Source organism: Xanthomonas pisi DSM 18956, from assembly GCF_001010415.1.
Lineage (GTDB): Bacteria > Pseudomonadota > Gammaproteobacteria > Xanthomonadales > Xanthomonadaceae > Xanthomonas > Xanthomonas pisi.
The window spans coordinates 1-57,671 of the sequence record NZ_JPLE01000049.1 but is presented as its reverse complement, the minus strand read 5'-3'; the positions used below and the strand labels follow the sequence as shown (position 1 = coordinate 57,671).

The following is a 57,671-nucleotide window of genomic DNA, read 5'->3' as shown; positions in this document are numbered from 1 at the left end:
CATGGAAACAACGGCCCGGGATCGAGCTTGCGCTGGATCTTGCGTGCGGGATCGTCGCTGGCCGCTTCCTGGGTGGTGTCCAGCTCCTGATGACCGGCGATGCGGCGCACCGATGGCAATTGCTGCTGCAGCCATTGCAGCAAGGTGACCAGTGCGGCGATCTGCACGTCCGGATACGGTTCGTGCATCACCTGATGGCGCGAGTCCAGCCAGTGCGGATAGCGGCCGCTGTTGACCAGTTCGATGCCCAAGGTGTGGGGGTTGTGGCCGCGCACGTGATGCGCCACGCGCTCCAGCGCCACGTACTGCTGGATGCTGCCGTTGCGATCGATGTAGTAATGCCCGCTGTTGCCGGTGCCGCTGTCGTACAGCACGCGCTCGCCGTAGTCGCGCGCCATCGCCATGTCCGGTAGTTCGGTGCAGTGGATGACCACCATGTCGATGTGCTCGAGCCGGCGGCGGGCCAGTCGCGATTCGTAAGGCAACGGCGCGTAGGTGATCGGCGGCGACGGCAGGACGGCATCGGACATGACGCGAATGCTAGCATTGCCCGATGGCTTTGAATCCCGACAGCCCGCTGGGCAAATTGATGGCGACGCTGCCGCAGACCGGTCAGGTGACCTGGATCGGCGTGCGTCCTGCGCGTGATGTGGACATGCTGGAGGTGGAAGCCGCGCAGGCCACCACCGGCATCGGCCTGGCCGGCGATCGCTACAAGGGCGGCAGCGGCAAGCGTGGGATCACCTTGATCCAGGCCGAGCATCTGCCGGTGATCGCGGCGCTGGCAGGGCATGCGACGATCGCGCCGGCCACGCTGCGGCGCAATCTGGTGGTGTCGGGCATTGCGCTGATCGCGTTGAAAGGGCGGCGCTTTCGCATCGGCGATGTCGAGCTGGAAGGCACCGACCCGTGCGACCCGTGTTCGCGCATGGAAGACGCGCTGGGCGCGGGCGGCTACAACGCGATGCGTGGACATGGCGGGCTGTGCGCGCGTGTCTTGCGGGGCGGCGTGCTGCGTGTTGGCGATACGGTGCAGGCGCTATGAGCCGCGGCCATTGCATTCTGGCGCACGGGTTCGAGAGCGGCCCTGCCGCACGCAAGGTCAGCGCATTGGCAGAGGTTGCCGACCGCCTGGGCTGGACCCACGAACGCCCGGATTTCACCGATCTGGATGCGCAACGCGAGGTCAGTCCGCTCGGCGACGTACGTGGACGCTTGCAGCGCCTGCTGCAGATCGCATGCGACGCCGCGGGCAAGGGGCCGTTGGTGCTGGTCGGGTCCAGCCTGGGCGCCTATATCGCCGCGCAGGTGTCGCTGCAGGTGCCGACGCGCGGACTGTTCCTGATGGTGCCGCCAACCACGATGGGCCCGTTGCCGGCGCTGGATGCTGCGCCGGTGCCGATCTCGGTGGTACATGCCTGGCGCGATGCGTTGATTCCTGCCGCCGATGTCATCGCCTGGGCGCAGGCGCGTCGGGCGCGGCTGTTGTTGGTCGACGATGAGCACGATCTTGCCGCGCATGTGGAGACGGCAGCGAGCGCGTTTGCCGAGCTGTTGCAGCGCCTGTGATGCACGAGGCCGACGACATGCCGCCCGCGCAGTCCGAGCCGCCGATGGCGGTGCTGATCCGCGAGGCCAGCGACGGCGACGCGGCGGCCATCGAGGTATTGACCATGGTGGCGTTCATGCGCGCCGAGCACAGCCGCCATGACGAGCAGCATGTGATCGCCGCGTTGCGCGAAGATGATGCGCTGGCATTGTCATTGGTCGCCGACCACGATGGGTATGTGGTCGGCCATCTGGCAGTGTCGCCGGTGAGCGTGTCCGACGGTTCGTCCGGCTGGTTCGCGTTGGGGCCGCTGGCGGTGGGCCCGGGCCACCAACGCCAGGGCCTGGGCAGCCGTCTGGTGCACGCAGCCCTGGCCACCTTGCGCGAGCGCGGTGCGGCGGGATGCGTTGTGTTTGGCGAACCCGGCTTTTTCCGCCGGTTCGGGTTTGCCGTGGAGCCGGGCCTGAGCGTGCCCGATGCCCCCATATCGGAACTGCAGGCGCTGGCGTTCGGGGACCGGCTGTTGCCGCTGGCCGATGTGGCCTATCACCCGGCATTCGGTCTGGGCTGAGTCGCGCTGCGCCGCACACGCGTGCCCGGTGCCGTCGCGACCCTGCGCGCACGCCGCGCCCGTTCGCTCAGCCGCACCCTGCATCGCGCTTCCGGCCGCAGCGCAGCGCCGCCATCGTCACCATGGTCGGCACCAGCGATCGACGCTTGCCGAGGTGAAAGATGCAACGTGACGAGCCACCGGTGCCGCCAGCCGCACTGCATGCGCGCCTGATTTCGCACGCGGGCGACACCTTGCAGGATGATGCGACCCTGCTCGCGTCGATCAGGTCGCGACTGCGACAGGACGCCAGCCGTTCTGCTGCCGACGTGGAGCGTTTGCTGCAATTGGTCGATGCGCTGTGGGCGATGGAACTGGGCCGGTTCCTGTTACGCAATCGCGGGCTCAATGCGGAGTGGACGCATCGGTTGGTCACCTATCAGGCCGGCACCCTGCCGCAAGACACCACGCCGGCACTGGAATACGAAATTTTCGAAAAGACGCCGGCCGTGCTCGCGACCCGCGAGCGGTTCGGGATCTTCCGTGCGCAATTGCAGGCCTTGTTGCGGCCCGGGATGACCATCGCGTCGGTGCCGTGCGGTTGGATGGGCGATGTGCTGAGCCTGGATTACCGGCAGTGCCCGGATGTGCGTCTGATCGGCATCGATCTGGACCCGCAGGCGCTGGACGGTGCGCTGCAGCTGGCACGTCGGTACGGCCTGGAGCAGCAGCTGTCGCTGCGTCTGGAAGATGCCTGGGCGCAGGGCGATGCGGCCACTGTGGACGTGGTGACCAGCAACGGCCTGAATCTTTATGAGCCCGACGATGCGCGCGTGGTCGCGCTGTATCGCGCGTTCTTCGACAGGCTGCGGCCGGGCGGTACGCTGGTGGCGAGTTTCCTGACGCCTCCGCCCAGCCTGTGTGCGCAATCCCCGTGGAAACTGGCGCTGTTGGATCAGGCATCGCTTGTGCTGCAGAGCCAGGTCTTCATCGATATCGTGCAGGCGCGCTGGGCATCGTTTCGCACCCATGCGCAGACACGCGCGCAGCTGGAAAGCGCCGGCTTTGCGAGCGTGCGCTTCATCGACGATCGCGCGAGCATTTTTCCCACGGTCATTGCGCAAAAGCCGATGGGCCACTGACGGCAGCGGCCAATCATTGCCGCTCCCGCCGCATGGAGTGTTGTTGCGTTCCCGGCGCGTGTCCGCTGCGTCGGCGCGGGCCTGCGGGCGCCGCTGGTCGCAACTGCACTGATCTGCTGTGCCGGCAAGGTGGCAGTCAGGGGATCCACCGCGCAGGCAGGTGCTTGCTGCGGCCAGCAGTGGCTGACAAAACCACTGTGCTCCCCGCCAGGCGGGCGCGGCCGGTGCCCGGCATCGGCATGTACCACCCGTACACTCCGGCTCCTGCGCGCCGTCCACACCGACCTGACGACTGCTCGCTAGCTTTTGTTAGCCGCTCCAACCCACTGCAGCGAGCGGCCCTGCGGCGCATCCGGGCTCGAGGGTTTCGCCGCAGCCGCAGACCGGCCTACACTTGGGCCGCACCCCCGATTCGAGGATTGGTCCAATGCGCCATTGATGCCGCCGTCGCGATGACGGCCATACCCGTTGCCGTTCCGTCTGGAGCGCGACGTGTCCTGGCATGCAATGGAGACACTGATGACCTGTCCGTTGGTGACGCTGGAAAGCGTCGCATTCGTGCTGCCCGATGGCAGTACGCTGTTTTCCGATCTGACCCTGCAGCTCGATCAGCGCCACACCGGCCTGGTCGGGCGCAATGGCGTCGGCAAGAGTGTGCTCGGCCGTTTGCTGGCCGGCCAGCTGGCCCCCAGTAGCGGGCGCTGCGTGCGCGGTGGCAGCGTGCATTACCTGCTGCAGCGCGTGAGCGCAACGCCGGGGCAGCGCATCGCCGATCTGGCAGGTGTGGCGCCGCTGCTGGATGCGTTGAAGCGGATCGCCGCCGGGAACGCGGCGCCTGCCGATTTCGAGCGCGTGGGCGAGCGCTGGAACGCCCACGCCGAGTTCGCCGCAGCGCTCGATCAGCAGGGGCTGGGTGGCCGCGATCCGTCTGCTCCCGCCGCGCATCTGAGTGGCGGCCAAGCCATGCGGGTGGTGCTTGCCGGTGCCTGGCTGATGCAGCCGGACATGTTGATCCTGGATGAGCCCAGCAATCATCTGGATGGCCCGCAGCGACAGCGGCTGATGGCGCAGTTGCAGGCGTGGACTGGCGGATTGCTGATCATCAGTCATGACCGGGTGCTGTTGGACGGCATGCAGCGCATCCTGGCGTTGTCCGCGCACGGGCTGCGCAGTTATGGCGGCAACTACACCCACTACGCGCAGCAGCACGCATGCGAGCAACAGGCGGCCGGCGAGCTGCTTGCGCAGCGCAAACAGACGCGCGCACGCGGCGAACAGGCACTGCGCGAGCAGCACATGCGTCAGCAACAACGCCAGGCGCGCGGTGCGCGGGCGGCAGCGCAGGCCAATCAGGCACCGATCCTGCTCGGGGGCCAGCGGCAGCGCAGCGAGGTCAGTGCAGGCCGGCTGCAGCAGCAGCGCCAGGCAGAACAGGCGCGCCTGGCGGAGGCGGTGACGCAGGCCGCCGCCCAGGTGGAGGCCCCGCAGGCCATTGCACTGCTTGCACCGGCAATGCCGGTGGGCGCGTCGCACCGCCTGGCGACCCTGCAGCAGGTGGAACTCGCGGACGGGCGGCTGGGTGGGCGACGCGTGGATCTGCTGCTGCACGGCCAACCCCGCATCGGGCTGGTCGGCCCGAACGGCAGCGGCAAATCCTCGCTGTTGCAGCTGTTGGGCGGGCGCCTGACGGCACAGTCCGGTCAGTGCGAGGTGCATGTGCCAGTGGCCTATCTGGATCAGGACCTGGCCCTGCTCGACCCGGCCCGCTCGGCCGTCGCGCAGCTGTGCGATGCTCACCCGGCCACGGCCGAGCACGTCCAGCGGCTGCGGCTGGCGTTGCTGGGGCTGGACCGGCAGCGCGCCGACCTGCCCACCGGTCAGCTCAGCGGCGGCCAGCGGCTCAAGGCGGCGCTGGCCTGCGCGCTGTATCGGGCCCGGCCGGCGCAGCTGCTGTTGCTGGACGAACCCACCAATCATCTGGATCTGGCGTCCGTCCAAGCGATCGAGACGCTGCTGCGCAGCTACACCGGCGCGTTGCTGGTGGCCTCGCACGATGCGGCCTTCCTGGACCGCTTGGCCCTGCAGCAGCGGCTGGACACCGGGCAGCCGCAGTGGCGGCTGGCGCCCTGGTGAACCGTGCGGTGGGCGGTGCAGCCTGCGGGGGTGGTAATGCCGGCCGCGATGGCCGACCATTTGCGGCCCATCCACGGCGACCACGGCACTGCCCACCCGGGCGCCGGCCCGCTGTCCTGCTCCCACGCTCGCCGCCGCGCCAGCGTCCTATCGATACCTGCCTACGTGAAATTCTTCGCATCCTGTGCCAAGGGCCTGGAATACCTGCTTGCCGACGAGCTGCTGGCGCTCGGCGCCAGCAAGGCCACCGCCACCATCTCCGGCGTCAATGTCGAAGGCGAACCGCGCGACGCGCTGCGCGCCGTCATGTGGTCGCGCCTGGCCAGCCGCGTGCTGTGGCCGCTCACCGAGTTCGACTGCCCGGACGAGGACGCGCTGTATGCCGGGGTGTCCGAGCTGCCGTGGCACGAGCACCTGTCGGTGGGACACACCTTGTCGGTGGACGCGCATGTCTCCGGCACCGCGATCACGCATGCACGCTATGCCGCGCAGCGCATCAAGGATGCGGTGGTCGACACCATGCGCCGGCAGGGCCTGGAACGCCCGTCGGTGGATGTGGAAAGCCCCGATCTGCGCTTGAATTTGTCGCTGCGCAAGGGCCGCGCCACCATCTCGGTCGACCTGGGCGGCGGCCCGCTGCATCGGCGCGGCTGGCGGATGGCGCAGAACGAGGCGCCGCTGAAGGAAAACCTGGCTGCCGCGGTCCTGCTGCGCGCCGGCTGGCCGCGCGTGTATGCCGACGGCGGCGGCTTGCTGGACCCGATGTGCGGCAGCGGCACGCTGTTGATCGAAGGTGCCTTGATGGCCGCCGACGTCGCGCCTGGCCTGCAACGCTATGGGAGCGATGTGCCCAGCCGCTGGCGCGGATTCGACCGCGCGGGTTGGCAGCAACTGGTCGAGGAAGCGCGCGAGCGCGACAGCACAGGCCGTGCCGCCCTGAAGCAGGTGATCCACGGCAGCGACATGGACCCGCATGCGATCCGCGCGGCGAAAGAGAATGCGCACGTGGCCGGCGTGGCCGAGGCGATCTGGTTCGGTGTGCGCGAGGTGGGCGATCTGCAGACCCCGCCGCAGGCCACCGGCGTGGTGGTCTGCAACCCGCCGTACGACGAGCGCCTGGCCGCCGACGCGGCCTTGTATCGCAAGTTGGGCGACACCTTGCAGCGCGTGGTGCCGCAGTGGCGGGCGAGCCTGCTATGCGGCAATGCCGAGCTGGCGTACGCCACCGGTCTGCGCGCGGGCAAGAAGTACCAGTTGTTCAATGGCGCCATCGAGTGCGCGTTGATCGTCTGCGACCCGATCGCGGTGCCGCGCCGCACCCCGTTGGCGGCGCCGACTGCGCTCAGCGAAGGCGCGCAGATGGTGGCCAACCGCCTGCGCAAGAATCTGCAGAAGTTCAAGAAGTGGCGCGCCCGCGAAGGCATCGAGTGCTACCGCGCCTACGATGCCGACCTGCCGGAGTACTCCGCTGCCATCGACGTCTACCAGCAAGCCGATGGCGACCGGCGCCTGTTCCTGCATGTGCAGGAATATGCCGCGCCGGCGACCATTCCCGAGGCGGATGTGCGCCGTCGCCTGGGCGAGCTGCTGGCGGCTGCGCGCGAGGTGTTCGACGTGCCCGCCGAGCGGGTCGCATTGAAGTCGCGCGAGCGTGGCAAGGGCGGCAGCAAGTACGGCCGCTTCGAGCAGCGCAACGAAATTGTCAACGTGCGGGAGCACGGCGCGCTGCTACGGGTGAATCTGTTCGATTACCTCGACACCGGCCTGTTTCTGGATCATCGCCCATTGCGCGGCAGCATGGCGCAGCAGTCCAGGGGGCGGCGCTTCCTCAACCTGTTCTGCTACACCGGCGTGGCCAGCGTGCAGGCGGCGGTGGCAGGCGCGAGCGCCACGACCAGCGTGGATCTGTCCGGCACCTACCTGCAGTGGTGCGCCGACAACCTGGCCTTGAACGGGCAGGCCGGCAACAAGCACAAGCTGGTGCAGGCCGACGCGCTGGCCTGGCTGGAGGCCGAGCGTGCGCACTTCGATGTGATCTTCTGCGACCCGCCGACCTTCTCCAACTCCGCCCGCGCCGAGGATTTCGATATCCAGCGCGAGCATGTGCGGCTGTTGCGTGCGGCAGTGGCGCGCCTGGCGCCGGGTGGGGTGCTGTATTTCTCCAACAACTTCCGTCGTTTCAAGCTGGATGAAGAGGCGGTGGCCGAGTTTGCGCAGTGCGAGGAAATCAGCCCCCGCACCATCGATCCGGATTTCGAACGCCATGCACGCATCCATCGCGCGTGGCGGTTGACGGCCTGAGTGCCGGCAAGCCGGTGCGGCGCCCGCTGCGTGCGTCGCGGTCGCCGTTGCGCAGCGGCGGCCGCGCGTGCGAGGGCAGGGGCGCGCGGCCGACAAGCCCGCCACGGCGCTGCGGTATGCTGATTCGCATGCTCTGGAGTCAACGATGACCGCATCACCCCGCATTGCCTTTCTTGCCAGCCACACCGAGCCCGCGGTGAACGCGCGGGCGCGTCTGGTGCAGCGCTACGGCGATCATCCGCTGGAGACCGCCGAGGTCGTCTGCGCCCTGGGCGGCGACGGCTTCATGCTGCAGACGCTGCATCGCCACGGTGCCGCCGACAAGCCGGTGTTCGGCATGAAGCTGGGCTCGGTCGGCTTTCTGATGAACCAGTACCGCGACGACGAAGACGATCTGCTGGCGCGCCTGCAACGCGCCGAACCTGCGCACCTGCGGCCGCTGGAAATGCTGGTGCAGACCGAATCGGGCACCAGCGCCGGCTCGCTGGCGTACAACGAGGTCTCGCTGTTGCGCCAGACCCGCCAGGCCGCGCATCTGAGCGTGGATCTCAATGGCCAGACCCGTATCGCCGAACTGATCGGCGACGGCGTGATGGTCGCCACCCCAGCCGGCAGCACCGCCTACAACTATTCCGCGCACGGGCCGATTCTGCCGCTGGGCTCGCATACGCTGGCACTGACGCCGATCGCGCCGTATCGCCCGCGCCGCTGGCGTGGCGCCATCCTCAAGGCCGATACCGAAGTGCGCTTTCGCGTGCTCGACCCGTACAAGCGTCCGGTCAGCGTCACCGCCGACTCGCACGAGATCCGCGACGTGGTGGAAGTCACCATCCGCGAATCCACCGAGCGCCAGGTGACGTTGCTGTTCGACCCCGAACACAACCTGGAAGAGCGCATCTTCAGCGAACAGTTTGCGGTGTGAGGAGCGGGGATTGGGGAGTCGAGATTCGGGATTGGCAATGGCAGCAGCGGGCCACGTCGTCTTTAGAATCACGCGCACGCGCTACGATGCTGCGCAGATGGGCGATCAAATCCCGACCCAGTTCCTGCTTTAAACCAATCCCGAATCCCCACTTCCGAATCCCCGCCCCAATGACCGATAACTCCCCCAGGCTCCTGACCGTCGCGGTGACCTCGCGCGCGCTGTTCGATCTCGAAGAGGGCCATGCGCTGTTCGAGGCGAACGGGGTGGAGGCGTATTCGGCGTTCCAACGCGAGCACGAAGACGACATCCTGCAGCCGGGCGTGGCATTTCCGGTGGTGCGCAAGCTGTTGGCGCTCAACCACGATGTGCCCGAAGAAACCCCGCGTGTGGAGGTGATTCTGCTGTCGCGCAACTCTGCCGATACCGGGTTGCGCATCTTCAATTCGATCCAGCACTACAACCTGGGCATCGTGCGTGCGACCTTCACCTCCGGCGAACCGACCTGGCCGTACGTCAAACCGTTCGGCACCGATCTGTTTCTGTCGGCCAACCCGGACTCGGTGCGGCGTGCGCTGACCCACGGGATCGCTGCGGCCACCATCATGCCGCGCGCCCCGGGCGAACGTGCCGAGGCGGCCGCAGCGATCGTGGACAACGACGAGAGCCGGCTGTCCACGCAGCTGCGCATTGCCTTCGACGGGGACGCGGTGATCTTCGGCGATGAGAGCGAACGCATTTCGCGCGAGCAGGGGGTGGAAGCGTTCGGGCGGCACGAGCGCGAGCGCGCACGCGAGCCGTTGTCGGTCGGGCCGTTCCGCAATTTCCTGTCGGCGTTGCATACCTTGCAGGCGGCGTTCCCGCCGGGCGAAGCGTCGCCGATCCGCACGGCGCTGGTCACCGCGCGTTCGGCGCCTGCGCATGAGCGGGTGATCCGCACCTTGCGCGAGTGGGGCGTGCGCCTGGACGAAGCGCTGTTTCTCGGCGGCCGGCACAAGGGGCCGTTTCTGGAAGCGTTTGGCGCAGACATCTTCTTCGACGACTCGCAACACAATATCGACAGCGCACGCCAGCATCAGCATGTGGCGGCCGGCCACGTTCCGCATGGCGTGGCCAACGATCCGCCGAGCCGATGAGCGAGGCGCCGCAGGCGCCAGCGCGTGCCGGGCTACTGCGGACCTGGCGCAAGCTGGAGCTGACCTTCACCGACGACACGGTGCAGACCCGTATGTCGCGCTGGGCACCGTATCGGCTGATGTTGCCGTATACGCGCAGCATGCTGGCCGCGCTGTGGTTGCAACCGCGCCCGGAACGCATCGGGCTGATCGGGGTAGGCGGCGGCGCGCAGCTGAAGTTCTGCCATCGCTACCTGCGCACCACGCGTCTGGAAGCGGTGGAGGCCGACCCGCAGGTGCTGGCACTGCGCGATGCATTCGCGATTCCGCGCGACGACGCGCGGCTGGAGATCACGCTGGGGGACGGCGCCCACTGGATCGGCAGCCGCGCCGGACGCTACGACCTGTTGCTGCTGGATGCCTACGATGCCGATGGCATTCCGCCGGCATTGTGCACGCCCCGGTTCTACGCCGATTGCCGCGCAGCCTTGCGCGAGGGCGGGGTACTGGCGCTGAATCTCTACCAGGTGCCGATGGCCGATCATCTGGCGCAGCTGCGGGAGCTGTTCGACGGATTGGTGTTGCTGCTGCCCGAACCGGATCTGCGCAACCAGGTGGTGTTCGCCTGGAACAACCGACGCACACCGGGCACGCCGGACGCAGCGCTGGCCGGCTTGGCATGGTCGGCACGCCGGCAGTTGCGGCCGGCGATGCTGCGCTTGCAGGCGGCGTGGCTAGAACGGGCCTGGCGGTTTTCCTGAGGCGATGCGGAGCGCAGGTCCAGCCAAGAGCGGCTGACAACACGTAGCGAGCAGTCGTCGGCGGTGTGGGGACGGCATGCTCGGAACAGCAGTGCACGAGTGCACCAGGCCGCTGTCGAGCAGCGGCTGCGCCAGCCCTAGGCTGCGCATTGGTCTTGTTGGCCACTCAAGGCTTGTGCCTCGACGCCCCTGGACCTCGGCGCTACCCGATTACGGCGTGCGCTCGCTGGGTGTGGCCGGCAACGGCAACTGGATATCGGTCAGACGCCAGCGCAGGCCCTGGCGGGTCAGCACGAACGTCACCGGCGCGCCATTGGCAGTGCGCGTGGTGGCGGTGAAGCGGCGGGTGGATTCGAAGCGCTGCGTGGCGCCTTGCAGCGGGCGCGCCGGCGCCGGTGCCGCATAGGTGTCGGCGCTGACGGTGTCGCCGATGAGGCGGTTCCACACGCTGTGGCCTTGCAGCAAGGCCCCGATGCCCAGCGGCGTGACCAGGGTATCCACGCCGGCGCCGCTGATGCCGCTGGCCAGTTGCAGCGCAAAACCGCCGAGCAGGCTCGACTGCATGCTGCTGCCGGCCTGACGGATCAGGTAATCGTCCAGTTGCGCCTTGAGGTTGACGCGCAGGCTAGGGAAATCCACGTAGCTTTCCAGCTGCGCGGCATCGCGATCGGCGACCGCCTGACTGATGCCGCGGATGGCCAGATACGGACCGGCCACCACGTAACTGGCCAGCATGACCACGGCCAGCAACGGCACGATCCACCAGCGCTTGCTCATCGTTCGCACTCCGTTGCCATGGGTTGTGTGGGCAGGATGTTCGACAGCAGCCAAACGGCAGCGACCGCCGGTCGACGGCGCGGCAACGCCGTGGCGCGAGGTACCTGCGCCGCCGCTGGCCTCAAAACTCCAGGTCCAATGCCGCGCACAGATAATCGACAAACGGCGCCAGCGTCACCAGGTCCGCCTCGATGGTCTGGCGCAGGCGCGGCCCGGTCATGACGGCGTCGTCCAGATGACGCAGATACGCCCAGTTGCGGTGCTTGAGATCGTCGATGAACTCGAAATCGCCGGGAAACCCGCGCGGTGCGCGGACCAGTTTTTCGCTGTCGTCCAGGGCGAACTTGCGCCGTAATTTGGGCTCGTAGGCGGCAGTCTTCCAGCTGCCCGGATTTTCGAAGATGAACTGGCGTAACTTGCGCTGCGTGTCCGGCTCCGGATGCCACAGACCTGCCCCGACAAAGCTCTCGCCCGGTTGCAGATGGATGTAGAACGAGGGTGCCGGTACCTGGCGCCTGCGCTCGTGAAACAGGCGCGCGCCCTGCCAGTTCTTGTAGGGCGATTTGTCGTTGGAAAACCGCGCATCGCGATAGATGCGAAACAGCGAGCCGCCCTGGGTCTTCGGGTCGGCGCGATAATGCTCGCTGACCTCGGCAAGCGCCGGCTGCAGATCGGTGATCAGCTGCAGGAACGGCTGGCGCACGTGCGCCTCGTACTGGTGACGATGATCGGCGAACCAGGTCTTGTCGTTGTGGCGGGCCAGGGCGCGCAGGAACTTGAAGCTGGCGTCTGAAAAATAGGTGGTCATAGCGTGCGTTGGAGGTCCGAACCCCAGGCGGCGAGCTGGTCGAGCAGGGCTTGCTTGGTAGCATCGTCGGGGTGAGCGAGCCGTAAATCGGCAATCTGCGCGTTGTACTGGTCCAGGGTGACTTCGCCCAACCCATGGTCGTCGAGCAGGCGCTTGCGGCGGTAAGTATTCCAGCGTTCCTGCTCGTCGAACGACAGCGTCTGCGGCCAGTTGCGCGCGCGATAACGGAACAGCAGCTCGATCAGGCGTGGATCGCGAAAACGCGTTTCCAGCGCGCCCAGTTCGTCCGGCGCGCTGGCGCGCACCTGGCCCAGCAGCCGCTTGTCGCCTTCGGCCAGAAAACCGTCGTAGAGCGAGGCGTCGGCATCGTTGACGGCCGGCGCCGCAGCGCGCTCGTTGCCGTAGACCTGGCGCACCTTCTCTGCCAGCTCCGGGCCCAGTTCGCGCAGCCGTACGGCCTTGGCCAGCACCGCATCCGGTTCCACGCCCAGGCGCTGGAAATCCGGCGCGCGCAGATGCTGCCATGCCACCAGGGCCGGCGACTTGTTCAGATGCACTTCCTTCAGCGGGATGCGTTGTTCGCCGTCTGGCAGATCGGCCGCGCGGATATACAGCCGGTCGGCGATCTCGTCCGGACTCAGCCGCAACAGCACCTCCGGATCGCCCTCCAGATCGAACACGATCACGCGGCTGTCGATGCGCGGATGCCGCGTCAGCGGCAGCACGGCCGCAGCGCACATGCGCGAGGCCGGGTAGCGCTGCGAAATGTGCAGCACGGGCTCCATCGCAATCACATCGAGCAGGCTGGCAGCAAAACGCTTGTCGCGCAGGCGTAACGCGTACTCCCACAACTTGGGTTGATGCTGCTGAAATCTGCGCGCCATGCCGATGGTGGCGTACACGTCGGACAGGGCTTCGTGCGCATCGCCTTCGCGCACGGCGTTGGCGTCGGCCAGGTGTTCGAGCTTGAACGAGGTGGCGCCGTCTTCGCGCTGCGGCCAGGTGATGCCGTCCGGGCGCAATGCGTGCACCAGCCGCAGCACATCGAGCAGGTCCCAGCGCGAATTGCCGCCGCGCCATTCGCGCTCGTAGGGATCGTAGAAATTGCGGAACAGCCCGCAGCGCACGAACTCGTCGTCGAAGCGGATCGAGTTGTAGCCCAGCGTGCAGGTCTGCGGGCGGCTCATCTGCTCGGCGATGCGCGCGAACGCTTCGGCTTCGGTCACGCCTTCGCGCAAGGCGTGCTGCGGGGTGATGCCGGTGACCATGGTGGCGTAGGGCGAGGGCAGCAGATCGTCGGCCGGTTGCACGAAGAAACTGATCGGCTCGTCGATCACGCGCAGTTGCGCGTCGGTACGCACGGCGGCGAACTGCGCGATGCGGGTGCGGCGCGGGTCCTGGCCGAAGGTTTCCAGGTCGTAGAAGAGAAAGCTGTCAGGCATGCGGTTGCGACATCCAGATGCGCGGCGCACGGCGTATGCGCCGCCAGTGCCCGCTAGTATCCCTCATCGCGGCGCCGGCTCGCTGAGGCGCAGCTGTGGGCCGGGTCGGGCGCCCGCCACGGACCGGCGTGCACGTCTGCGCGCACTGGTGCGCAGGCTGCGATGCCACGCTCAGTGCGCGCCTTCCAGCGGCTCCAGGCGCGCATGCACCACCGCTTCCAGTGCGGCCCAGTCGATCCGCGACAGATCGCTGTGCCCGCGCGTGGCCTCGACCAGGATCTCGCGCTGGATGTCGCTGCGCGCCAGGGCGATCGAATAGCGCGTGCGCAGGAAGGTCACCATCGTGTAATGCGGCACGAAGCGGGTAGGCCAGCGCGCCTGCAGTTGCTGCTCGAGTTCGCGTTGCAGCAGGAACTGGGCATCGCCGACGCGGTCGCGCATTTCCAGATAGTTTTCCAGCGCCATCTGCTGGATCGCGGCAGCGTCGTCGCGGCGTGCGGCTTCGAACGCGGCAAATGCGCTGCCGATATCGTCGTGTGCGTCCATCTGCTCGGCCAGCGCCACGCAATCTTCGAAGGCGCAATTCATGCCCTGGCCGTGGAACGGCACCATCGCATGTGCGGCATCGCCGATCAGCAATGCGCGGCTGTCCAGATGCCAGCGCTCCAGGGTGAGGGTGCCGAGCAGGCCGGGCGGATGTTCTTCCCAGTGTTCTTCCAGCTGCGGAATCAGCGGCAGCGCGTCCGGGAAATCGCGCGCGAACAAGGCATGTGCTTCCTCGCCGGTGCGGGTGGTGGCGAAACTGGGGTCGCCTGCGTTGGGCAGGAACAGGGTGACGGTGAAGGTGCCGCCGTCGTTGGGAAGCGCGATGCACATGTAGCGTCCCCGCGGCCAGATGTGCAGCGCGTTGCGTTCGATGCGGAAGCCGCCATCGGGCAACGGCGGGATTTCCAGTTCCTTGTACGAGTGATCCAGGAACTCGGTGCGTTCGCCCAGCGGCGATTTGCGCTGCATGGCCGCGCGCAGCGCCGAGCCGGCACCGTCGCTGCCGATCAGGCTCTGGAAGTGGATCTCGTGCGGCTGGTCGTCGCGGTCGTCGATGAAACGCGCGTAGCCGGCGTCGAAGTCCACCGTGTGCAGGCGGCGATAGAAGTGCACGCGCGCACCGGCCTGTTCGGCCAGATCGAGCAGCGCGACATTCAATGCCGCGCGGTGGATCGACCAGATCACTTCGCTGTCGTCGCGGCCGTAGCGTTGCAGCTGCGGTTCACCGTTGATCGGGTGCACCATGCGGCCGCGCATCATCACCGCCTTGGCCATCACCGCCTCTTCGGCACCGGCCTGACGCAAGGCGTGGCGTCCGCGTTCGGCCAGCGCCAGGTTGATCGAGCGGCCGGACTCGTAGCCCTTGATGCGCGGGTCGCCACGCCGTTCGTAGACGGTGACCTGCCAGCCGCGACGCGACAGCAAGATGGCCAGAAGACAGCCGGCCAGGCCGGCGCCGATCAGGGTCAGGGAGCGGGGGGAGACTGGGCTCAATGCAATGTCCGGCAGCGGCCGGATGCGGGAGCCGGCAAAGGTGGGGGAAGAAGCCGCTGGCGAAAGCGGCCACCTGCGGTGTCGCAGGCGGGCTGGGAGTGTACGTGGGCCTGCGCGGGTTTCGCGTGTGCCTGCCGCGTCATCGGTGGTGTTGCAGTCAGCGTGCCGCGCTCAGCGGGCGGCCCAGGCTTCCACCTGTTCCACAAAGGTGTGCAGATCGCTGAAGCGGTTGTACAGCGGTACCGGCGCGATGCGGATGACGTCCGGTTCGCGCCAGTCGCCAAGCACGCCGGCTGCGTGCAGATGGTCGAACAACGCGCGTCCTTGCGTGCGTCCGCCGGCCACCCGCAACGACAGCTGGCAGCCGCGCCGCGCCGGCTCGGCCGGGGTGACGATCTGCAGCACCTGCGGCAGGCGTGCGTGGATCAGCTGTTCCAGATGCCCGGTGAGCTGTTCGGACTTGGCGCGCAGCGCGGCCATGCCGGCCTGGTCGAACAGGTCCAGCGATGCACGCAGCGGCGCCAGCGCCAGCACTGGCGGGTTGCTCAGCTGCCAGCCTTCCGCGCCAGGGGTGGGCACGAACTGGGGATCCATGCGGAAGCGGGTCTGCTGCTCATGTCCCCACCAGCCGGCCATGCGCGGCAAATCGCTGGTGGCGTGGCGCGCATGCACGAAGCATCCACCTACCGCACCGGGGCCGGCATTGAGATACTTGTAATGGCACCACACCGCAAAATCGGCGCCGTCGTCGTGCAGGGTCAGCGGGATATTGCCCACCGCATGCGCCAGGTCGAATCCCACCGCCGCCCCTTGCGCGCGCGCCAGTCGCGCAATTTCGCCCAGGTCGAAGGCCTGGCCGGTGCGGTACTGGATGCCGGGCCACAGCACCAGCGCCAGCCGCGGACCATGCTGTGCGATGGCATCGGCAATCGCTGCCATCGACAACGTGCCATCGGGCGCATCGGCGTCCACCTCGATCAGCTGCGTGGCCGGGTCCAGCCCGTGCAGGCGCAGCTGCGATTCCACCGCATGGCGGTCGGAAGGAAATGCGCCGGCTTCGATCAGGATCGCGCCGCGCTCGCTGGTGGGGCGATAGAAGCTGGCCATCATCAGATGCAGATTGACGCTGAGGGTGTTCATCGCCACCACTTCGCCAGGGTGCGCGCCCACCACGCGCGCCAGACCGTCGCGCACCAGCTGGTGGTAGGTCAGCCATTGGGTAGGGCCGGTGAAGTGGCCTTCCACCGCAAGCGCGCCCCACTGGTCGAGCACTTCGCTCACCATCGCGCGGGCCTGACGCGGCTGCAGGCCCAGCGAATTGCCGACGAAATAGGTCTGATCCTGGCCATCGTGCTGCGGGAACACAAAGGCCTCGCGCAGGCTGCGCAGCGGGTCGGCGGCATCCAGCGCCGCGGCGTGGGGACGGGACAGCGGGTCGGTGCTCATCGGGCTCGCAGGGTCTGAATCGATGCGGCAGTTTACCCGCCGGCACCTTGCGCGCCGTCATGCACCGCTGGCGTTCCGCTCGAGGCCGGTCGGGCAGGGCGCAGCAGATGGGTGAGCGTGCCGATGCTGTCGGTGACCCGGTCGACGGTGTCGGCAAGCGCGGCGGCGGTGGGCGAGCCGTCCGGCAGCGCGGCCAGTGCATCGGAGAGTTTGCGCTCGGCGCTGCGTAGCGTGGCCGCAGCCGGCGTGCCGCCGTTGCGCAGGCATTCGATCAGCTCGGCCAGCGCCTGGTCGGCGTGATCGGCAAAGGCGGGCAGTGCGTCCAGCGAGGGCAACGGGTGGCCATCGCGCAACACCGCCTCCAGCAGCAAGGTGGCACGGATCAGACGGTTGCCATTGGCCAGGAGCGATTCGGCCAGCTTGAGTTCGTGCAGATTGCGGCGGCTGCGTGGCTCGCCGCGCAGGCGTTCGATCGACGCCTGCGCATTGGTGCGCGCCACGCGTGCGGCGGCGCGGCTGTCGCTCAGCCGGTCCATCTCGCCCAGCAACAGGTTGTGCAGATGCTCGCGATAGGCAGTGAGCAACTGCGCCAGCGAGGCGCGGATATGCCGGCGCTCGCGGGTTGGCCACAGCGCGTAGGCGATCAGCGCCAGCGCGCTGCCGGCCACGGTGGCCTGCAGCCGCGCGCCGACCGCTTCGCCGGGCGTCATGCCTTCGAAGGACAGCAACAACACCAGCATGCCGGTGAGGAACGCCACGCCGATGCCGTAGTTCACCTGGGTCAACAAGCGAAAGCCCAGGCAGAACAGCGCCAGCAAGGCCATGCGGATACCGGCGCCATCCATCGCAAAATGGGCCAGCAGGGTGGCCACCAACAACCCGATGAAGGTGCCGGCCACGCGCAGGGCGCCGAAGCTGAAGGTGCCGCCGAAATCCGGCTTGAGCACGATGGCGGTGGTCATCGGGATCCAGAAGCCATGCGGTATCTGTTGCCAGCGCTGGAACGCGATGGCCAGGGCCAGGCACACGCCGCAGCGCAGCGCATGCCGGAACGCCACCGATGACAGATCCAGGTTCGCGCGCAGGGTTGCCCAGGTCGCGGCCGGGCGCAGCGCCGCCGGCAGCCGCGCTTCGGCCAATTGCGCCTGGATTTCGCCACGGCTGCTGGCCCAGTGCGCGTTGCGGATCAAGGCGCGCAATTGCCCGCCCAACCCCTGCGCGCGGGCCACCGCCACGCGGACCAGGCGACGCTCGCGGGTATCGGCGTTGTCGTGCTGAAACTGCGCCAGCGCGCCGACCAGATCGTCGAAGCCGGTCATCGACGCAGTGGCCGCCACCGGGTCCTCGCCCACCGTCATCGCGTGGGCCAGCTGCTCGAGCACGATGGCGCTGCGTTCGAGCACGCGCTCGATCGCCGGGCGTGCCTGCGAGTCGGTCAGGCGGGCATGGGCATCGGCCAGCGACAACAACTCCAGCCGCACGCGATCGCACAGCTCGGCGATGATGCGGAAGCTCTGCACCGCGATCGCGCGCGAGCGGTGTTCGCCATGCAGCATCACCATCGCATCGAGCACTTCCTGCGTTGCGGGCGGCGCCGCGCCGGCTTCCGGCCGTTGCCGCGCAATCCCTGCCAGCTGGCGCATCAGGTCGGCCAGCGCGAAGCGTTCCGGGCGATAGCGTTGCAGGGGCCAGGCCGCCAGGGCCAGCAAGACCTGCAGCAGGCCACCGGCAAAGATCAGCGCAGCCACGCCGGGCGCCTGTTCCACCGGTAGCCGCATGTCTGCACTGACCACCAGCAGGATCATGCTGGTCAGACCGACCCGCGCCGCAACCGGGCCCAGCGCCACCAGCAGGCCACCGCCCAGGCCGAGCAGCAGCCCGGCGACCACCAGGGCAGGGGTGTCGTGGCCGACCCACACGCCCAACAAGGCCGCCAGGCCGGCGGCCAGGGCCGCCATCAGCATGCGTTGCAGGCGCGCGCGGTAGGGGCCGGGTTGGTCGGAAAACATGGTGTTGAGCGCGCCGCTGCACACCGCCAGGCCTGCGGCGACGTGCCCGGTGGCCACGCCGATCGCCAGCGGCAGCACCACCGCAGCGGTATTGCGCAAGGCCACGCGCAGCGGCACATCGCGCGGCTTGAGGTCGATCAGTGCGCGCAGCATGCTGCGTGCTTGGTTAGGTTCGACCGGTGTGTGCGCTCGATGTCCTGGCGCCAGCGCAACTCAGGCCTCGACCGCACCGTAGCGCTCCGGCGCAGGATGCAGGTGCCCGCACTGCGTGCAGGTACGCAGCGCCAGCGAGCGATAGAAGTGATCGAACACCGGCGGGAAGTCGGTTTCGATATTGCCCAGCGAAAACATCGCCTCGTACAGCTTGTGATTGCATTGCGGGCAGTACCACTGCAGCCCGTCCTGCTCGTGCGGCAGGCGCTCGCGCTCGATGACCAGGCCGATCGAACCGGCGGCGCGCTGCGGGCAATGCGGCACCTTCGGCGGCAGCAGAAAGATCTCGCCGGCGCGGATCGGGATGTCGCGTTGCACGCCCGCATCCTGCACCTTCAGCACCATCTCGCCTTCGAGCTGGAAGAACCACTCCGGGCCTTCGTCATAGTGATAGTCGGTGCGCGCATTCGGACCGCCGACGACCATGATGATGAAGCCATCCTGCTGGATGCACTTGTTGCCCACCGGCGGTTTGAGCAGGTCGCGGTATTGCTCGATCCAGGCATGCAGGTTGATCGGCGGGACCAGCATCGACGTTCCTCGGCGCAGAAGGCCTCCAGCATAGCCAACCGCGACGCCGATGGGCGTCGCGGTCGGTCAAACATGCAGCGCCGACTCAGCGTTCGGCGTGATCGGCCTGGATTTTCGCCAGCGCCGCGTCGTAGCGCTCCTGCAGCAGGTCGGCGCGGTCGATGGACATGCCCAGGTCGTGTGCACGTCCGTCGCGCAGGCTGTAGACCCAGCCATGCACCTGCAATGCCTGGCCGCGGTCCCAGGCGTCGCGCACGATGGTGGTGCGGCAGACATTGACCACCTGTTCCAGCACGTTGAGCTCGCACAGGCGTGCATGCTGCACCGGCAGGTCGCCCGCGTCGTGCAGGCAGGCCTCGTGCTTGTCGGCCACATCGGTGACGTGGCGGATCCAGTTGTCGACCAGCCCCATGCGCTTCTGGGTCAGGCTGGCGAACACGCCGCCGCAGCCGTAATGGCCCACCACCAGGATGTGCTTGACCTTGAGCACGTCGACGGCGAACTGGATCACCGACAGGCAGTTCAGATCGGTGTGCACCACCACGTTGGCGATGTTGCGATGGACGAACACTTCGCCCGGTGCCATGTCGATGATCTGGTTGGCCGGTACGCGCGAGTCGGAGCAGCCGATCCACAGGTATTCCGGGGTCTGCTGCGTCGACAGTTTGGAGAAGAATTCCGGGTCTTCGCGGCGGATACGCTCGGACCAGGCGCGGTTGTTTTCAAGTAGATGGTTGAGCTCGTTCATGCGCGCAGTATTCCAGATGACGACGGGGAGGAAACAAGCGGGGGGTAGGACATAAAGCGGTGGTGCAGCAACGCGAACCCAATGACACGGCGATCAGCTCTGGCGCGCACGCAACGCGTTGCGCATCAGTACGGCCACTTCCTGCGCATCGCTTGAACGTTGTTGCTCCAGTGCATCGGCCACCGCCGCAACATTACCGGCTGGATGGTTCTGGCTGAGCTTGAAGGTGAGCGCGATGCGGCTTGGCACGAAGCGGAAGCCGACCAGGCCACGCAATTGCCGGCGATGGCTGTCGCGTTCCATCTCGAACTGCCAGTCGCTGCCAACGCGTTGCTCGAAGTGCGTGCTCATCCGGCCGATCAGATCGCCCACCGCCGCTTCATCGGCGACCTCGGTGCACTGCCCATGCAGATGCGCGATGGCGTAATTCCAGGTCGGCACGCGCGCGGCCGCTTCCTTGTCCAGGTACCAGCCGGGCGATACGTAAGCATGCGGCCCCTGCACGACGATCACCGCATCGCCGACATGGCGCGCTTGCGGATTGGGGCGAGCCCAATGGCCTTCGATGAGCACCTGCTGGTCGTCGCGCCGGTACAGCACCGGTAGGTGCGAGATGGCCGGTTGTCCGTCCTCGCCCTGACTGATCAGGGTGACGAACGGGTCGCGCGCCAGCAGCCAGTCCAGCAGCGCCAGATCGGTCTGTGCGAACGCGCGCGGTGCGTACATCTCAGGCGCGGCCGCCCATGCTCACCACCATGCGCGCACGCAGGTCGGCATCGCTGTCGCCGCGCGGCGGGGAGATGTCGTGCAGCGAGAAACCGCGCATCAGCGCGTCTTCTTCGTCCAGCCCGTCCAGTGCCACGAATTCGGCATCGAACAAGGCCGCACGCGCGGTGTCTTCGCTGTCGTACGGCAGCGTCTTGCCATCGCTGTCCAGCACTTCGGCAGTGCCGGCTTCCTTGATGCGCAGGCGCGCCCAGATCAGGGTACGGCCGATGGTCGCCAGCCACCACTGGTCGCGGTTGTCGGAGCTGTGCGCTGCGTCGGTGTCGATGATGTTCATGCCAGTACCTTGGAAAGCAGCCCGAGCAGGGCCGCCATGCCCAGGCCGAAAAAAATGGTCAGCAGCGATAGCCAGGCGGGCGTGGCCAGACCGGACAGTGCACCGTCGCGGTAGCTGCGGTAGCGGCGCGCCAACAACCAGCGCCACGCGGTGGGGCTGATGAAGGCCGGGTCGCCGAAGCTGTCCAACGCATCCGGATGACGGTCGCGCAGGTGCACCAGGGTCAGCGGCCAGAAGATCAGCAGCGCGGTCAGCCCGGCAACGGCGACACCGACGAAACACAGCGCGAAGAACAGGGTCATGTGCGGGGCTCAGCAGGCGGAGCATCGAAACGGGCAATGATCGTGATGAGGCCGACGATCGCCTGGTTGAAGTTGTCCAGGTCTTCGGCCGGAATCCACCACTCGGTGTGATGTGCGCCGCCGACTTTTTGAATAGCGTACTGCTCGACGAACGCAGCAAGCACATCGAACTGCGCCACATAGCCGACGCCGCTGTCCTTGACGTTCCAGCGTGAGGCGATTTCCTCGGCGTAGCGCCGATTGGTGACCGGATAGAAAATCGGCTGCTCCGGCAACCGCGGCGGCCAGCGTCGGAAGCCGGAGTCACGCACCAGTGCGTATTCCTCCGGCCCCAACGGACGATACATCGTGACGGTGGCCGCCTTCGCGCTCACTCAGAACTCGGCGCTGCCCGGCGCGCGCGGGTAGGGGATGGCGTCGCGGATGTTGCTCAGCCCGCACACGTACACCACCAACCGCTCGAAGCCCAGGCCGAAGCCAGCATGCGGCACCGAGCCGTAGCGACGGAAATCGCGGTACCAGCCGTAGTGCTCCCGATCCAGACCGAACTGCGCCATGCGCGCATCCAGCACGTCCAGGCGCTCTTCGCGCTGGCTGCCGCCAATGATTTCGCCGATGCCCGGCGCCAGCACGTCCATCGCCGCGACGGTCTTGCCGTCGTCGTTCAGGCGCATGTAGAAGGCCTTGATGTGCTCTGGGTAGTTGGTCACCACCACCGGGCGGCCGATGTGTTCTTCGGTCAGCCAGCGTTCGTGCTCGGTCTGCAGGTCCAGGCCCCATTCGACCGGGAAGTCGAACTTCTTGCCCGAGTTCTGCAGCAGCTTCACCGCCTCGGTGTAGTCGATCTGCTCGAACGGGGCATTGATGAAGGCTTCCAGCTTGCTGATTGCGTTCTTGTCCACGCGCTCGGCCAGGAACGCCAGGTCGTCGCTGCGCTCGTCCAGCACCGCACGGAACAGGTACTTCAGGAACTGCTCGGCCAGGCGCGCGTCTTCGGCCAGGTCGGCAAAGGCGATTTCCGGCTCGATCATCCAGAACTCGGCCAGGTGGCGCGTGGTGTGGCTGTTCTCGGCGCGGAAGGTCGGCCCGAAGGTATAGACCTTGCTCAGCGCCAGGCAGTAGGCCTCCACGTTGAGCTGGCCGGACACGGTCAGGAAGGTTTCCTTGCCGAAGAAGTCGCGGCTGAAATCCACGTTGCCCTTGGCATCGCGCGGCAGGTTGACCATGTCCAGCGTGGAGACGCGGAACATCTGCCCGGCGCCTTCGGCATCGGAGGTGGTGATGATCGGGGTGCTGATCCAGTTGAAACCGTTCTGGTGGAAGAAGCGGTGCACCGCCTGCGCCAGGCAGTTGCGGATGCGGGTGACCGCGCCGAACAGGTTGGTGCGCGGACGCAGGTGCGCCACTTCGCGCAGGAACTCCGGCGTCATCGGCTTGGGCTGGATGGGGTAGGTCAGCGGGTCTTCGACCCAACCGACGATCTCCACCGCGCTGGCCTGGATCTCGAACGACTGGCCCTTGCCCTGCGACTTCACCAGCACGCCCTTGGCGATCAGCGAGCAGCCGCTGGTCAGGCGCTTGATCTCGTCGAAATTGGGCAGCGTGTCGTTGGCCACCACCTGGATCGGAGCGAAGCACGAGCCGTCGGTCACATTGATGAAGGCCAGTCCGGCAGATCCGCGCAAGGTGCGCACCCACCCCCGTACCGTGACTTCGCCGCCTTCGGGGAGCTTGCCCGCAAGCGCATGTTCAACGCTGACCACCGTCATGACTTTTCCTCGCCGTAGCGACCTTGAATGGTCTGCGAGTTTACTGGCTGCGGGCGCGCTGGCGCGAGCGTCTGAACCGCTTGCGGGTGGACGCGCTTGTCGAAGGCCCGGCATGGCCCCATCTGGGGAACACTCGTATCGGCGGGTGCAGTCCTTGGCGCTTGCAGCCTCGCTATACTTGCCGCCATCGTTTCACCATCGTTTCTGGAGCACTCCCATGGCCATCAGCCTTACCCCCGCCGCGCTGGAGCGCGTGCAGCGTTTCGTGCAGCAGACCCCGGGGACGCTGGGTCTGCGCTTTGGCGTGACCAAGACCGGTTGTTCGGGCTGGGGCCATGTCACCGACCTGGCGCGCGAGAAGCGCGATGACGATGCAGTGTTCGAGCAGGGTGGGGTCCGCATTTTCGTCGATCCGACCAGCCTGCCGCTGGTAGACGGGACCTGCATCGACTTCGGCAAGCACGGGCTGAGCGAGACCTTCACCTTCAGCAATCCCAATGCCACCGCCGAGTGCGGCTGCGGGGAGAGCTTTACGACCGAAGCCGAGCATCGCTGAGCTCGCCGGCGCGCGCTGTCCCTTCTCCCTGCGGGAGAAGGTGCCCGAAGGGCGGATGAGGGTGCGGGGCGAAGCCATGAGCCGTCGAATTCAGCGCGGGCTTCGCCCCCGGACCCTCACCCCAACCCCTCTCCCGATGGGAGAGAGGCTTTAAGCGGCAGCTCGACTTGTTTGTCCTTTTGTCCTTCTCCCGCAAGGCGGGAGAAGGTGGCGCGCAGCGCCGGATGAGGGTACGTACCAAGCCCGGCGCAGGTTGAACGACACGAAAGCTTGGCCGTACCTTCATCCCAACCCAACTGGCAGTTGGCGTCATCAGTCGATCAAGACGGTTGTTCTCCCGACGGGAGAGGGGCTTCAAAGCCTCCGTCGCAGTGCCCGGTTGCGGCTAAACCCCTGAACTGCCATACTTTCCTGCTTCCTGCCCGATTCCGGGTGGGAACCCTTGCTCCACCGGCCGCTTGCGCGGACCACCGGGGAGCTGTCCGGCCCACGTGGCCACATCCGAAAGGTAAAACAACATGAGTCGTCATTACGAAGTCGTGTTCCTGGTCCATCCGGACCAGAGCGAGCAGGTCCCGGCCATGATCGAGCGCTACAAGTCGCTGATCGAGGGCGGTAACGGCACCATCCACCGTCTGGAAGACTGGGGCCGTCGTCAGCTGGCCTACCCGATCCAGAACCTGGTGAAGGCGCACTACGTGCTGCTCAACATCGAAGTCGACCAGACCGTGCTGAGCGAGCTGGTGGAAAGCTTCCGCTTCAACGATGCGGTGCTGCGTCACTTGGTCGTCAAGCGCGATGGCCCGGACACCGAGCAGTCGCTGATCATGAAGAGCAAGGACGAGAAGGGCGACAAGCCCGAGCGTAGCGAGCGTCGTCGTCGTGACGATGAAGAGGGCGAAGCCCCCGCTGCCACCGATACCGACGGCGACAACGCCGAAGCCGCTTAAGGAGCGCTGTCATGTCCAAGTTCTTCCGTCGTCGCAAGTTCTGCAAGTTCACCGCCGAGGGCGTCAAAGAGATCGATTACAAGGATCTCAACACCCTGCGCCAGTACCTCACCGAGAACGGCAAGATCGTGCCGAGCCGCGTGACCGGTACCAAGTCCAAGTACCAGCGTCAGCTGGCGACGGCCGTCAAGCGCTCGCGTTTCCTGGCGCTGATTCCGTACACGGACAACCACGACGTCTAAGTAATCCCGCGTTAGGAGTCCGCCATTTGCGCGGCTCCTTTCGCAAGATACGCACGATTTTGTGTGAGTCCCTCACAGAAGCCGCACGGCTGTATGTGAGTCCCTCACAAAAGCCCGCACATCCATGTGCGGGTTACTAAATTGATAGAAGTCCGGTAATTAAAGGTGCGGTGCCGGTCGGGCTCTTACGACTCCCGATTCCCCAATCCCGATTCCCGGCTTCTCCTATTCGGACAGCAAACGTTGCGTCGGCCAAAGCGCCCGCGCTAACGAATAACGGAGCACCACCATGGATCTGATTCTTCTGCAGAAAGTGACCAACCTGGGCAATCTGGGCGACAAGGTCAGCGTCAAGCCGGGCTACGGCCGTAACTTCCTCGTGCCGCAGGGCAAGGCCGTCCCGGCCACCGCTGCCAACGTCGAAGCGTTCGAAACCAAGCGCGCCGAGTACGAAGCCAAGGCCAATACCATCCTGGCCGATGCACAGGGCCGCGCCACCAAGTTTGAAGGCGCCAGCGTCACCATCGGCGCGCACGCGTCGACCGAAGGCAAGCTGTACGGCTCGGTTGGCCCGCGCGATATCGCCGAGGCGTTCACCGCCGCCGGTCTGCCGCTGGAAAAGAGCGAAGTGATCCTTGGCGAAGGCGCATTCCGCAATGTCGGCGAGTACGACGTTGTGCTGCACCTGCATGCCGATGTCGAAACCACCGTCAAGGTCATCGTCGAATCCGACGCCTGATCCTGGTCAGTGGCATCTGGGCGACGCTGACCTAACGGAACAGTTCGCTTGCGGCAACAACAACGGGCGCCTCAGGGCGCCCGTTGTGCATTTGGGCACGGCATGCTGCCGATCGTTCTCAAGCGCTGTACGGCGGTGGCGAGCCGCGACCGATGAGCCCGACGACATGGCGCGGAATCAATGCGCAATCCCCCAGGCCGGGCAATGGCCGGTTACGGCTGGGCGCGGCGCTGACAAGCGGTCGTTCGCCATTGGCGCGCGGGTATCGCTTCGGCAGCGTCAGCGTGCCGGTTGGCGACAATGACGCCTGTCGCTGGCGCATCCGTTTCGCGATTCCGCACGCGGCAACGCCCAGGCGTGGCGCTCCGGCGCTGTGGATGCTGGACGGCAACCGGGCGCTGGGCCTGTTCGATCCTGTGACGCTGTGGCGCCTGGCGCGCCTGCCCGTGCCGCCGGTGCTGGTCTTTGTCGACGCCGACCACGCGCTGCTGATCGACTTGCCCACCCGGGCTCGCCATTACACGTTCCAGCCGGCCGATCATCCATTCCTTGCCGCTCCCGGTGCCGCTGCGGGGCTGGTGGGCGGCGGCGCGCAGGCGCTGCACGCTGCGCTGCTGCAAAAGGCGGTGCCCGCGCTGGCGCAGCGCGTACGACTGGATCGCAGGCGGCAGGCGCTGTGGGGTCACTCGCTGGCCGGCCTGTTCGTCCTGCACGCGCTGTATGCCGACGAGGGCTGGTTTACCGATTTTGCGGCCGCCAGTCCGTCGCTCTGGTGGGGGCAGGGCGCCCTGCTGGGCACGCCCGAACACGCGCTGGCCGCGCGCGGACTGCGTCATGCCGCGCGGCTGTGGCTGTTTCTTGGCGGCGCGGAGCGGGCCGGGCAGATCGATGCGCGCCGCCGCGATGACTCCGATCGCGTCGCGCTGCTGGCCGCGATCCAGGGCGCGCCGGCCGATGCCGCAGTGCAGCTTGGCCGGCGCCTGATGGCGCTGCAGGGGCTGGATGTGCGTTACCGCGAGTTCCCTGCGCTGCACCATGCGCCGGTGTTCCAGGCGTCGTTGCGGGCCGTCTTGCGGGAGGTGGTCGGGTTGCCGGCAAGGGGCCGGGCACAGCGCAGGGTCTGAATCGACGCGGCCTCCCGGCACCGGCGCTGGCGAGCCTGCCGGTGTCCGCCGTGCCCGGCCGTTATACTCAACGTCAATCGTTCGCGTGGCCCGTGTTGCTGGCGTCTTGTCGGCCAGCGCGACGCCTTTGCAACCCCGACCCGATGGCGTGCCCCGCGCCGTTGACCGAGATCCCTGTTTCCATGCGCCTGTCCACGATCAAGTTGTCCGGTTTCAAGTCGTTCGTCGACCCGACCACATTGCACCTGCCCACCAACATGACCGGCATCGTCGGTCCCAATGGCTGCGGCAAGTCCAACATCATCGATGCGGTGCGCTGGGTGATGGGCGAAAGCTCGGCCAGCCGGCTGCGTGGCGACTCGCTGACCGACGTGATCTTTTCCGGATCCTCGGCGCGCAAGCCGGTGTCGCAGGCGACGGTGGAACTGATCTTCGACAACTCCGATCACACCATCACCGGCGAGTTCGCCTCGTTCAACGAGATCTCGGTCAAGCGCCTGGTCAGCCGCGACGGCAACAGCGCCTATTACCTCAACGGCACCAAGTGCCGGCGTCGCGACATCACCGACCTGTTCCTGGGGACCGGCCTGGGTCCGCGCAGCTACTCGATCATCGAGCAGGGCATGATCAGCCAGATCATCGAGGCGCGCCCGGAAGACCTGCGCGTGTATCTGGAAGAGGCCGCCGGCATTTCCAAGTACAAGGAACGCCGCAAGGAAACCGAAACCCGCATCCGCCACACCCGTGAAAACCTCGACCGCCTGGGCGACCTGCGCGAAGAAATCACCAAGCAGCTGGCGCATCTGCAGCGCCAGGCGCGCCAGGCCGAGCAGTACCAGGCCTTGCAGGAAGAACGGCGGATCAAGGATGCCGAGTGGAAGGCGCTGGAGTACCGCGGCCTGGACGGGCAATTGCAGGGCCTGCGCGAAAAATTGAATCAGGAAGAAACCCGCCTGCAGCAGCTGATCGCCGACCAGCGCGATGCCGAGGCGCGGATCGAAACCGGGCGCGTGCGCCGCGAAGAAGCCGCCGAGGCGGTGGCCAAGGCACAAGCCGATGTGTACCAGGTGGGCAGCGCGCTGGCGCGCATCGAGCAGCAGATCCAGCATCAGCGCGAACTCTCGCATCGCTTGCACAAGGCCCGTGACGAGGCGCAAAGCCAGTTGCAGGAACTGACCCAGCACATCAGCGGCGACTCGGCAAAACTGGCGGTGCTGCGCGAGGCCGTGGATGCGGCCGAGCCGCAGCTGGAACAGCTGCGCGAGGATCATGAGTTCCGCCAGGAATCGCTGCGCGAAGCCGAAGCGCGGCTGGCCGACTGGCAGCAACGCTGGGAAACCCATAACCGCGACACCGGCGAAGCCTCGCGCGCCGGCGAGGTGGAGCGTACCCGTGTCGATTACCTGGACCGCCAGTCGCTGGAAGCCGACCGCCGCCGCGAAGCGTTGGTGAACGAACGTGCCGGGCTGGATCTGGACGCGCTGGCCGAGGCGTTCGAACAGATCGAGCTGCGCCACGAAACCCAGAAGACCTCGCTGGACGGGCTGACCGAGCAGGTCGAAGCGCGCAAGCACGCGCTCGCCGGGCTGCAGGAGCAGCAGCGCGCCAGCCAGGGCGAGCTGGCCGAAGTGCGCAAGCAGGCGCAGGCCGCGCGTGGCCGGCTGTCGTCGCTGGAAACCCTGCAGCAGGCCGCCCTCGGCCAGGAGCAGGGCGCGGCGGTGGCGTGGCTGAAGTCGCGCGGGCTGGATTCGGCAGCGCGCGTGGGCGAGCGTATCAGCGTGGAGAGCGGCTGGGAAAATACCGTCGAAAGCGCGCTGGGACAGTTGATCGAAGGCGTGCTGGTGGATGCGCCCGAGCAACTGGTCGACGCGCTGGGCGAGTTGGGCGAAGGCCGCATCGCGCTGGTGTCCAGTGCCGCCGATGCCGCCACCTTCGCACCGACCTCATTGGCGGCGAAAGTACAGGGGCCGATCGCGATTCGTCGCCTGCTGGCGCGGTTGCACGCCGCCGACGATCTGCAGGCCGCACGCGCGCTGCAGGTCTCGTTGCCGGAGGGCGACTCGGTCATTACCCGCAACGGCGAGCGCCTGGGCGAGGGCTGGGTGCGCGTATCGCGCTCCGGCGCGGCCAAGCAGGGTGCCTTGCTGCGCGAGCGCGAAATCCAGGAACTGCGTGCGCAGATCGAAACGCTGCAGGAGCGCGAAGCCGAACTTGAGCAGCGCCTCAGCAGCTTCCGCGAGCAATCCCTGGCCGCCGAACAGCAGCGCGAAGATGCGCAGCGCCAGCTGTACATGGCGCACCGCAGCGTGTCGGAACTGGCCGGCCAGTTGCAGAGCCAGCAGGGCAAGGTCGATGCCGCGCGCACGCGCATCGAGCGCATCGAAAGCGAGTTGTCGCAGTTGCTGGAAACGCTGGACACCAGCCGCGAACAGGCCCGCGAGGCCCGTGCGAAACTCGAAGACGCGGTCACCCTGATGGGCGATCTGCAAGGCACGCGTCAGGCGCTGGAGGACGAACGCCGCCAGCTCACCGATGGCCGTGACCAGGCCCGCGATGCCGCACGCGGCGTGCGCGACGCAATGCATGCGCTGGCGCTCACGCTGGAATCGCAGCGCACCCAGATCACTTCGCTCAGCCAGACCCTGGAGCGCATGGACAGCCAGCGCGGCCAGCTGGACACGCGTCTGGAGGATCTGGTCGCCCAGCTCAGCGATGGCGACTCGCCGGTGGAAACGCTGGAGCACGAACATCAGGCCGCGCTCAGCGAGCGCGTCCGCACCGAGCGTGTGCTCAGCGAAACGCGCACGCTGCTCGACAGCATCGACGGCGAGCTGCGCAGCTTCGAGCAGACCCGCCAGCAGCGCGACGAACAGGCGCTGGCGCAGCGCGAACGCATCAACCAGCGCAAGCTCGATCAACAGGCGCTGGTGCTCAACGCCGAACAGTTGTCTGCCGCAGTGGTCAAGGCCGGCTTCGTGCTCGAAGACGTGGTCAACGGCCTGTCCGAGTCCGCCAACGTGGCCGAATGGGAAGCGGCGGTGAACCAGATCGACGGCCGCATGCGGCGCCTGGAACCGGTGAACCTGGCGGCGATCCAGGAATACGGCGAGGCCGCGCAGCGTTCGGAATATCTGGACGCGCAGAACCTGGACCTCAACACCGCACTGGAAACGCTGGAAGAAGCCATCCGCAAGATCGACCGCGAAACCCGTGGCCGTTTCAAGGACACCTTCGATCGCGTCAACTCTGGGGTGCAGGCGCTGTATCCGCGCCTGTTCGGCGGCGGGCACGCGTATCTGGAACTCACCGGCGAAGACCTGCTCGACACCGGCGTGACCATCATGGCGCGTCCGCCGGGCAAGCGCGTGTCCAGCATTTCGCTGCTGTCCGGCGGCGAAAAGGCGATGACCGCGGTGGCGCTGGTGTTTGCGATCTTCCAGCTCAACCCGGCGCCGTTCTGCCTGCTGGACGAGGTGGACGCGCCGCTGGACGAAGCCAATGTCGGCCGCCTGGCCAACATGGTGCGCGAGATGAGCGAGAAGGTGCAGTTCCTGTTCGTCAGCCATAACAAGGCGACCATGGAAGCGGCGCGCCAGTTGTCCGGCGTGACCATGCGCGAGCCGGGCGTCAGCCGCCTGGTCAGCGTGGATCTGGAAGAAGCCGCGCGTTTGGCGGGTGCGGCATGACGTGCCATGCTTGCTGGAATATCGACACCTGTCACTCTTATGCGGAGGCACGCTGAATGTCCGACATGGCCATGATCCGGATCGGGATCCTGATCGCGGGAGTGCTGCTGGTCGCTGCAATTTTTCTGTTCGGCCGCCCGAAGAAAGCGCCGCAGGGACGGCGCGTCGACAAGGACGAGAACCAGCCGCGCGAACGCCGCGAGCCGGTGATTTCCGGCGATGCGGGCATTGACGCAGACGCGTTCGAGCGCGGCGAAGGCGGCGCCGAACAGAGCGAGCTCGACCTGGACGAGCAGGATGCGGCCGGCGGCAACGACGTCGGCAAGCGCCCGAATCAGGACTTCGACAAGATCGTGTCGCTGTTCGTGGCGGCCAAGGCGGGCCAGATCCTGCGTGGCGAAGATGTGGTGGTTGCCGCGGAAAAGACTGGCCTGGTGTTCGGCCACATGAATGTGTTCCACCGCCTGGTGGAAGGGCACCCGGAACGCGGGCCGATCTTCAGCATGGCCAGCATCCTCAAGCCGGGCAGTTTCGACATGGCCAACATCCGCGAGATGCAGACGCCGGCGATCGCGTTTTTCCTCACCCTGCCGGCGCCGATGACCGCGCTGGACGCCTGGGAAAAGATGTTGCCGACCGTACAACGCATGGCCGAGTTGCTGGACGGCGTGGTGCTGGACGACAGCCGCAATGCGCTGGGCCGCCAGCGCGTGGCGCATATCCGCGACGAACTGCGTGCCTATGATCGTCAGCACCAGGCACCGCCGCTGACCAAATCCCCGCGCTGGTGAGTTAAGCGATGTTGAGTCTGCAGGGCGTGTTGGCAGTGGCCTTGCTGCTGGTGCTGTGGGCGATTCTGGCAATGCCGTTGTTGTGGATCTTTTCGTTGATCACCGCGCGCCTGCGCAAGCGCCCGCGAAACTCGCCATGGGTAGTGGGCAGCTTCGCCGCTGCCATCACCTTGCTGGTCGCCCCGGTGCCGACGCCCTTCATCAGCGTCTTCCTGCCGCATGCGATCGCGTTGCTGGATCGCCGCTATTACGCGCATCTCCTGCAAGGCCCGCCGATGTTGCGTGAGCTGCTGCTGTGGAATGCGGGCTCGATGGTGCTGACCTTCGTCATCAGCTATCTGTGGATCAGGCGCACGCTGCGTGCGCCGGAGCCTGAGGTGGTGGATCGCTGATCCGCTCGGAATCCAAAGCTCCGCTTTCCGTGGGGCAAGAAGGCATTGCTTGTGCGCCACTGGTGCGTGTGTCTTGGAGCGCCCGCGCCGCAAGTGTGGACTGGTGCGCGCTGCGGGGGTTGGGGTTAGGGTTAGGGTTGGGGGTGAAGGTACGGGTGCGGGGCGAAGCACTCGGGCAGTCAAACAACACCAGGCTTCGCTCGTACCCTCATCCGCCCCTGCGGGGCACCTTCTCCCGGGGGGAGAAGGGAATAATGCGTTGCGCGCTCAGAGCAGCGTGATGCAATGCGACTGATTCAAGCCCCTCTCCTGCGGGAGAGGGGTTGGGGTGAGTGTACGGGGCGTAGCCCTTGTGCAGCCGAACACCGCCAGGCGTCGCGCGTAACCTCATCTGCCCCTGCGGGGCACCTTCTCCCGAGGGGAGAAGGGAGTAATGCAGTGCGCGCTCAGAGCAGCGTCATGCAATGCGACTGATTCAAGCCCCTCTCCTGCGGGAGAGGGGTTGGGGTGAGGGTACGGGGCGTAGCCCTCGTGCAGCCGGACAACACCAGGCTGCGCACGTACCCTCATCCGCCCCTGCGGGGCACCTTCTCCCGAAGGGAGAAGGGAGCGCGCTTCGTTTTACTACGCGATCAACGCTTCGCCTTACCAAACGCCTCGCGGAACCGCATCATCTCCGCCTCGGTGCCGACGCTCACGCGCACGCGCTTGGGCCAGATCGGCCAGCTGCGGCCGACGATCACGCCCTGCTTCTGCATCGAATCGGCAAACACGCCGGCGTCGCGCTTGACGTCCAGCATGAAGCAGTTCGCTTGCGTGGGCAGGCAGGTGTAGCCCTTGCTCTTGAGCCAGGCGACGGTCTCATCGCGCACGCGCGCGTTGTCGGCGCGCCGGGTCTGCACCAGCTGCGGATCGCGCAGGCTGGCGATGCCGGCGGCCATCGCCGGGACCGGCAACGGGTTGCTGCCGAAGCTGGCGAGCTTGGTCTGCAGGCCCGGCGGGGCCAGCGCCGCGCCCAGGCGCAGACCGGCCATGCCGTAGAGCTTGGAGAAGCTGCGCAACACGATCAGGTCCTGGCGCTGACGCACCAGATCGACCACCGACGGTTCGTTGCTGTAATGGATGTACGCCTCGTCGACCACCAGCACCGCGCTGGCCGGCTTGTTGGCCAGCAGCCATTCGATGTCGCTGCGCGGGGTGATGCTGCCGGTGGCATTGCCGGGGTTGCACAGATAGATCAGGCCGGCGGTGGGGTCGGCCTTGGCCATCGCCTTGACGTCGTGCGCGCCGTCGGCACGCAGCGGCACCTTGCGCACCGGTACGCCGCGGGCAGTGGCGCTTTCGATCGCCGGGTCGAAGCTCGGGTCTGCCACCACCAGGCCGGCGCGCGCAGAGGTGAACAGGTTGCTGGCGCGGTTGAGCGCATCCCTGGAGCCGGGAAACAACGCCAGGTGGTCGTTGGGCAGCTGCAGCTCGCCGGTCATCAGATTGCGCAGGTCCTGCTCCATCTCCAGCAGGTAGCGGCCCGACCGCGCCAGCGACCGCGTTGCGGCATCCAGCGCCGCCGGAGCGGGCCCAAGCGGGTGTTCGTTGAGATTGAGGTACACCGTGCCAGCCGCAGCGGCCACGCCAGGCGTTGCCGGCGCCGCTGCGCGCTTGCGGGCCGCCTCGGCCGCGGGTGCCAGCCCCAATGCGGAAACCGCCACGCCAGAGGTGGCAAGGCTGAGAAACGAACGGCGCGAGACGGGCAACGACACGGGTGAGCTCCAGACGGGGGCGGCGAAGAGGGCGCCACGCTAGCGGGTTTGTGCCGGTCTGCCTATCGGGAAATGCCCGGGCGGTAAGCTGTCGGCCGTCAGCGGGCAGATCCGGTGGCCCAGCAAGCCGGTCGCGCCCGGCCGCGCTCTGGCAGATCCTGCCGGATTTGCTGGCCATTGCGCTGCAGGCGCTGGCGGCGTCACCGCAGCTGGCCTGGCGCGATTGTCTGCGGCGGTCGGTCTGCCTGGGCATCCAGGTCACGCCCGCCATCGCTTGCGCATCGGCACGGCCCGTTAGAATGGGCGGCCCAGTGCCAGCCCAGCGATCGTATGACTGTCAGCCCGGACCCCGCTCAGCGCATCGATGCCCTGCGTCGTCGAATCGAAGACGCGAACTACCGCTATCACGTGCTCGACGAGCCACAGATGGCCGACGTCGATTACGACCGCCTGATGCGTGAGCTGGAGGCGCTGGAAGCCGAGCACCCGGCACTGGCCAGTGCCGATTCGCCAACGCAACGGGTGGGCCATCTGGCCGCGTCGCGCTTTGCCGAAGTGCGGCATGCCATGCCGATGTTGTCGCTGGGCAATGCGTTCAGCGACGAGGAGGTGAACGAGTTCGTCCGACGCATCAGTGAGCGGCTGGAGCTCAAACGACCGGCGTTCTCGGCCGAACCCAAGCTCGATGGCCTGGCGATCAGCCTGCGCTACGAAGACGGCGAATTCGTACAAGGTGCGACCCGTGGCGACGGCGCCACCGGCGAGGATGTCAGCGCCAATCTGCGCACCGTCAAGGCGATTCCGTTGCGCCTGCGCGGGCAGGGGTGGCCGAAGGTGCTGGAGGTGCGCGGCGAGGTCTACATGCCGCGCGCCGCGTTCGAGGCATACAACGCGCAGATGCGCACGCAAGGCGGCAAGGTGCTGGCCAATCCGCGCAATGGCGCGGCCGGCTCGCTGCGGCAGCTGGACGCGCGCATCACCGCGCAACGCCCGTTGAGTTTTTTTGCCTATGGCGTGGGCGAGGTGCGCGACGGTGCCTTGCCGCAGACGCATTCGGCCATCCTGGCGCAGCTGCGCGAATGGGGCTTTCCGGTCAGCCAGCTGGTGGAGGTGGTGCAGGGCGGCGACGGCCTGTTGGCGTACTACCAACGCATCGGCGCAGCGCGCGACGGGCTGGCGTTCGATATCGACGGCGTGGTCTACAAGCTCGACGATCTGGCCGGCCAGCGCGAGATGGGCTTTGTCTCGCGCGCACCGCGCTGGGCGATTGCGCACAAGTTCCCGGCCCAGGAGCAATCCACCACGGTGGAGGCGATCGAGATCCAGATCGGCCGTACCGGTGCAGCGACGCCGGTGGCGCGACTGAAGCCGGTGCATGTGGCGGGCGTGATCGTCACCAACGCGACCTTGCACAACGCCGACCAGATCGCGCGGCTGGATGTGCGGGTGGGCGATACGGTGATCGTGCGCCGCGCCGGCGATGTGATTCCTGAAGTGGCCGGTGTGGTGGCCGACCAGCGCCCGCCCGGAACTCAGGCGTGGCAGATGCCCACCCAATGCCCGGTCTGCGGGTCGGAGATCGTGCGCGAAGAAGGCCAGGCGGTGTGGCGCTGCTCGGGCGAGTTGACCTGCCCGGCGCAGCGCAAGGAAGCCTTCCGGCATTTCGTTTCACGCCGTGCGATGGATGTCGACGGCCTGGGCGAAAAATTCATCGAGGTGCTGGTCGATAGCGGGCTGGTGCAGGGCGTGGCAGATCTGTACCTGCTCACCGTCGATCAACTGCTGCAATTGCGCCTGATCAGCACCGCCGACAGCCCGCATGCGTTCTTGCGTGAGGCGCGCGAGCATCTGGCCACCGGTGCGTATGCGCAGCTGGAAACCACGGTGGTGAGCATCGGCGTGGATCTGGCCGGCGAGCGCGAGGCGCCGCAGAGCTGGCAGGCCGACCTGCTACGTGCGGGGCTGCCGAGCTTCGATTGGAACCGCCGCAAGATCGCCACCAAATGGGCCGAGAACCTGATCGAGGCGATCGAAACATCGCGCGACACCACGCTGGAGCGTTTCCTGTTCGCGCTGGGCATCGAGCATGTGGGCGAGAGCACCGCCAAGGCCTTGTCGGCCTGGTTCGGCGATCTGGAGCTGATCCGCCATCTGCCGTGGCCACTGTTCAAGCGCGTGCCCGATATCGGTGGCGAAGTAGCTCGTTCGCTCGGGCACTTTCTCGATCAGCCGGGCAATCAGCAGGCCATCGACGATTTGCTGCAACGTGGCGTGCGCATCGGCGATGCGCACCCACCATCGCCCAAGCTGCGCGACGCCTTGAGTTTTGCCAGCGTGCTGGAAGACATGGACATTCCCAAGGTGACGCCGGTGCGCGCCCAGCAACTGGCTGCGGCGGTGCCGTCGTTCGATGCGCTGCGCACTGCCGGCAGCGACGCCTTGCTGCAGGCTGGCGTGCCCGCGCCGGTGGTCGCCGCGCTGCTGCAATGGCTGGATCGCCCTGAAAATGCGGCACTCGCCACATCGGCGCAACAGGCGATGGAAACGGTGCTGGCGCGCTTGCCGGAAGCCGAGACCGTGCAGGCCGGCCCGCTGGACGGGCAGACCGTGGTGATCACCGGCACCCTGGCCGCATTGACGCGCGATGCCGCCAAGCAGCGGCTCGAAGCCTTGGGCGCCAAGGTCGCCGGCAGCGTCTCCAAGAAAACCGCGTTCCTGGTGGCTGGCGAAGAGGCCGGTTCCAAGCTCGACAAGGCGCAATCGCTGGGAGTGGAGATCTGGGACGAAGCGCGGCTGCTGGCCTTCCTGGGCGAGCACGGGCAACAGCCGTGACGGCAGTGCAGCTGGATCTGGCCGCGCTGCAGTTGCGCGCGCAGCTCAATGCCGCGATTCGCGGGTTTTTTGCCGAGCGCGACGTGCTGGAAGTGGAAACGCCGATGCTGTCGCAGGCCGGCAACACCGAGCCGAATATCGACAGCTTCAGCACCCGCTTCAGCGGGCACGTCGATGCCGGCGCGCCGCTGCGCTGGCTGCGCACCTCGCCGGAGTATCCGCTCAAGCGATTGCTTGCCGCCGGCCTGGGCGATTGCTACGAGCTGGGCCGCGTGTTTCGCAATGGCGAAGCCGGCGGCCGGCACAATCCGGAATTCAGCATGCTCGAGTGGTATCGGGTGGGCTGGAACGACCGCACCCTGGCCCAGGAAACCGTCGCGCTGGTCCAGCGCGCACTGGCCCTGGTACAGCGTCAAGCGACGGTCCAGGTGCTCAGCTATCGCGAGCTGTTCGTGCAACGCCTGGGCATCGACCCGTTGCTGGACCCGGTCGACACGCTGCGTGCAGCACTGCATGACGTTGCCATCGATCCACAGGGGCTGACGCGCGACGATTGGCTGGACCTGCTGATGACCCATCGCATCCAGCCGGGCTTTGCCAGCGATACCTTGACCGTGGTGCACGACTGGCCCGCCAGCCAATGCGCACTGGCGCGGATCCGTCACGACGACCCGCCGGTGGCCGAGCGCTTCGAGTTGTATCTGGGCGCCTATGAAGTGGCCAACGGCTACCACGAATTGAACGACGCCCAGGAGCAACGGGCCCGTTTCATCCGCGACAACAGCGTGCGTGCGGCGCGCGGCTTGCCGCAGCTGCCGCTGGATGAGCAGCTGCTGGCGGTGTTGCCGCAGCTGCCCGATTGCGCCGGCGTGGCGGTGGGAGTGGATCGGCTGTTGATGGCCTTGCGCGGCACTGCGCAGATTGCCGACGTGCTGGCATTCGACTTCGCCCGCGCTTGATGTGTTGGCAGGCAGTGGCGGCGTAGCAGGCGCCGAGAGCGGCCAATGAACGGGTTGCGCCCATCGTCAGGCGGGTTGTAGGTGGTCCTCGGCGCGGTGCGTATTGCCCGCTGCGCGCGTCACCCCGGTTCGAGCGCACTGTCCACGCCCACCGGACGACGACTTGCCAGGCATTCTTGGTCGCTCCTGATCCAATGCGCGAATGCAGTTGTCGCGTTGCGGTAGGCCGCAGTGGGCCGGCACCGATCACGGCGCAGATCCAGTCCGGTGCAACCCATTCCGTGCAGGCAAGACCGCCCGCGCCCGGCAACGCGACAAGGACGACGGCGTGATGCTGCCATGCCGTTGTCATCGCCGCCGTATTGCTATCTTCACATCGATGATGCTCTCATCTTCACGTCCACGGGGGCGCGACGTCGATCGTTTCGGGTGAGGATTGTTGGCATGAAGTGGCTGATCAGCTTATGCGGTTTGTGGTGCCTGCCGCTGCTGATGCTCGCTGATGCGCGTGCCGCCGAGCGGGGCTCGGGCGTGGTGCGTTGCGAATCCAAGGACATGGCCCGCGTGCATTGCGCGATGGAGGTCGCCAGCGGCGTGCAGTTGGTCCGTCAGCTCTCCGAAACCAGCTGTATCCGCGGCAGCGAATGGGATGTCGACCGGGATGGTGTGTGGGTGGAGCAGGGCTGCCGTGCCGAATTCGCCAGCACCGCGCCGGTTGCGGCATTAATGCGGCGCGTCGTGCGCTGCGATTCCAATGGCGGCAAGGTGGCGTGCCCGGTGGTGCTGCGCGGCGCGCCGGTACGCCTGTTGCGTCAGCGCTCGATGTGGCCGTGCAAGGAAGGCCGCACTTGGGGCACGCGCCGTAACGAAATCTGGGTGTCGCGCGGTTGCGACGGCGAGTTCGAAGTCGGTGCCGAAGATGGGTCCGGTTTCGTGGCGGTGCCGCGCATGGTCACCTGCGAATCGAAGAAGAGCGCACGCCGCACCTGCGGGGTGTCGGTGGAGCGCAAGGTGCGCCTGGGCCGGCAGATGTCCCGGACGCCGTGCGTTGAGGGCCAGACCTGGGGTTGGAGCCGCGACGGGGTGTGGGTCAACGACGGCTGTCGCGCCGAGTTCATCGTCGACTGAGCGGCTGTCGAAGCTGCTGCGTGTTGGTCCATTGCCGGGTGAAGAATCTCGGCGTTCGCCGCACATGGCGGCTGATCTGTGGTTTGGCTGCAAGGCTCTTGCCCGCCCACCGTCGCGGGACACGCTGCAAGTACGTCCTTGCGCTTAGGTCTCGCGACGGTGGGCGGACAAGGGCCTGTCGCGATGGTCCGCGCGCATGGCTTTCTAAAACAACCAGCACTGTCTGGTGTGGTGCCCTGGCCGCTTGCGGGACCGTGTGGCGGCATGGATGCCGCCACCGAGCCCACATGGACGTACTTGCGGCGTGGCGAGGGCACCGCTCCCTCGATCAACCAGGCTCTTGCACTTGACGCTTTGCTGCACCAGGACGACGGGCTGAGCAAGGCCGGTCCACTGACTGGGCTGCCCGCGCGCCTTACAATAGGGCCATGAACGACAGCGCCCATATCGATTACGCCCGCTACGACCACATTCGCCCCCTGTTGTGGACCGGCGATGCCCTGGAATTGCTCGACCAACGCAAGCTGCCTTTCGTGGTGGAGCATGTGCGCTGCGACACCAGCGATGCAGTGGCCGAAGCCATCCATTCGCTGGCCGTGCGCGGTGCGCCGGCGATCGGTATCGCGGCCGGGTGGGGCGTGGTGTTGGCTGCGCGCGATATCGCTGCCGACGATGGCGGTGCGGCCTTGCAGAAACTCGAGCCGGCGCTGTTGCGGCTCAATGCCGCGCGCCCGACCGCGGTCAACCTGGCCTGGGCATTGATGCGCATGCGCCGGGTACTGGGCGCAGCCGGTGCCGACTGGCGCGCGGTGCTCGCACGCGAAGCGCAGGCCATCGCCGACGAAGACCTGGCCGCCAATCGCCACATGGGCGCGCTCGGTGCCGGGCTGATCGCGCCGGGTAGCGGCGTGCTCACCCACTGCAACACCGGCTCGCTGGCCACCGCCGGTTTCGGCACTGCGCTGGGCGTGATCCGCGCCGGCATGGCGCAGCAACGCATTGCCAAGGTGTTTGCCGGCGAAACCCGCCCCTGGCTGCAGGGCGCGCGCCTGACCGTGTGGGAACTGCAGCAGGACGGCATCGATGCCACCCTGATCGCCGATTCGGCGGCCGCGCACTTGATGAAATCCGGCCTGGTGCAGTGGGTGATCGTCGGTGCGGACCGTATCTGCGCCAACGGCGATACCGCCAACAAGATCGGCACCTATCAGCTGGCCATTGCTGCACGCCACCACGGGGTCAAGTTCATGGTGGTGGCACCGTCGTCGACGGTGGACATGGCCACCAGCGATGGCGATCAGATCGATATCGAACAGCGCGATCCAGCCGAGTTGTTCGGCGTGGGCGGGGTGCGGACGGTGGCCGAGGGCATCCATGCCTGGAACCCGGTGTTCGACGTCACCCCGGGGGCGCTGATCGATGCCATCGTCACCGAGCGGGGGGTGATCGAGCACCCCGATCCGGCCCGAATGCAGGCCGCGTTCGGCAGCTGAGCCGGACCGGCGGCAAGGTTGCCGCCAACGTCCCGCCAAAATCCCCGCAAGTGCTTGTTTCTGGCCGTAAAGCGACGGTGTCGGGAAGCCCCTTCGTGGTACAATCCGGGGCTTGAATCGATCGGCGGGAGCGTGGGGTCGGCAGCCTGTGACTAAGGCGCCCCCGACGCGGCTTTCCGGCTCGCCCGCCACCTCACATACGGAACCCGAATGGCAGAAACCGCCAAGGAAATCATCCAGGTCAACCTGGAAGACGAGATGCGCAAGAGCTATCTCGATTACGCGATGAGCGTGATCGTGGGCCGCGCACTCCCCGATGCCCGTGATGGCCTCAAGCCTGTGCACCGCCGCGTGTTGTTCGCGATGCACGAGCTGGGCGCCCACAGCAACAAGGCCTACTTCAAGTCGGCGCGTATCGTCGGCGACGTCATCGGCAAGTACCATCCGCACGGCGACCAGTCGGTGTACGACACGCTGGTGCGCATGGCGCAGCCGTTCTCGTTGCGCTACATGATGGTGGACGGCCAGGGTAACTTCGGTTCGGTCGACGGCGATTCGGCCGCGGCGATGCGTTACACCGAGTCGCGCATGTCGCGGCTGGCGCATGAACTGATGGCCGATATCGACAAGGAAACCGTCGATTTCCAGCCCAATTACGACGAAAAGGAACTGGAACCGACGGTCATGCCGACGCGGTTCCCGAGCCTGCTGGTCAACGGTTCGGCCGGTATCGCGGTGGGCATGGCCACCAACATCCCGCCGCACAACCTGACCGAGGCGATCAACGCCTGCATCGCGCTGATCGACACGCCCGAGCTGGACGTCGAAGGCCTGATGGAATACATCCCGGGCCCGGATTTCCCCACCGCCGGCATCATCAACGGCACCGCCGGCATTGCCGCGGGCTATCGCACCGGCCGTGGCCGCGTGCGCATCCGTGCCAAGGCCGATGTGGAAGTGGCCGACAACGGCCGCGAGGCGATCGTCGTCACCGAGATCCCGTACCAGGTCAACAAGGCGCGATTGATCGAAAAGATCGCCGAGCTGGTCAAGGAAAAGAAGCTCGAAGGCATCAGCGAGCTGCGCGATGAGTCCGACAAGGACGGCATGCGGATCTACATCGAAATCAAGCGCGGCGAGTCGGCCGAGGTTGTGCTCAACAACCTGTACCAGCAGACCCAGATGGAGTCGGTGTTCGGCATCAACATGGTGGCGCTGATCGACGGCCGCCCGCAGTTGATGAACCTCAAGCAGATGCTGGAGGCGTTCATCCGCCACCGGCGCGAGGTGGTCACCCGCCGCACCATCTACGAACTGCGCAAGGCGCGTGCGCGTGCGCATGTGCTGGAAGGCCTGACCGTTGCGTTGGCCAACATCGACGAAATGATCGAGTTGATCAAGACCTCGGCCAACCCGCAGGAAGCGCGCGAACGCATGCTGGCCAAGACCTGGGAACCGGGTCTGGTCGGTGCGCTGCTGGGTGCGGCCGGTGCCGAGGCCTCCAAGCCGGAAGACCTGGCGCCGGGCGTGGGCCTGGCCAATGGGTTCTATCAGCTCAGCGAAGTGCAGGCCGCGCAGATCCTGGAAATGCGCCTGCATCGCCTGACCGGGTTGGAACAGGAAAAGCTGACCGACGAGTACAAGCAGTTGCTCGAGGTCATCCAGGGCCTGATCCGCATCCTGGAAAACCCGGACGTGCTGCTGCAGGTGATCCGCGACGAGCTGATCAACATCCGCGAAGAGTACGGCGACGAGCGCCGCACCGAGATCCGTCACAGCGAAGAAGATCTGGATATTCTCGATCTGATCGCGCCGGAAGACGTGGTGGTGACGCTTTCACACGCCGGTTATGCCAAGCGTCAGCCGGTGAGCGCGTATCGCGCCCAGCGGCGTGGCGGCCGTGGCCGTTCTGCTGCAGCGACCAAGGAAGAGGATTTCATCGACCAGCTGTGGCTGGTCAACACGCACGACATGCTGCTGACCTTCACCAGCAGCGGCAAGGTGTTCTGGCTGCCGGTGCATCAATTGCCGGAAGCCGGCTCCAATGCACGTGGCCGCCCGATCATCAACTGGATTCCGCTGGAATCCGGCGAGCGGGTGCAGGCGGTGTTGCCGGTGCGCGAATACGCCGACAACCGCTACGTGTTCTTCGCAACGCGTAACGGCACGGTCAAGAAGACCCCGCTGAGCGAATTCGCCTTCCGTCTGGCGCGCGGCAAGATCGCCATCAATCTCGATGAAGGCGATGCGCTGGTCGGCGTGGCCCTGACCGACGGCGATCGCGACGTGCTGTTGTTCGCCTCCAACGGCAAGACCGTGCGCTTTGGCGAATCCACCGTGCGTTCGATGGGCCGTACCGCCACCGGCGTGCGTGGTATCCGCATGCCCAAGGGCGAGGAAGTGGTCAGCCTGATCGTGTCCGATCCGGCCGGTGGGATCGAGATCGAGTCCGACGAAGACACTGCCGAAGAGATCGTCGACAGCGCCGACGGTGCCGAAGCGGCAGTGATCGACCTCGCCGACGATGGCAATGTGGCTTACATCCTCACCGCCACCGAGAACGGCTACGGCAAGCGCACGCCGCTGGCCGAATATCCGCGCAAGGGGCGCGGCACGCAGGGCGTGATCGGGATCCAGACCACCGAGCGCAACGGCAAGTTGGTGCGTGCAGTGCTGCTGGGCGCCACCGACGAAGTGTTGCTGATCTCCGATGGCGGCACCCTGGTGCGCACACGCGGCTCGGAAATTTCGCGCGTGGGCCGCAATACCCAGGGCGTGACGTTGATCCGCCTGTCCAAGGGCGAGAAGCTGCAGGCGGTCGAACGCCTGGATGCATCGCTGGATGAAGTGGACGACGTGGTGGAAGACGCGGGCGCAGCCGCCGAGTCGGTCGCGCTGCCACCGGCAACCGAAGAGTGATCATGTAGTGTCATCGCTGCAGTTGAACGAAAACGCCGGCAATGCCGGCGTTTTTTTTGCGTTTCATTTTTTTGCATGCTCGGTTTGTTGCACGCGATGACATGTGCAACGCAGTGTTTACGCGTCATCTCCGCGAAAAACGCGGTGCTTTCACCGGTGCGGGTCGAAGGTAAGTGGCGGTGCGGCGGCGTTGCGTCGCCGCTGAGTCGAAGAGGAACAACTGATGACGAATGTGGATCGTCCTTCCGGTCGCGGCCATTGGGCGCTCGCGATCCTGGGAGGCGTGATTGCCGTACTGGGTGCGGCGTTGCTGGCCGGTGGCGTGTGGTTGGCCGCGCTGGGTGGCTCCTGGTACTACGCACCGGCAGGTGCGGCGATGCTGATTTCAGGCGTGTTGCTGTTGCGTGGCCGCAATGCGGGCGCGTGGTGGTTTGCAGCGGTGGTGGCCGGCTCGCTGCTCTGGACATGGTGGGAGTCGGGCAGCGATTACTGGCGCTGGGTACCGCGCCTGGGGCTGATCGTCGGACTGGCGTTGGTGCTTGCGCTGCTGTTGCCCAAGCTGCAACGCCCGGTATCGCGCGCGGTGTCGCGCAGCGTGGCAAGTGTGCTGGCGGCAGTGTTTGTGGTCGCGTTTGCGCTTGCGTTCATGCCGCATGGGGTGACCGAGGCCGATGGCGCGCCGGCTCATGCTGCAGGGATGGTCGGTGGCCTGATCAATGGCGATGCACCGGCAGCGTCTGCAACGACCGATGTGCAACCGGCCAACGCGCCCGCCGATGGCGATTGGGCCGCATACGGGCGTAGCCAGGCAGGTCAGCGCTATTCGCCGCTGCAGCAGATCAACCGCGACAACGTCGCACAGCTGGAGCAAGCGTGGGTCTTCCACAGCGGTGATCTGCCAGGCAAGCGCTGGGGCGCGGAAACCACGCCGTTGAAGGTGGGCGACAGCCTGTACCTGTGTACGGCGCGCAACCAGGTGATTGCGCTGGATGCGTCCAGCGGCAAGCAGCGCTGGCGCTACGACCCCAAGGTCAAGGACGAGGCGATTCCATATACCGCCGCGTGCCGTGGCGTGTCGTATTACGAGGTGCCGGCCGCGGCCACGTCTGGCGCTGCCGAGACCGCAAGCGCTGATTCGGCGCTGTGCCGCACGCGCGTGATCGAAGGCACGCTGGATGGACGACTGATCGCGCTGGATGCACGCAATGGTCAGCTGTGCCCGGACTTCGGCAGCAATGGGCAGGTGGACATCACGGTGGGCATGGGCGCCACGCCGCCTGGCTATGTGTCGATCAATTCGCCGCCGGCGATCGTGCGCGGAGTGGTCGTCACCGGTCATCAGGTGCTCGATGGTCAGAAACGCTACGAGCCGTCCGGCGTGATCGAAGGTTTCGATGCGGTGACCGGAACGTTGCGCTGGGCCTGGGACATGACGCATCCGGACTGGAATGGCGCGCCGCCGCCGGGCCAGAGCTGGACGCGTGGCACGCCGAACATGTGGACCACCGCCGCGGCCGACGAACAGCTGGGCTATGTGTACCTGCCGATGGGCAACTCCACCGCCGATTACTGGAGCAGCTCGCGCACGCCGCAGGAGAATCGCTACGCCACCTCGCTGGTGGCGCTGGATGTCACCACCGGCAAGCCGGTGTGGAATTTCCAGACCACGCATATCGATGCCTGGGACTACGACCTGGGTTCGCAGCCGAGCCTGATCGACTTCCCCAAGGACGGCGTCAACGTGCCGGCGGTCTTGCTGCCGAGCAAGCAGGGCGAGCTGTATGTGCTGGATCGACGCACCGGCAAGCCGCTGGTTGGCGTGGAAGAGCGCGCGGTGCCCCCCGGTGGCGTCGAGCCGCAGATGCGCGCAAAGACCCAGCCGTTTTCGCTGTATCACACGTTGCGCAAGCCGGATCTGACCGAACGCGATATGTGGGGCATGACCCCGATCGACCAATTGGTGTGCCGTATCCAGTTCCGCAAGGCCAGCTACAAGGGCATCTACACGCCACCGGAAGCCGACCGGCATTCGATCGAATACCCCGGTTACAACGGCGGCTCCGATTGGGGCAGCGTGGCGGTGGATCCGCGTCGCGGCGTGATCGTGGCCAACTACAACGACATGCCGAACTACAACCTGCTGGTACCGCGTGCCAAGGCCGACAAGCTGGGCTGGGCGCCGCGCGACCAGGTGCGCGGCGATGCAGGTGGCGCAGAGGGCGCGGGCGACCCGCAGGCCGGCACGCCGTATGCGATCAACGTCAACGCCGGCTGGCGGCTGCCGTTTACCAAGCTGTTGTGCAAGGAACCGCCGTATGGCGGCATCCGCGCCATCGATCTGGCCAGCGGCAAGACGCTGTGGGACCGCCCGTTCGGCAGTGCGCGCGGCAATGGCCCGTTCGGCATCCGCTCCGGCCTGCCGATCGAGATCGGTACCCCCAACAACGGTGGCTCGGTGGTCACTGCGGGCGGGCTGATCTTCATCGCCGCAGCCACCGACGACCTGATCCGCGCCATCGACCTGTCGACAGGCAAGGAGCTCTGGCACGCCAGCTTGCCGGCAGGCGGGCAGGCCAACCCGATGGTGTACTCCTATGGCGGCCGCGAATATCTGGTGATCATGGCCGGCGGCCACCACTTCATGGAAACCCCGGCAGGCGACGCGTTGATCGCCTATGCCTTACCGCAACATTAGTGCTGGACGCACAGACAAAAACGCGCCGATAACGGCGCGTTTTTGTTGCGCCAGCGAAGCGCGGCTTGAAGGCCATCCATCCATGCGCACGCGTTGACTGCACGGTTAGCGGCACACACGCTCTTACGATTCCCGATTCCCGATTCCCGATTCCCGATTCCCGATTCCCGATTCACTGCGCCACTGCCACCGCATCGTCCTGCACTGCGTCCTGCACATCCTGCGCCAGCGTCGCCTTGACGATGATCGAGCGGATGGCGTCGGTGGCCTCCGACAACGGCACGTCGCTGCTCAGGCGCTGGAAGGTGTCGCGGCTGTTGTAGCCGGAGCCGTCCTTCAGATAGTGCTCGTACATCGAGAGCAAATCCTGGCACGCGGTGATCAATGCGGCGATATTGCCGCGTACCAACGCATGGCCGATCTGGTCGAAACTGTGCAGGCAGTCGGCCAGCCAATGCAGGTCGTAGCGTGCGGTGCTGGGCTCGGGCGCAGTGTGACCGCGGCTATAGGCGCTGTAGCGGCGCAGGCTGCGGGCGACGCGCGCCACATGGGCAAACAGCGTTCCGATCTCGTTGGCGATATCCAGCTGTTGCACCATGACCATCGGGATCACTTGCTCGGGCGCGTCCGCGCCCTGCTGTTCAACGGCGCTTTGTTCGTGCTGCTCCAGCGACTGCTTGAGCACGGTGTAACTGCGCTGCAGCGATTCCAGCTCCAGCGTCGTGGCTGCGGCGCGCGCCTTGAGCTGCGACAGCGCCGCCTGATAGCGCGCAAGACTGTCCTGGGTGCTGGCGTGCTGCCCGTACTCGGCGTTGAGCTGGCGCCCACGCACGTACGCCAGCCCCGTGGCGATGAGCGCCCAGAGTGCGAAAGCAGGCACCAGGTAGATCAGGATGCCCATGGAGGCTCCTCGGAACGATGCATGTATTGTCGGCCTGTGACCGCCACTCTTGAGGGGAATCATCGGGCAGCGGCCAATGCGCATTCTTATGCGATGCACCGGCCTCGTTGCAGGTGAGGCACAGCTCAGTGCAGCGGGTCGGCAACCGGTATGGAAGTTGCTGCAATGGCGGGCGCATGCACGGCCAGGGTGGCTGGTGGCTGGCGCAACAGTCGCGTTCCCAGACGACGCAGCAAGGTGTTGGCCGGCACTTCGAGCAATCTGTACATCAACCACGCGGCGGCCACGATCGCCAGCAGTACCGGTAGTGCCAGCATCGGCTGCAGGGGGCGGTTACCGAGCAGGGAGAGCGCGACGTATATCAGTGGCACATTCAGCAGATACATCGAAAAGCTGCAGTCCCCGCAGATGCGGATGATGCGATTGCCCAGCAAGAGTGTGCTCAGTCGCGTATCGAATGAAAACAGGAAGACAAAGAGTCCTGCGAATCCGGCGGTTTCCAGATCCAGGTAGAGCTCGCGCGCAGTACCCAGTTCGAGCGTGATCACGCCGCTGAAGACCAGCAGGACCAAGGCGGCGGCTGCCGCCTGCACGCAGGTCAAGGCCGTCATGCCTGTCGTGGCGGTCACCTGGCTACGGACCAGTCCCAGCAACACGCCGGAGAAAAAGTAATGGATCTTTGAGCCCACAAAGGTGCCGGGCAATTGGGCGCGATAAGTGACCAGAACAACCACGAGCGCCAGCGCCACGATCAGCAACGCGGCGTTGCCCTTGATGCGCAAGGCATGCAGGGACATCCATAACCCGATGAAGATTGCATAGAACTGCACTTCCGGCGGGATACTCCAAAGCGCAGAGACATTGCCCGAGAACAGCAGATGCCGCAGCAGGTTGCTGTTGTCGATGGAATAGACGAAATGCGGGTCGATCAGCGAGTAAATGAAATACGAGAAGATGACGATCGTCAGATAGGCAGGTGCAATGCGCGCGAATCTGGAGATTGCATAACGGCTGATCGCGCGGCGGCTTGGATCCTTGTCGCCATATAAAAAGGCCATCAGGAACCCGCTCAGGGTAAAAAACACCATGACACCGATTTCGCCAAGATGCAGGCCGCTACCGACAAAAAAGCCTTTTTCGCCTAGGTGATCGTAGACAACCAGCAACGCAGCCAGCCCGCGAATGCCGGTCAGCGAGTCGATACGTTTTTCCTGATCCATTCAAGCCCTGCTCCGTCCATCTGCTGGCAGCACGTGTCGCGCCTTTTGACGGCGGCAGTCATGTTGCTGAAAGACAGGAATCCCCATGAGTCCTGTCCCGGACGCAAGCGTACCTGACAGTACTGTCATGGAAAAGAGGCCCGGCGTGCACTGGCTGGCGGTGTCGCGCTCCGTCAGTCGCTGACCGTAGCAGGTGGGACGTATCGGTTTGACAACTGGACTTACCCGCTAGGCCTGCTCAGATGGAAGTGCCGGTCCGGCTTGTGGGGCCTGGATGAGGGTGGGTCCCACGCTTTCCATGGTCTTCGGCACGATCGGTATCGCTGCAGCGACTGGCGGCCGCAGCAGCAAACGCGTGCCCAGCCGGCGCAGCAGTGTGTTACCCGGCATTTCGACCAGGCGATACATGGCCCATGCCGCAGCAACGGTGACCGTGATGATCGGTAGCGCCAGGGCTGGCCTGGGTGGCATGCCATCCATCACCGCCAGCGCGGCATAGATGATCGGAATGTTCAGCAGGTACATCGAAAAGCTGCATTCGCCGCTGAGCATCATGAAGCGGTTGCCGAGCAGGCGCTTGCTGAGGCCGGTATCGAAGGAGAACAGGAAGACGAAGATGCCGGCGAAGCCGGCGGTTTCCAGAGTGAGGTAGAGCTCGCGCTTGGAGCCGAGGTCGACATCGATGACGCCCGCAATCACCGCCAGCACCAGTCCGATGACGAGGGCTTGCAGGACGGCGAGGGTGGTCATGTCCACACTGGCGCCTACCCGGGTGCGCACCAGCCCGAATACCACCCCGGCGAGGAAGTAGTGGATCTTTGAACCGATGAAGGTCCCGGGTAGCTGTGCCCGATAGGCGATGAGCATCAGGATGGTGCCGAGCACCGCGACCAGCAGAGTGACATTGCTGTTGGTACGGAAGGCGCCCAACGCAAACCAGATGCCCACAAAGATGACGTAGAACTGCACCTCGGGCGGAATACTCCAGAGCGCCGACACGTTTCCGGAGAACAGCAGGTGGCGCAGCAGGTTGTCGTGGCTGATGGCATAGACGAACTGCGGATCGATCAGGTTGTAAATGAGATAGGACGCCAGCACGACAGTCAGATAGGCCGGCGCAATCCGGGAGAATCTGGAGATGGCGTAGCGTGCTACCGAGGGATAATTGGCTTCTTTCTCTCCGTAGAGAAATGCCATCAAGAAACCGCTCAGGGTGAAAAACACCATGACACCCATCTCGCCAGGAAACAGATGGGTATCTGTGAAGAATTTTTCTTCGGCCAGATGTGCGTAGACGACTAGCAGTGCAGCAAGGCCGCGAATGCCGGTCAACGAATCGATGCGCTGTTCCTGCTGCATGAGGGGGCTCTCAGGATGATCGATACGAAAGGTCGCGCCTGCTTGAGGTGCGACTTCGTCTATGCGCGCGTGTTCAAACCAGAATGGTCAGCTGCCTCCCCTAAGGCCATCTGACGCCGCACCAGCTTACTCGATCGGCAGATTCCGCAGCATCGGTTCACGTTGCAATATCCAAAGCCGTGACCGGCATCACCCTACGTGCAGGCTCGGCCGCAGACGCATACTGAATTCGTGGAAACTGACGGAAATAAACGCGCCAGGCGACCGCTACTTGATGCACGACATGACTGCTGCCGGATTATTTATCCGGCATGTCGTGAAAGTTTCCAAGCGAGTTTCAGGAAAGAATCGCCGGCAAATCCAGCCCTTTCTCGCGCGCGCAATCGGTTGCGATCGCATAGCCGGCATCGGCATGGCGCATCACACCGGTCGCCGGGTCGTTCCAGAGCACGCGTTCGATCCGCTTGTCGGCCGCTTCGCTGCCGTCGCAGACGATGACCATGCCGGCGTGTTGCGAGAAGCCCATGCCGACGCCACCACCGTGGTGCAGCGAGACCCAGGTGGCGCCGCTGGCGGTATTGAGCAGGGCGTTGAGCAGCGGCCAGTCGGAGACCGCATCGGAGCCGTCGGCCATGGCTTCGGTTTCGCGGTTCGGCGAGGCGACGCTGCCCGAATCCAGATGGTCGCGGCCGATCACGACCGGTGCTTTCAACTCACCGCTGCGCACCATCGCGTTGAAGGCCAGGCCGAGCCGGTGGCGATCGCCCAGGCCGACCCAGCAGATGCGCGCGGGCAGTCCCTGGAAGGCGATCTTTTCGCCGGCCATGTCCAGCCAGCGGTGCAGGTGCGCATCGTCGGGAATCAATTCCTTGACCTTGGCATCGGTCTTGGCGATGTCTTCCGGATCGCCGCTCAGCGCCACCCAGCGGAACGGGCCGATGCCGCGACAGAACAGCGGGCGGATATAGGCCGGCACGAAACCGGGAAAGTCGAACGCGTCGGACACCCCTTGCTCCAGCGCCATCTGGCGCAGGTTGTTGCCGTAGTCCACGGTGGGCACGCCGAGCGCATGGAAAGTGAGCATCGCGCGGATATGGTTGGCCATTGTCTCGCGCGCGGCGGCTTCTACGTCCTTGGGCGCGCTGACGCGCCTTGCGTCCCACTCTTTCACGCTCCAGCCCTGCGGCAGATAGCCGTTGACCGGGTCGTGTGCGGAGGTCTGATCGGTCAGCAGGTCCGGCTTGATCCCGCGCAGCAGCAGTTCGTCGAGCACGTCGGCGACGTTGCCGAGCAGGCCGACCGACAGCGGCTTCCTGGCCGTGCACGATTCCTCGATCAGGCGCAGCGCTTCGTCCAGCGAGTCGGTCCAGGTGTCCAGATAGCCGGTGCGCAGGCGCATGTCGATGCTGGAACGCCGGCACTCCACCGCCAGGCAAGAGGCGCCGGCCATCACCGCAGCCAGCGGCTGCGCCCCACCCATGCCGCCGAGGCCGCCGGTGAACAGCCACTTGCCGGCCAGGCTGCCGCCGTAATGCTGGCGGCCCATCTCCACGAAGGTTTCGTAGGTGCCTTGCACGATGCCTTGCGCGCCGATGTAGATCCAGCTGCCGGCCGTCATCTGGCCGTACATCGCCAGACCCTTTTTATCCAGTTCGTTGAAGTGGTCCCAGTTGGCCCAGCGCGGCACCAGGTTGGAATTGGCGATCAGTACGCGCGGTGCGTCGGCATGGGTGCGGAACACGCCGACCGGCTTGCCCGATTGCACCAGCAGGGTCTGGTCGTCGTCCAGGCGGATGAGTGCGGCGACGATCGCATCGAAGGATTCCCAATCGCGCGCGGCACGGCCGATGCCGCCATACACCACCAGTTCCTGCGGGCGCTCTGCCACGTCCGGGTCCAGATTGTTCATCAACATGCGCAGCGGTGCTTCGGTGAGCCAGCTCCTGGCGGTGAGCGTGGTGCCGGTGGCGGCGCGGATGACGCGGGTTGCATCGTGACGGGTCATGCCAGGTTCCTTGCAATCAACGGTTGGCCGCGTGCGGCGCGGTGTCGGAGAGGGGCGCATTGGCGAACTGCAGGCAGGCCAGCAGCACGTGTCGCAGCACTGCGCGTAACGCGACGGCGTGCACCGGCTGCCACGGCGTGGGCCAGTTGTCCTGGGTGATGGTGTCCGGCTCGCGCATGTAGCCGCGGCAGGCCAGTTCCATCTGCAGCGTGTGCACGCCCTGATCGGGTTGCGCGTAGTGACGGGTGATCCAGCCGCCCTTGAAACGCCCATTGCGCACGGTGCTGGAGCCGCTGCTGCGACACAGCTGTTCTACGGCGTCGGCCAGCGCGGGATCGCAGCTGCGATCGTCGTTGCTGCCGATGTTGAACTGGGGCAACTCACCGTCGAACAGGTGCGGGATGACCGAGCGGATCGAGTGCGCGTCGTACACCACGATGGTTGCGTGGTGCTGACGCAGGCGCGCGATTTCGTCGGACAGGGCGAGGTGATACGGGTCGAACCACTGCGTGCGGCGCAGATCGATCTGCGCCTGATCCGGCGCCTGCCCGTCGGCATACAGCGGCTGATTGTCGAAGGTGGTCAGCGGACACAGGCCGGTGGTGTTCTGGCCCGGATACAGCGATACGCCACTGGGGTCGCGGTTGACGTCGATGACCGAGCGCGAGATGGCAGTGCGCACCGTGGTGGCACCCATCGCCTGTGCGAAGTCGTACAACTGGTGCACCCACCAATCGGCGTCCCGGCGCGCCAGCCATGGCGACACGAACTGGTCGGCCACCGTATCGGGCAGCTCGGTGCCGGTATGCGGGACGCTGAGGAGCAATGGCGCGTCGCCGCGATGCACCTCCAGCCAGGCGGGCAGGGCGCTCATCGCTGGGCTCCGGTTGCATGCATGAAAACTGGAATGTCGTGCCGGCCAGGGAGAGCGTCGTGGGGGTGGGCGCGCAAAGCAGCCGCGTCGCGTGCAGATCCCGCGTCAGCCGCCAACGCGCAGCACGGCGCCATGGCGCTGCGCAGGTGATGTGTTACCCGCCGCGTCATGCGTGCTGCTCCACGCCCGGCAACGCGATCGCCACCGCGTCGGCCAATGCACCCGAGCGCACCAGCGCGCTGGCCGCCAGCATGTCGGGGTGAAAGTAGCGGTCGTCCTGCAGCGTGGGCACCTGCGCACGCAGCAGGGCGCGTGCGGCTTCCAGTGCGGTGCTGGAGCGCAGCGGTGCATGGAAATCGCAGCCCTGCACCGCCGCCAGTAACTCGATGCCGATCACGTGCGCGGCATTTTCCGCCATGGCCAGCAGACGTCGCGCGCCATGCGCGGCCATCGACACATGGTCTTCCTGATTGGCCGAGGTCGGGATCGAATCGACGCTGGCCGGATACGCGCGCTGCTTGTTTTCCGACACCAGGGCTGCAGCGGTCACCTGCGGAATCATGAAACCGGAATTCAGGCCCGGGCGCGGGGTGAGAAACGCCGGCAGCCCGGACAACGCCGGGTCGACCAGCATCGCGGTGCGGCGTTCGCTGATCGAGCCGATTTCGCACACCGCCATCGCCAGCATGTCGGCGGCAAAGGCCACTGGCTCGGCGTGGAAGTTGCCGCCCGACAAGGCCTCGCCGGTGTCGCTGAAGACCAACGGATTATCGGAGACACCATTGGCTTCGATCTCCAGCGTGCGCGCGGCCTGCCGCATGATGTCCAGCGCCGCGCCCATCACCTGCGGCTGGCAACGCAGGCAATACGGGTCCTGCACGCGCACATCGCCCAGGCGATGCGATTCGCGGATCGCCGAGTCGGCCATCAACGCCCGCAGCGCCGCGGCGGTTGCGATCTGCCCCGGTTGCCCGCGCAGCGCATGGATGCGCGCATCGAACGGCGTATCGGAGCCCTTGGCCGCTTCCACCGACAGCGCACCGGTCACCAGCGCGGCCTGCAACACGGTTTCGATCTCGAACAGGCCGGCCAGTGCGCAGGCAGTGGAAAATTGCGTGCCGTTGAGCAGCGCCAGGCCTTCCTTGGCGCCGAGTACGCGGGGCTGCAACTGCGCCTGCGCAAGCGCGTCGGCGGCGGGCAGGCGCTGGTCGCCGACGAAGGCTTCACCGACGCCGATCATCACCGCGGCCAGATGCGACAGCGGCGCAAGATCGCCGGAAGCACCGACCGACCCCTGGCACGGCACCACCGGGGTAATGCCCTGACGCAGCATCGCTTCCAGCAAGGCCAGGGTGCCCGGCTGCACGCCTGAAGCGCCCTGGGCAAGGCTGGTGAGCTTGAGCGCCATCATCAGTCGCACCACCGGCACCGGCGTGGGCTCGCCGACACCGGCGGCGTGCGACAACACGATATTGCGTTGCAGGGTCTGCAGGTCCTGCCGCTCGATGCGCACGCTGGCCAGCTTGCCGAAGCCGGTGTTGACGCCATAGACCGGCTCGCCGCGCGCGACGATTGCCTCCACGGTCTGCGCGCTGCGCAGCACCGCCGCCGCGCAGGCGTCATCCAATGCCACGTCAGCGCCGCGATACAACACACGCCATTGCGCCAGCGTCACCTGGCCGGGTTGCAAGACAACAGAAGCACTCATGACAACTCCACGATCGATCAGGTCGAATGCCCGCGCCAGATGCGGGCATGAAGAGGGTTGAAACCCATGCGGTAGACCAGGTCGGCCGGCGCGTCGATGTCCCAGATCGCCAGGTCGCAGTCCATGCCGGCGCGCAGCTGGCCAAGCCGTGCGCTGCGGCCGAGCGCACGCGCAGCTTCGCGGGTGAAACCGGCGATGCATTCGTCCACCGTCATGCGGAACAACGTGGCCGCCATGTTCATCGCCAGCAACGGGCTGGTCAGTGGCGAGGTGCCCGGATTGCAGTCGGTGGCCAACGCCAGTGGCACCCCGGCCGCACGCAGCGCATCGAGCGGCGGCTGCTGGGTATCGCGGGTGAAATAGAACGCGCCGGGCAGCAGCACCGCCACGGTACCGGCAGCGGCCATCGCATCGATGCCGGCCTGGTCCAGGTATTCGATGTGGTCGGCCGACAACGCGCCATGGCGCGCCGCCAGGGCTGCGCCGTGCTGGTTGCTCAGTTGCTCGGCATGGATCTTGACGCGCAAGCCGTGGGCCTGCGCAGCGACAAAAACCTGTTCGGCCTGCGCCGGCGAAAATGCCAGGTGCTCGCAGAACACGTCGACCGCCTCGGCAAGCCCCTGCGCGGCAACGGCCGGAATCATCAGCGTGCAGACCGCATCGATGTACGGCTGCGCATCGCTGCCTGGCGGCACCGCATGCGCGCCAAGAAAGGTCGGCACGACTTCGACCCGGCGCAGCGTTGCGAGTTGGCGCGCCACGCGCAGTTGTTTGGTTTCGTCCTCCAGCGTGAGCCCGTAGCCGGATTTGATTTCCAGCGTGGTCACGCCTTCGGCGAGCATGGCATCCAGGCGCGGCAGGCTGGCGGCGAGCAATGCGGCATCGTCTGCGGCGCGGGTGGCGCGCACGGTGGCCACGATGCCGCCACCGGCCGCGGCGATCTGCGCATAGCTGGCCCCGCGCAGGCGCTGTTCGAATTCGTTGGCGCGGTTGCCGGCGTACACCAGATGGGTGTGGCAATCGATCAGGCCCGGGCTGATCCAGCGCCGCTGGCAGTCGTGCGTGCTGTCTGCTTCGAGCGCGGGCGCCTGTGCCGCCGCGCCGGCATACACGATGCGGCCGTCCCGGCAGGCGATCACGCCGTCGTCCACGATGCCCAGGCCACCATCGGCGGCGTCCAGGGTCATCAGCTGCGCGTTGTGCCAGAGGACGTCGCAATGCATGGCGCAGGCTCGTGGTGTCTGATATGTATATACAATAGGGTCGTCAATCGAGGGTGTCCAGTGGCAGATCAACCGGTACAGGCGTTGTGGGCAGCGCGGGCCCTGTTGCCCAGTGGCTGGGCGGGCAGTGTCCGGATCACCCTGGACCAGGGGCGCATCGCCACGGTGCAGACCGAGGTGGCCGCGGCCGCCACCGATACCCGCGCCGAGGTGCTGGTACCGGGCCTGGGCAACCTGCACAGCCATGCGTTCCAGCGCGGCATGGCCGGGCTGACCGAAGTGGGGGGGCGCAGTGGCGACAGCTTCTGGAGCTGGCGCGAGCTGATGTATCGCTTCGTCGACCGGCTGGATCCGGACAGCCTGCAGGCGATTGCCGAGCAGGCCTATGTCGAGATGTTGGAGAGCGGCTTCACCCGCGTCGGCGAATTCCATTATCTGCACCACGCTGTCGGCGGTGCGCCCTACGCGCATGCCGGCGAGATGTCCGAGCGCATCGCCGCTGCGGCCGTCAGCACCGGGATCGGGCTGACCCTGCTGCCGGTGTTCTATGCGCATTCGGATTTCGGCGGGGCTGCGCCGAGCGCGGCGCAACGGCGCCTGATCCATGACATCGATGGGTTTGCGCGCCTGCTCGAGCACTGCAGGCTCAGCCTCAAGGCGTTGCCGGATGCGGTGCTCGGGCTGGCACCGCACAGTTTGCGTGCGGTCACGCCGCAGCAGCTGCAAGCGCTGGTGCCGCTCACCGATGGCCCGATCCACATCCATATCGCCGAGCAGCGGCGCGAAGTCGACGCCTGCCTGGCGTGGTCGGGCCAACGTCCGGTGCAATGGTTGTTGGCCAACGCACCGGTGGCGGCGCGCTGGTGTCTGGTGCACGCCACGCATGTGGACGCCAGCGAGTTGCGGGCGATCGCCGAACGTGGCGCGGTGGTCGGGCTGTGCCCGATCACCGAGGCCAATCTGGGCGACGGCTTGTTCCCGATGCAGGCATTCGCCGCCGCCGGTGGACGCTTTGGCGTGGGCTCGGATTCGAACGTGTTGATCGATGCGGCCGAAGAACTGCGCCTGCTCGAATACGGCCAACGACTGCACCGGCAGGCGCGCAATGTGCTCGCGCCTGCCGACGTCTCGAGCGGGCGCTGGTTGTACGACCAGGCGGGCGACGGTGCGGCGCAGGCGCTGGGCGTGGCACGGCACGCAATCCAGTCCGGCGCTGCGGCGGATCTGGTGGAGCTGGACACGGCCCATCCTTCCTTGCTTGCACGCAGCGACGACGCCTTGCTGGACAGCTGGTTGTTCGCCGCACGCGCCACTGCCGTGCGTCACGTCTGGCGCGGCGGGCGCCAGGTGGTGCGCGATGGTCGGCATGTGGATCGCGCGCGCATTGCCACGCGTTTTGCCGGCGTGTTGCGCACAGTGCTGGGCAATTGAGACGATGCGGGCACAATGCAGGTCTGACCGGAGACCGCAGCTTTGACCGCCACCCCCATCGCCGCACCCGGCACCTTGCATCAACGCATCCGGCAGGATCTGGAGCAACGCATTCATAGCGGCGACTGGCCGCCGGGCCATCGCATCCCGCCCGAACACGAGTTGATGACGCAGTACGGCTGCTCGCGCATGACCGTCAACAAGGTGCTCGGCCTGCTCGCCGATGCGGGCATGATCGAGCGCCGCCGCCGCACCGGTTCGTTCGTGGCCCGGCCGCATCCGCATCTGGAGCAGGTGGCGCTCTCGATCCCGGATATCGAAGTGGAAATGACCGCGCGCGGTCACCTCTACGCGTTTTCGCTGTTGTCGCGCCGGCTGCGCAACGTGCGTCAGCGCGTGCCTCAGGAACGCGCGTTGGGCAGCACCGGCAAGCTGTTGGCGCTCGACAGCGTGCATCTGGCCGACGGCAGCCCGTTTGCGCTGGAGCAGCGCGTGATCGATGTGACCACCGTGCCCGACGCCTTGGCGCAGACGTTCACCGATGTGGCGCCCGGCAGCTGGCTCTTGCGCAACGTGCCGTGGACGCGCGCCGAGCATCGCATCAGTGCGGTCAGCGTCGACGCCGCGCAGGCCAAGTGCCTGCAGGTCAACGAGGGGGCCGCATGCCTGGTGATCGACCGCCACACCTGGCGCGGCGATCAGCCGGTGACCTATGTGCGGCAACTGTTTCTGGGCGGCTCGTACGATCTGGTGGCGCGATTTGCGCCCGGCATGCGTTGAGGGGCGGGGCTGGAATGTGGGAATGGCGTCGGTAACGGTGCTGTGGACGATGTCGGCGTGATCGCCATCGACCTGCCGCAGGCAGGGTCACCTGAGCGGGTCAGCGGCTGCAATCACGCCGCACATCGAACGCGCACTCCCCAAGAGGCGTCGCTCGGCCAATGCGTGTATCCCGACATCAGGCTGACAGCGGGGTGTGACTCCGGACTGCAGGCAGCCAGCCGGTCCATCTGCAGCAGGGGATCGCCGGCGCGCCGCCGATCGTGCATACGACTGCCGTCTCGATCCATCGAGTCCATATCAAACCGCCGGCGCTCAATGGCACGACGCAATCTGTCAGATCGTCCCCCACGATAGGGCATACCCGCTCAGATCGTGGTGCATTGCCGCCAGCGCACCGGCTCGTCCACACCGGGGCGGGGATTGAGCTGCACGCGGACCGTGCGCAGGTAGGGATAGCGTTCGAGCTGCTGGCAGATCAATGGCCAGGCCGCGCTGTCTTCCACGGTGCGATCCACCGCCAGCGTTGCCTGGGTGATCCAGATGCCACGCACCAAGCCCGGCGTTTGCGCCAGCGTCTTGGACACCTCGCGGCGATAGCCTTGCAGCGTTGCGTCGTCCGGCTCTGCCGACGTTGCCGGCGGTGGGCTGGCGGCCGTTGTCGACGCTGCGCCGGGCGCAGCCTGCGGGGCGTTCACCGGGGAAGTGGCCGCCGATGGCGTGCGTGGTGCCGCAGCCGCCGGTGCACGCGGAGCGGCCACGGTCTGCGCCGGTGCCGGGGCGGGCT

46 protein-coding genes, 2 other RNA genes and 2 pseudogenes (1 of these 50 running past the window's edge) are annotated in these 57,671 nt (G+C 66.4%); 26 read left to right on the top strand and 24 right to left on the bottom strand.

Annotated features, from left to right (window positions below):
• On the bottom strand, window positions 1-530 hold the 5' portion of the coding sequence (locus Y887_RS12460) for an N-acetylmuramoyl-L-alanine amidase (protein ID WP_046964637.1). Its footprint begins 46 nt before the window's first position; 530 of the gene's 576 nt are visible here — the first part of the coding sequence; it begins with the start codon at window positions 528-530; its stop codon lies off the left edge, out of view.
• Between the two features lie 23 nt (window positions 531-553).
• On the opposite strand from Y887_RS12460, the gene Y887_RS12455 reads away from it, so the two are divergent.
• The 10 genes from Y887_RS12455 (at window position 554) to Y887_RS12415 (ending at window position 10,473) form a co-directional block, all read left to right on the top strand.
• The gene (locus Y887_RS12455) at window positions 554-1,045 is read left to right on the top strand and encodes an MOSC domain-containing protein (RefSeq protein WP_046964636.1); all 492 of its coding nucleotides are present in this window, start codon (window positions 554-556) and stop codon (window positions 1,043-1,045) included.
• A complete protein-coding gene (locus Y887_RS12450; protein WP_046964635.1) occupies window positions 1,042-1,569 on the top strand; it encodes an alpha/beta fold hydrolase in 528 nt (175 codons plus the stop codon). Before Y887_RS12455 ends, Y887_RS12450 begins: the two co-directional genes overlap by 4 nt.
• A gap of 44 nt (window positions 1,570-1,613) precedes the next feature.
• Window positions 1,614-2,120 (top strand): GNAT family N-acetyltransferase, encoded by a 507-nt coding sequence (locus Y887_RS12445; protein ID WP_046964659.1) that lies wholly within the window; start codon window positions 1,614-1,616, stop codon window positions 2,118-2,120.
• A gap of 161 nt (window positions 2,121-2,281) precedes the next feature.
• Entirely contained in the window at window positions 2,282-3,241 is a 960-nt protein-coding gene (locus Y887_RS12440; protein ID WP_046964634.1) for an SAM-dependent methyltransferase, read from the top strand.
• 239 nt (window positions 3,242-3,480) lie between these two features.
• Window positions 3,481-3,556, top strand: a non-coding RNA gene (locus Y887_RS19130) — sX9 sRNA.
• Window positions 3,557-3,760: 204 nt separating this feature from the next.
• A complete protein-coding gene (locus Y887_RS12435; protein WP_046964658.1) occupies window positions 3,761-5,374 on the top strand; it encodes an ABC-F family ATP-binding cassette domain-containing protein in 1,614 nt (537 codons plus the stop codon).
• Window positions 5,375-5,539: 165 nt separating this feature from the next.
• Window positions 5,540-7,675 (top strand): bifunctional 23S rRNA (guanine(2069)-N(7))-methyltransferase RlmK/23S rRNA (guanine(2445)-N(2))-methyltransferase RlmL, encoded by a 2,136-nt coding sequence (rlmKL, locus tag Y887_RS12430; protein WP_046964657.1) that lies wholly within the window; start codon window positions 5,540-5,542, stop codon window positions 7,673-7,675.
• Window positions 7,676-7,820: 145 nt separating this feature from the next.
• Window positions 7,821-8,597, top strand: coding sequence for an NAD kinase (locus Y887_RS12425; RefSeq protein WP_046964633.1), 777 nt, complete (start codon window positions 7,821-7,823; stop codon window positions 8,595-8,597).
• A gap of 170 nt (window positions 8,598-8,767) precedes the next feature.
• Window positions 8,768-9,733 (top strand): 5'-nucleotidase, encoded by a 966-nt coding sequence (locus Y887_RS12420; protein WP_046964632.1) that lies wholly within the window; start codon window positions 8,768-8,770, stop codon window positions 9,731-9,733.
• The gene (locus Y887_RS12415) at window positions 9,730-10,473 is read left to right on the top strand and encodes a spermine/spermidine synthase domain-containing protein (protein ID WP_046964631.1); all 744 of its coding nucleotides are present in this window, start codon (window positions 9,730-9,732) and stop codon (window positions 10,471-10,473) included. Before Y887_RS12420 ends, Y887_RS12415 begins: the two co-directional genes overlap by 4 nt.
• Before the next feature lie 31 nt (window positions 10,474-10,504).
• On the opposite strand, the gene Y887_RS19125 is transcribed toward Y887_RS12415, so the two are convergent.
• From Y887_RS19125 to asnS, 14 genes and pseudogenes are all read right to left on the bottom strand, one after another.
• Window positions 10,505-10,578: non-coding RNA, sX9 sRNA (locus Y887_RS19125), on the bottom strand.
• A 105-nt stretch (window positions 10,579-10,683) separates the two neighbouring features.
• Window positions 10,684-11,250 (bottom strand): DUF2939 domain-containing protein, encoded by a 567-nt coding sequence (locus Y887_RS12410; RefSeq protein WP_046964630.1) that lies wholly within the window; start codon window positions 11,248-11,250, stop codon window positions 10,684-10,686.
• A gap of 121 nt (window positions 11,251-11,371) precedes the next feature.
• The gene (locus Y887_RS12405) at window positions 11,372-12,058 is read right to left on the bottom strand and encodes a DUF2461 domain-containing protein (RefSeq protein ID WP_046964629.1); all 687 of its coding nucleotides are present in this window, start codon (window positions 12,056-12,058) and stop codon (window positions 11,372-11,374) included.
• On the bottom strand, window positions 12,055-13,500 hold the full coding sequence (gene sbcB, locus Y887_RS12400) for an exodeoxyribonuclease I (protein ID WP_046964628.1): 1,446 nt from the start codon (window positions 13,498-13,500) through the stop codon (window positions 12,055-12,057). The genes Y887_RS12405 and sbcB overlap by 4 nt, the downstream gene beginning before the upstream one ends.
• 171 nt (window positions 13,501-13,671) lie before the next feature.
• Window positions 13,672-15,039, bottom strand: a complete 1,368-nt coding sequence (locus Y887_RS12395; RefSeq protein WP_046964627.1) for an FAD-dependent oxidoreductase — start codon at window positions 15,037-15,039, stop codon at window positions 13,672-13,674.
• 171 nt (window positions 15,040-15,210) lie between these two features.
• Window positions 15,211-16,485, bottom strand: coding sequence for a kynureninase (gene kynU, locus Y887_RS12390; protein ID WP_046964626.1), 1,275 nt, complete (start codon window positions 16,483-16,485; stop codon window positions 15,211-15,213).
• 32 nt (window positions 16,486-16,517) lie between these two features.
• Window positions 16,518-18,647, bottom strand: coding sequence for an FUSC family protein (locus tag Y887_RS12385; protein ID WP_046964625.1), 2,130 nt, complete (start codon window positions 18,645-18,647; stop codon window positions 16,518-16,520).
• A 60-nt stretch (window positions 18,648-18,707) separates the two neighbouring features.
• A complete protein-coding gene (locus Y887_RS12380; protein ID WP_046964624.1) occupies window positions 18,708-19,238 on the bottom strand; it encodes a 3-hydroxyanthranilate 3,4-dioxygenase in 531 nt (176 codons plus the stop codon).
• A gap of 85 nt (window positions 19,239-19,323) precedes the next feature.
• Complete coding sequence (can, locus tag Y887_RS12375) at window positions 19,324-19,986, bottom strand: carbonate dehydratase (RefSeq protein WP_046964623.1); 663 nt, start codon at window positions 19,984-19,986, stop codon at window positions 19,324-19,326.
• Between the two features lie 93 nt (window positions 19,987-20,079).
• Window positions 20,080-20,712 (bottom strand): FMN-binding negative transcriptional regulator, encoded by a 633-nt coding sequence (locus Y887_RS12370; RefSeq protein WP_046964622.1) that lies wholly within the window; start codon window positions 20,710-20,712, stop codon window positions 20,080-20,082.
• 1 nt (window position 20,713) lies between these two features.
• The gene (locus tag Y887_RS12365; protein ID WP_046964621.1) at window positions 20,714-21,049 is read right to left on the bottom strand and encodes a hypothetical protein; all 336 of its coding nucleotides are present in this window, start codon (window positions 21,047-21,049) and stop codon (window positions 20,714-20,716) included.
• Window positions 21,046-21,351: a hypothetical protein gene (locus Y887_RS12360; protein ID WP_046964620.1), complete on the bottom strand. Its 306-nt coding sequence runs from the start codon at window positions 21,349-21,351 to the stop codon at window positions 21,046-21,048. Before Y887_RS12360 ends, Y887_RS12365 begins: the two co-directional genes overlap by 4 nt.
• Window positions 21,348-21,751, bottom strand: a pseudogene (locus Y887_RS12355) (hypothetical protein); the annotation flags it as partial. The gene Y887_RS12360 and the pseudogene Y887_RS12355, both read right to left, overlap by 4 nt.
• Complete coding sequence (asnS, locus tag Y887_RS12350) at window positions 21,726-23,120, bottom strand: asparagine--tRNA ligase (protein ID WP_046964619.1); 1,395 nt, start codon at window positions 23,118-23,120, stop codon at window positions 21,726-21,728. The gene asnS and the pseudogene Y887_RS12355, both read right to left, overlap by 26 nt.
• Before the next feature lie 217 nt (window positions 23,121-23,337).
• Here asnS and Y887_RS12345 point away from each other — a divergent pair, with 217 nt between their 5' ends.
• From Y887_RS12345 to Y887_RS12310, 8 genes are all read left to right on the top strand, one after another.
• Window positions 23,338-23,676, top strand: coding sequence for a HesB/IscA family protein (locus tag Y887_RS12345; protein WP_046964618.1), 339 nt, complete (start codon window positions 23,338-23,340; stop codon window positions 23,674-23,676).
• 518 nt (window positions 23,677-24,194) lie between these two features.
• Window positions 24,195-24,626 (top strand): 30S ribosomal protein S6, encoded by a 432-nt coding sequence (gene rpsF, locus Y887_RS12340; protein WP_046964617.1) that lies wholly within the window; start codon window positions 24,195-24,197, stop codon window positions 24,624-24,626.
• An 11-nt stretch (window positions 24,627-24,637) separates the two neighbouring features.
• Entirely contained in the window at window positions 24,638-24,868 is a 231-nt protein-coding gene (rpsR, locus tag Y887_RS12335; protein ID WP_005991243.1) for a 30S ribosomal protein S18, read from the top strand.
• Window positions 24,869-25,157: 289 nt separating this feature from the next.
• Window positions 25,158-25,607 carry a 50S ribosomal protein L9 gene (gene rplI / locus Y887_RS12330; RefSeq protein ID WP_046964616.1) on the top strand — a complete coding sequence of 150 codons (450 nt, stop codon included), beginning with the start codon at window positions 25,158-25,160 and terminating at the stop codon, window positions 25,605-25,607.
• A gap of 152 nt (window positions 25,608-25,759) precedes the next feature.
• Window positions 25,760-26,731, top strand: coding sequence for an alpha/beta hydrolase (locus Y887_RS12325; RefSeq protein WP_084726024.1), 972 nt, complete (start codon window positions 25,760-25,762; stop codon window positions 26,729-26,731).
• Window positions 26,732-26,913: 182 nt separating this feature from the next.
• Window positions 26,914-30,417 carry a chromosome segregation protein SMC gene (smc, locus tag Y887_RS12320; protein WP_046964615.1) on the top strand — a complete coding sequence of 1,168 codons (3,504 nt, stop codon included), beginning with the start codon at window positions 26,914-26,916 and terminating at the stop codon, window positions 30,415-30,417.
• Window positions 30,418-30,473: 56 nt separating this feature from the next.
• On the top strand, window positions 30,474-31,208 hold the full coding sequence (zipA, locus tag Y887_RS12315) for a cell division protein ZipA (protein WP_046964614.1): 735 nt from the start codon (window positions 30,474-30,476) through the stop codon (window positions 31,206-31,208).
• Between the two features lie 8 nt (window positions 31,209-31,216).
• Window positions 31,217-31,600: a hypothetical protein gene (locus Y887_RS12310; protein WP_046964613.1), complete on the top strand. Its 384-nt coding sequence runs from the start codon at window positions 31,217-31,219 to the stop codon at window positions 31,598-31,600.
• Between the two features lie 632 nt (window positions 31,601-32,232).
• On the opposite strand, the gene Y887_RS12305 is transcribed toward Y887_RS12310, so the two are convergent.
• Entirely contained in the window at window positions 32,233-33,357 is a 1,125-nt protein-coding gene (locus Y887_RS12305) for a pyridoxal phosphate-dependent aminotransferase (protein WP_046964612.1), read from the bottom strand.
• A 330-nt stretch (window positions 33,358-33,687) separates the two neighbouring features.
• On the opposite strand from Y887_RS12305, the gene ligA reads away from it, so the two are divergent.
• The 6 genes from ligA to Y887_RS12275 all read left to right on the top strand — a co-directional run bounded on the left by ligA (window position 33,688) and on the right by Y887_RS12275 (window position 45,383).
• Entirely contained in the window at window positions 33,688-36,189 is a 2,502-nt protein-coding gene (gene ligA / locus Y887_RS12300; protein ID WP_046964611.1) for an NAD-dependent DNA ligase LigA, read from the top strand.
• On the top strand, window positions 36,186-37,148 hold the full coding sequence (epmA, locus tag Y887_RS12295) for an EF-P lysine aminoacylase EpmA (protein ID WP_046964610.1): 963 nt from the start codon (window positions 36,186-36,188) through the stop codon (window positions 37,146-37,148). Before ligA ends, epmA begins: the two co-directional genes overlap by 4 nt.
• A gap of 444 nt (window positions 37,149-37,592) precedes the next feature.
• The gene (locus Y887_RS12290) at window positions 37,593-38,276 is read left to right on the top strand and encodes a DUF3011 domain-containing protein (RefSeq protein ID WP_046964609.1); all 684 of its coding nucleotides are present in this window, start codon (window positions 37,593-37,595) and stop codon (window positions 38,274-38,276) included.
• Between the two features lie 428 nt (window positions 38,277-38,704).
• Window positions 38,705-39,769: an S-methyl-5-thioribose-1-phosphate isomerase gene (gene mtnA, locus Y887_RS12285; RefSeq protein WP_046964608.1), complete on the top strand. Its 1,065-nt coding sequence runs from the start codon at window positions 38,705-38,707 to the stop codon at window positions 39,767-39,769.
• Window positions 39,770-39,979: 210 nt separating this feature from the next.
• Entirely contained in the window at window positions 39,980-42,688 is a 2,709-nt protein-coding gene (gene gyrA / locus Y887_RS12280; protein WP_046964607.1) for a DNA gyrase subunit A, read from the top strand.
• A 223-nt stretch (window positions 42,689-42,911) separates the two neighbouring features.
• Window positions 42,912-45,383 carry a membrane-bound PQQ-dependent dehydrogenase, glucose/quinate/shikimate family gene (locus Y887_RS12275; RefSeq protein ID WP_046964606.1) on the top strand — a complete coding sequence of 824 codons (2,472 nt, stop codon included), beginning with the start codon at window positions 42,912-42,914 and terminating at the stop codon, window positions 45,381-45,383.
• Window positions 45,384-45,555: 172 nt separating this feature from the next.
• Here Y887_RS12275 and Y887_RS12270 read toward each other — a convergent pair whose 3' ends face one another.
• From Y887_RS12270 to hutI, 7 genes are all read right to left on the bottom strand, one after another.
• Window positions 45,556-46,284, bottom strand: a complete 729-nt coding sequence (locus Y887_RS12270; RefSeq protein WP_046964605.1) for a hypothetical protein — start codon at window positions 46,282-46,284, stop codon at window positions 45,556-45,558.
• A gap of 125 nt (window positions 46,285-46,409) precedes the next feature.
• The gene (locus Y887_RS12265; RefSeq protein WP_046964604.1) at window positions 46,410-47,504 is read right to left on the bottom strand and encodes an acyltransferase family protein; all 1,095 of its coding nucleotides are present in this window, start codon (window positions 47,502-47,504) and stop codon (window positions 46,410-46,412) included.
• Between the two features lie 228 nt (window positions 47,505-47,732).
• Window positions 47,733-48,863: an acyltransferase family protein gene (locus Y887_RS12260; RefSeq protein WP_046964603.1), complete on the bottom strand. Its 1,131-nt coding sequence runs from the start codon at window positions 48,861-48,863 to the stop codon at window positions 47,733-47,735.
• Between the two features lie 337 nt (window positions 48,864-49,200).
• On the bottom strand, window positions 49,201-50,868 hold the full coding sequence (gene hutU / locus Y887_RS12255) for a urocanate hydratase (RefSeq protein ID WP_046964602.1): 1,668 nt from the start codon (window positions 50,866-50,868) through the stop codon (window positions 49,201-49,203).
• 16 nt (window positions 50,869-50,884) lie between these two features.
• On the bottom strand, window positions 50,885-51,742 hold the full coding sequence (hutG, locus tag Y887_RS12250; protein ID WP_046964601.1) for an N-formylglutamate deformylase: 858 nt from the start codon (window positions 51,740-51,742) through the stop codon (window positions 50,885-50,887).
• A gap of 166 nt (window positions 51,743-51,908) precedes the next feature.
• A complete protein-coding gene (gene hutH, locus Y887_RS12245; protein WP_046964600.1) occupies window positions 51,909-53,450 on the bottom strand; it encodes a histidine ammonia-lyase in 1,542 nt (513 codons plus the stop codon).
• Between the two features lie 17 nt (window positions 53,451-53,467).
• Complete coding sequence (hutI, locus tag Y887_RS12240; RefSeq protein WP_046964599.1) at window positions 53,468-54,673, bottom strand: imidazolonepropionase; 1,206 nt, start codon at window positions 54,671-54,673, stop codon at window positions 53,468-53,470.
• Between the two features lie 60 nt (window positions 54,674-54,733).
• Between hutI and Y887_RS12235 the strand changes: the two genes are divergently transcribed.
• Window positions 54,734-56,104: a formimidoylglutamate deiminase gene (locus tag Y887_RS12235; protein ID WP_046964598.1), complete on the top strand. Its 1,371-nt coding sequence runs from the start codon at window positions 54,734-54,736 to the stop codon at window positions 56,102-56,104.
• Window positions 56,105-56,146: 42 nt separating this feature from the next.
• The gene (gene hutC, locus Y887_RS12230; RefSeq protein ID WP_046964597.1) at window positions 56,147-56,884 is read left to right on the top strand and encodes a histidine utilization transcriptional repressor HutC; all 738 of its coding nucleotides are present in this window, start codon (window positions 56,147-56,149) and stop codon (window positions 56,882-56,884) included.
• Between the two features lie 368 nt (window positions 56,885-57,252).
• Here the strand turns inward: hutC and Y887_RS21350 are convergent.
• Window positions 57,253-57,671: pseudogene (locus Y887_RS21350) on the bottom strand (restriction endonuclease); the annotation flags it as partial.

Coding starts and splice junctions, on each gene's coding strand:
- hutG (WP_046964601.1), bottom strand. CDS start 51,742: ATGAGCGCCCTGCCCGCCTGGCTGGAGGTGCATCGCGGCGACGCGCCA.
- Y887_RS12435 (WP_046964658.1), top strand. CDS start 3,761: ATGACCTGTCCGTTGGTGACGCTGGAAAGCGTCGCATTCGTGCTGCCC.
- Y887_RS12385 (WP_046964625.1), bottom strand. CDS start 18,647: ATGCTGCGCGCACTGATCGACCTCAAGCCGCGCGATGTGCCGCTGCGC.
- Y887_RS12265 (WP_046964604.1), bottom strand. CDS start 47,504: ATGGATCAGGAAAAACGTATCGACTCGCTGACCGGCATTCGCGGGCTG.
- Y887_RS12370 (WP_046964622.1), bottom strand. CDS start 20,712: ATGTACGCACCGCGCGCGTTCGCACAGACCGATCTGGCGCTGCTGGAC.
- Y887_RS12260 (WP_046964603.1), bottom strand. CDS start 48,863: ATGCAGCAGGAACAGCGCATCGATTCGTTGACCGGCATTCGCGGCCTT.
- rplI (WP_046964616.1), top strand. CDS start 25,158: ATGGATCTGATTCTTCTGCAGAAAGTGACCAACCTGGGCAATCTGGGC.
- Y887_RS12270 (WP_046964605.1), bottom strand. CDS start 46,284: ATGGGCATCCTGATCTACCTGGTGCCTGCTTTCGCACTCTGGGCGCTC.
- Y887_RS12380 (WP_046964624.1), bottom strand. CDS start 19,238: ATGCTGGTCCCGCCGATCAACCTGCATGCCTGGATCGAGCAATACCGC.
- asnS (WP_046964619.1), bottom strand. CDS start 23,120: ATGACGGTGGTCAGCGTTGAACATGCGCTTGCGGGCAAGCTCCCCGAA.
- Y887_RS12310 (WP_046964613.1), top strand. CDS start 31,217: ATGTTGAGTCTGCAGGGCGTGTTGGCAGTGGCCTTGCTGCTGGTGCTG.
- smc (WP_046964615.1), top strand. CDS start 26,914: ATGCGCCTGTCCACGATCAAGTTGTCCGGTTTCAAGTCGTTCGTCGAC.
- sbcB (WP_046964628.1), bottom strand. CDS start 13,500: ATGCCTGACAGCTTTCTCTTCTACGACCTGGAAACCTTCGGCCAGGAC.
- Y887_RS12345 (WP_046964618.1), top strand. CDS start 23,338: ATGGCCATCAGCCTTACCCCCGCCGCGCTGGAGCGCGTGCAGCGTTTC.
- Y887_RS12445 (WP_046964659.1), top strand. CDS start 1,614: ATGGCGGTGCTGATCCGCGAGGCCAGCGACGGCGACGCGGCGGCCATC.
- Y887_RS12425 (WP_046964633.1), top strand. CDS start 7,821: ATGACCGCATCACCCCGCATTGCCTTTCTTGCCAGCCACACCGAGCCC.
- Y887_RS12450 (WP_046964635.1), top strand. CDS start 1,042: ATGAGCCGCGGCCATTGCATTCTGGCGCACGGGTTCGAGAGCGGCCCT.
- Y887_RS12290 (WP_046964609.1), top strand. CDS start 37,593: ATGAAGTGGCTGATCAGCTTATGCGGTTTGTGGTGCCTGCCGCTGCTG.
- rpsF (WP_046964617.1), top strand. CDS start 24,195: ATGAGTCGTCATTACGAAGTCGTGTTCCTGGTCCATCCGGACCAGAGC.
- Y887_RS12405 (WP_046964629.1), bottom strand. CDS start 12,058: ATGACCACCTATTTTTCAGACGCCAGCTTCAAGTTCCTGCGCGCCCTG.
- Y887_RS12440 (WP_046964634.1), top strand. CDS start 2,282: ATGCAACGTGACGAGCCACCGGTGCCGCCAGCCGCACTGCATGCGCGC.
- hutH (WP_046964600.1), bottom strand. CDS start 53,450: ATGAGTGCTTCTGTTGTCTTGCAACCCGGCCAGGTGACGCTGGCGCAA.
- rpsR (WP_005991243.1), top strand. CDS start 24,638: ATGTCCAAGTTCTTCCGTCGTCGCAAGTTCTGCAAGTTCACCGCCGAG.
- hutI (WP_046964599.1), bottom strand. CDS start 54,673: ATGCATTGCGACGTCCTCTGGCACAACGCGCAGCTGATGACCCTGGAC.
- Y887_RS12360 (WP_046964620.1), bottom strand. CDS start 21,351: ATGACCCTGTTCTTCGCGCTGTGTTTCGTCGGTGTCGCCGTTGCCGGG.
- Y887_RS12455 (WP_046964636.1), top strand. CDS start 554: ATGGCTTTGAATCCCGACAGCCCGCTGGGCAAATTGATGGCGACGCTG.
- mtnA (WP_046964608.1), top strand. CDS start 38,705: ATGAACGACAGCGCCCATATCGATTACGCCCGCTACGACCACATTCGC.
- kynU (WP_046964626.1), bottom strand. CDS start 16,485: ATGAGCACCGACCCGCTGTCCCGTCCCCACGCCGCGGCGCTGGATGCC.
- Y887_RS12420 (WP_046964632.1), top strand. CDS start 8,768: ATGACCGATAACTCCCCCAGGCTCCTGACCGTCGCGGTGACCTCGCGC.
- can (WP_046964623.1), bottom strand. CDS start 19,986: ATGAACGAGCTCAACCATCTACTTGAAAACAACCGCGCCTGGTCCGAG.
- Y887_RS12365 (WP_046964621.1), bottom strand. CDS start 21,049: ATGAACATCATCGACACCGACGCAGCGCACAGCTCCGACAACCGCGAC.
- gyrA (WP_046964607.1), top strand. CDS start 39,980: ATGGCAGAAACCGCCAAGGAAATCATCCAGGTCAACCTGGAAGACGAG.
- ligA (WP_046964611.1), top strand. CDS start 33,688: ATGACTGTCAGCCCGGACCCCGCTCAGCGCATCGATGCCCTGCGTCGT.
- Y887_RS12410 (WP_046964630.1), bottom strand. CDS start 11,250: ATGAGCAAGCGCTGGTGGATCGTGCCGTTGCTGGCCGTGGTCATGCTG.
- hutU (WP_046964602.1), bottom strand. CDS start 50,868: ATGACCCGTCACGATGCAACCCGCGTCATCCGCGCCGCCACCGGCACC.
- Y887_RS12275 (WP_046964606.1), top strand. CDS start 42,912: ATGACGAATGTGGATCGTCCTTCCGGTCGCGGCCATTGGGCGCTCGCG.
- Y887_RS12415 (WP_046964631.1), top strand. CDS start 9,730: ATGAGCGAGGCGCCGCAGGCGCCAGCGCGTGCCGGGCTACTGCGGACC.
- Y887_RS12325 (WP_084726024.1), top strand. CDS start 25,760: ATGAGCCCGACGACATGGCGCGGAATCAATGCGCAATCCCCCAGGCCG.
- zipA (WP_046964614.1), top strand. CDS start 30,474: ATGTCCGACATGGCCATGATCCGGATCGGGATCCTGATCGCGGGAGTG.